The following is a 57,099-nucleotide window of genomic DNA, read 5'->3' as shown; positions in this document are numbered from 1 at the left end:
GTTCGCCCTGCTGGACGAGGTGTCGAAAGCTCGTGGCCCCCAGACGTTGCGGAAAGTCGAGTCTTCGGTTCTAACCAGTACGCTGGCCACCCTGGTTCAGCCGGTGGCGGACCCTGAGCTGCCTCTTCATCTGGAGCGCGCGGCCTCTCGCATGTGGAGCACGAAAACGTTAATCGGGATCGCCTCAATCGCCGTGGCGCTTTTCGGGCTGGCGATGGCCTGGTCGTACACCTCCTTGAGCGATTTCGCCGATGCAGGTCATCTTTCGACGCTTCTGTCTGCCTATTCGCAGTCCATCTGGGGGCCGCCATTGGCAGTCGCGGCCTTTGTCGTTGGCGGGCTCGTCGTCTTTCCAGTTCTCGTGCTGATTGCAGCAACTGCCGCTGCCCTTGGCCCATGGCTGGGTTTCGTCACGGCGATGGCGGGCGTCCTGGTCAGTGCTTTGATCCTTTTTGCGATCGGCCGCGTCCTCGGCCGAGAACGCCTTCAGCGTCTGTTGGGCCGACGTGCCGCGCGCATCCAGGAGCGTGTCGTTGGGAAGGGGGTCGTGGCGGTTGTCGTCATCCGGATGCTCCCCGTAGCGCCGTTCTCAGTAGTGAACGTAGTGGCCGGTGCGAGCACACTGCCTCTTCGTGACTTTATCCTCGGAACTCTGTTGGGCAGCACGCCCGGTATCCTCGCCATGGCGGTTCTGGGCTCGCAGATCGCAGAACTCGCCAGAAATGCGTCCTGGAGCAACATGTTGCTGCTGGCACTGGCATTCCTCGGCTGGCTCGCACTCTGCGCCGGCGCGCAGTTCGTTACGACGTGGCTCGCCGGGAGGCGCTGATGGCGCCCGTGCGATTCATGACGTGGAATGTGCACGGTACGTTCAATCTCAATCCAAGGTTCGATCTGGAGGGTGTTTGTTCCATCATTCGCAAGTGGTCGCCGGATGTCGTCGCACTCCAGGAGGTGGATTCGCGATCCCGGTCGGACGATCCATTTGCGAAGCTGGCGAGTGTCGTCGGCGATCACCGTGTTCACGCCAAGTCGATCGTCACGAAGGATGGCGACTACGGTCAGATGCTGCTGAGTCGCTTTTCGTTCTCCAGCGTGCCCGAGATCGTCGACGTGTCGTATCAGGAGCGGGAACCACGCCGGGCCATTGCGACGGATTTGCTGACGCCTGCCGGCGATGTGCGCGTGGTGGCCACGCATCTCGGCTTGAGCATTCATGAGCGCTATGCCCAGGCACGCGCCCTTGTGAGCCTGGTGAAACCGGTGAGAACCGTCGTCCTCGGCGATTTCAACGACTGGTTCTGGGTCCGGTCCGTGCGGCGCGTTCTCGCACAGGCCTGTCCCAACCGTACGCAGCTGCGGACTTTCCCGTCACGCCTGCCTCTGATGCGGCTTGACCGGATCTATGCCACGCCCGACAGCCGGATCGGGAAAGTCTGGACCGACGGAGAGGCGAGGGCCTATTCGGACCATCTGCCGGTCATTGCGGAGATCGAGATTCCGCAAACGGAAGGTGCCGGTCATCCGGATCGGTCGGGCCCGGGATGATTTTCCGGTGTCAGAACCCGGCTGTTTTGCCCGACACGTCAACTACCGCTGCGCCTAGTTGAAACGCTTGCATCCCGAGCGACTTGGCTACTGTGCATGGGGTTGTTTCGCGGTTTCAATGTCCGCGTCCATGCCTCCGCCTGGCCATGCGGAACTTTTGTCTCGCTGCCGGGTTGTATGGCCATGACTGAAGACCTTTCCTTCCGACGCAAACCCCTGACCCCCGAACAGCGCCAGGCCCGCGACGCGGCACGCCGGATCGAGGCCGAGAAGGCCATGCGCGACCATGAAGCGGCGCAAAAGGCGTTTTACGCCAACAAGGAACGGCTGAGGGCCGAGCGGCTTGCGCGCGAAGCTGCCGCCTCAAAATCCTGAATTCGCGTCCGGCGGTCCAGACCTGCGCTAGTGCCGCCAGGACCTCGTCTTGGCGCCCAAGGCGAGCTTGAGCGCCTGGACGGCCTCTGCGAATGGCCCGCGAGGCAATTGTGCCTCGATGGTCTCGGCGGCGATGCGACAATCGTCCGCGACCTTGAGCAGCCCGCTTCGCGTGAGATCCATGGTGGAGAGGGCGGCCTGCTCCAGGCAGACCCGTTCAAGCCGTCGAAACTCCCGCAGCTCTCTGTTCATGCGTCAGCTCTCGATATGTCCCAACGCCATGCGGCGCTGAGTCTCCTTAACGAATGGTAAACACCTCTGTGTCGCCGATCTTGCTGGCGCGGAGCTGTTGCCTGCGCCGCTATGCAGGCGCCCCGGAGCACGGGGGAGCGTAGGCGGGGACTCGTCTCGAAGCCATTCGGCAAATGATCCGCCGGGATCGCGAAAGCCGCTGCACTTATCGCCGGCGGCTCGACGGAGGCCCGCGCCAGCTTCTATCGCCCTTCGTTATTGGGGCTACGCCAAGCGGCGTGTCAGCGGCGCTTGCGGTCAACTGGAAAGGTTGCGAGCTGTGTCGCAATTGAGCTGGCTGGGCTCACACAGGAAGAGAGCGCTCAGGCAAACGCCAGGGCAACGAGGCTCGAGCAGAGCAGAACCAAACCGCCGGCAGTCAATGCCAGGAAGCCATCGGATACAAAGTCGTGGTTACGCATGGGACACCTGCCGCTCTCGTTTTCGATGCTTGAACGGATCGATCAAAATCGCCCGAACGCCCCGCCTTGAAAGAGGTGATGCTTGCCGCCCGCGCGAGTGCCTTCACGCCCTCGTGCGGTAACCTTCAAACGCATGGGCCAGGAAGATCCCCGCGCTCACCAAGCCCATCAGTGCCGAAACCGTCTCGATCATCGTTAAATTCCAAATCCCACCCTTGCATCCGAGAGAACGCGTGCGGCCTTGCACAGTCAAAAGAATTTCGGTCAGCGACGCGACAATGGGGGCGGGGTGAGGTTTTGGCGCAACAGAATGTCCAGCCCTGGCACAGAGCAGGGGGCATGCGCCCCGTAGATCAACGGGAAGAAGCGAACCTCCCGTTTACCATCCTGACGTGATCGCTGTGGGCTCCCCATTTCCGCCGTGTTCCGGTTGCGTTATCCTTACCACTTCCGATGCGGTGGTGGGCCGCCTCGGTATTTGAAGGACCGGACAGCGCGCCCCGTAGCCAAAGCGGGTTGGGTATGCCTCCGGCGAAGTGGTATTTGGGGCGCATGGGGATCCGACGGTCAGATTCGGTTTTGCGGGCCGCGCGCGGTGTTGCGGCGGTCGCGACCTGCCTTGCGCTCGCCAATTGCGCCTCCTCCAACAAGTTCGCCGGCCGCGTCGATCCGAAATACGGCGTGTCCTCGAGCCCCAGGGTCGTGGCCTGGGGTGACCCGGTCCCGAAGGGGGGTGGCACTTACCGAGTCGGCAAGCCCTATGTGGTGGCGGGCCGGACCTACGTGCCGGAGGAGGACGTCAACTACCGCGCCGAGGGCATGGCGTCCTGGTACGGCGACAGTTTTCATGGCCGCCTGACGGCCAATGGCGAGGTGTTCGACATGACTTCGCTGACGGCGGCGCATCCGACCCTGCCGATGCCGTCCTACGCGCGGGTGACCAATATCTCGAACGGCAAGTCGCTGATCGTCCGCGTCAATGATCGTGGGCCCTATCACGGCAATCGCCTCATCGACGTGTCGAACAAGGCCGCCGAACTCCTTGAATTCAAAGGAAATGGCGTCGCCAAGGTGCGGGTCGAATATGTCGGCCGGGCACCGCTTGAGGGCTCGGACGACCGCCAGCTCCTGGCGACGCTGCGCACTGGCGTTCCCGCGCCGTCACCCTCGATGGTGCGGGTCGCCTCGGCCAAGCCGTTCGTACCGGAGCTGTCGTCCTCGAGCCGCGGCGCCATTCGCGGCGAGGTCCCGATGCCGGAAGGGCGTCCTTACAATCTCGGCAACAGCCAGGCCGACATGGCTTCGCTCAATGCGACGACGGAGATGTCGGCATCGGGACGCAGCCGGGGCCGGGCACTCCAGAACGCTCGGGCGGTGTCCTACGAGGAGGATGGCCGCTACGCCGCCGAGAGCGCTGGCTCGCCGGCGAATGGTGCGGCCGAGGCGCGCAGCATCCTGAGTGGTCGCGGGCTCTACTGAGCCGCACTCGCCTTCAGGAATTGCACCAGCGCCGTGTTCACCTCGTCAGGTCGCTCCTGCTGCACCCAATGCCCGGCGCCCTCGATGATCAGCTTCCGCCTCAGGTTGGGCAGCACGCGTTCGAGCTCGTTCACGCGCTTGGCGCCGATCAGGCCTGTGATCACCGCGTCCTTCGAGCCTGCGATGAACAGGGAAGGCTGGTAGATCTGGGCATCCTGCCAGGGCGCGGTCAGCTCCCAATTGCGGTCGATGTTACGGTACCAGTTCAGCCCGCCGCGGAAGCCGGACTTGCGGAAGCTTTCGGTGAAATAGGCGAGGTCAGCCTCGCTCAGCCAGCCGGGGAGCGGCTCTTCGGCGCCCGCATGGCCGAGAAAGCCCTTGCCCTCCTGCACGAACATGGCCGCGGACGGATCGGCGAGGCCGCGTCCGCCGAGCACGATGCGCATGGTGCTAGCGACGTCGCGCTCCAGCTCGGCTTCGGCGACGCCTGGCGTCTGGAAATACTGCCAATAGAAATTGGTGATGCCACCCTGGCGCAACAGATCGAGCGGCTTGCCGCGGCCGCGGAATGGCGGCGGCACGCTCAGTCCCGCGACCGCCGTGAAGATGTCGGGCCGGAACAGCGCCGCGTGCCAAGCGACCGGAGCGCCCCAATCGTGGCCGACCACCATCGCCTCGCGCTCTCCGAGCGCCTGCACGAGACCGACGATGTCGCCGACCGTGTCGAAGATCGAGTAGGCCGCAGCGTCGGGCGGCGCGGCGCTCTGGCCATAGCCGCGCATGTCCGGGGCGACGACGTGAAAGCCGGCCGCGGCCAGCGCGGGGATCTGGTGACGCCAGGAATAGGATAGTTCCGGCCAGCCATGGCAAAGCACGACCAGCGGACCCTGGCCGGCTTCGCGGATGAACAGCTCGATCCCGTTGGCCTTGATCATGCGGGTTGAGGACATTCGCTTTTCCGCCTTGTTTCAGGGGTTTGGTCGAGAAACATGAGGCACCACGATAGGGGCGCGGCGAGAATCGTGCAATCTCAGGGACAAGCGTCCAGCCGCGTGTTGTTCGCATCTGTTCCAACTGTTAGAACGCTCTCTCAGGGCTTCGCCATGTCACTTCGTCTCCCTATGCTTCGTTGCAACCGGTTCACCGCCGGCACGCTGGCGCGCGGCCTGATCGCGGCGGCCTTGATCGCAGGCATGGCCTGGGGCGGGGCGGTTCTGGCTGCCAACCAGAGCGTCCAGGGCGCCAAGAAAGCGGACGATGTTGGCTTCGATGGCGATGCCCCGACGGCGATCCTGATCGAGGCCTCCTCAGGCAGCGTTCTGTTCGAGAAGAACGCCGACGAGCTGCGCGCTCCGTCGAGCATGATGAAGCTGATGACCGCGGAGGTCGTCTTCAATGCTATCAAGAAGGGCGACATCAAGCTGACGGACGAGTACCGGATCAGCGAGAATGCCTGGCGCCGAGGCGGCGCGCCCTCGGGCGGTTCGACCATGTTCGCCGCCATCAACAGCAAGGTCTCGGTCAACGATCTCCTGCATGGCGCGATCATCCAGAGCGGCAATGACGCCTGCATCGCGCTCGCCGAAGCCATGGCGGGCAACGAGCGGATTTTCGCGGCCGACTTCATGACCAAGCGCGCGCGAGAACTCGGTCTCACCAGATCGACTTTCGCCAACTCCAATGGCCTGCCCGACCCCGGCAACAAGATGACCGTGCGCGAGCTCGCCATGCTCGCCCGGCACATCATTCTCGACTTCCCCGAATTCTACAAACTGTTCGGCGAGAAGGAGTTCACCTGGAACAAGATACGACAGCAGAACCGCAATCCGCTGCTCAATTCGATGGAAGGCGCCGACGGCCTGAAGACCGGCTACACCAAGGAGGGCGGCTACGGCATGGTCGGTTCGGCCGTCCAGAACGGCACGCGCCTGATCGTCGTCGTCAACGGGCTCGACGATTCCGACGACCGCGCCAGCGAAGCGAAGAAGATGCTGGAATGGGGCTTCCGCAATTTCGAGACGCGCACGCTGTTCGCGGCCGAGCAGCCGGTCGGCTACGCCAAGGTGTTCGGCGGCGAGAGCCGCTCCGTCAAGCTGGTAGCCAAGACGCCGGTGAAGGTGATGGTTCACAAGAACGGCAGCGACAAGCTGATTGCGCGCATCGTCTATAGCGGCCCGGTGCGTGCGCCAATCGAGCCCGGGCAGAGGGTCGGCGTGGTCAAAGTCTGGCGCAGCGGCAACGTCGCCGTGGAGACGCCGGTCTATGCGGCCGAGGCGATCGGCACCGGTTCGACCATGCGCCGCGCGATCGACGGCGCCAGCGAGCTCGTGATCGGCATGTTCCGCGCAGGCGCCGAGAAGCTCTGACCATGGCTGAGGGCTCGCTACAGCGGCCGTCCGGACGCGGACGCTTCATCACCTTTGAAGGCGGCGAGGGCACGGGCAAGTCGACCCAGATCAAGAAGCTCGCAGACCGCCTCAAGGCGGCAAAGCTGCGCATCCGGGTGACGCGCGAGCCGGGGGGCTCGCCGGGCGCCGAGATCATGCGTCATCTGGTCCTGTCGGGCATGGGCAAGCTGCTCGGCCCGGAAGCGGAGACGCTGCTGTTTGCCGCTGCCCGGGACGATCACGTCCGCACCGTGATCCAGCCGGCGCTCAGCCAGGGCGTCTGGGTGCTGTGCGACCGCTTCGCCGACTCGACCCGGGCCTATCAGGGCAGCCTTGGCCGCGTGCCCGATGGCCTGATCAACGCCATGCAGCGGGTCACCATCGGCGACCTCAAGCCGGACCTCACCATCGTGCTCGATTTGCCGGTCGAGATCGGCCTGCAACGCGCCGCCGCGCGCCGCGGCAGCGGCACGCCCGACAGGTTCGAGGCCGAGAAGCTCAGCTTCCACCAGGGCCTGCGCGAGGCCTATCGCAAGATCGCAGCCGAGGATCCCGCGCGTTGCGTGCTGATCGACGCCAATTCGGACCCTGACACGGTCGCCGCGCGGGTCTGGACCGCGCTGCGCGAGCGTCTGCTTCCCACGCCGGCGTCAGTGGTGTCGGCATGAGCCCACGTCAGGCCGAGCGAGAAACCGCAGTTACGCATCCGCGCGAGACGTCGCTGTTGTTCGGCCATCGCGAGGCCGAGGCCGCGCTGCTGAGCGCCTATCGCAGCGGGCGCATTCCTCATGCCTGGCTGATCGGCGGCCCGCAAGGGATCGGCAAGGCAACGCTGGCCTATCGCATGGCCCGCTTCGTGCTCGCTCATTCGCAGCCGCTGGCGCCCGCCGTGCAGCGCGCCGAAGATCTTGCGATCGATCCTGACGATGCCGTGGCGCGGCAGGTGGCGGCCGGCTCGCATGGCGGCCTGCTGACATTGGAGCGTACAGCCAACGACCGCGGTGTGATGCGCACCGTGATCACCGTGGACGAGACGCGGGAGACGATTGCGTTTTTTGGCTCGACCGCTGCGGCCGAAGGTTGGCGTGTCTGCATCGTCGACACCGTCGATGAACTCAATCCCAACGCGGCCAACGCGCTTCTGAAGATTCTCGAGGAGCCGCCGCAGCGATCGCTGTTCCTTCTGGTGAGCCATGCGCCGGCTCGGGTGCTCGCCACGATCCAGTCACGGTGTCGCAAGCTGCGGCTGCGGCCGCTCGCGACGGATGATGTGATCGGAGCGGCTTCTTCAGTCGCCAACATCGATCCGAGCGATGCCGCGCTGCGCGAGGCGGCGGAAGCATCCGAGGGCAGTGTGGCGCGCGCCTTGGCGCTGCTCGGCGGTGATGCGCTCAAGCTCCAGCAGCGCACCGCGGCCCTGCTGGCCCGCCTGCCGCAGGTCGACCCGCGCGAATTGCACACGCTCGGCGATTCGCTCGGCACCAGCGACCGCGTCGCGCTCGCCGCCTTCGTCGACGGCATCGATCGCTGGATCGCGGAGCGCCTGCATGCGGACGACGTCAATGCCAACCAGAACCTGCCGCGCCTTGCGCGCTTAGCTGAGGTATGGGAAAAGATCGTCCGCGCCGCGCGCGACACCGAAACCTACAATCTGGAGCGCAAGCCCTTGGTTTTCTCGGTGTTCGGCTGGCTGGCGGACGCAACGCGCTAGAGCATGATCCGAAAAGGTGCGCAGCGGCTTTCCGAGGGGATCATGCGCAAATCAACAATCGAACTCAGGTTCGTTTCCAGATTTCGAGAAGCCGGTAAAGGAATTCGTGGTGGCAACGCGAGCTAGGAAAACCGTCAAGAGCAAGAGCGGCAAGAAGGCTGCGAAAAAAGCCGTCAAGAAAGCCACGAAGAAGGCCGTGAGGGGGCGCACGCGCAAGACTGCGAAGAGTGCAAAGAAGGCAGCCAAGTCGAAGACGGCTCACGCCAAGAAAAGCGCTGCCAGGACGGCAAGGAAGGCCGGCAAGAAGGCTGCTAGGAAGCAGCTGGCTGCCAAGAAGACGGTGAAGAGGGCGGCCAAGAGAGCAGCTGGAGCTCCGGCGAAGAAAGTGGCCAGGACGGTGAGGGGCACTGCGCCTGCAGTGATCGTCAAGCCAGCTTCCGCCGTTACGCCGCCGAAGGCAGCGAAGCCGAAGATCTCGACTCCGAAGGTGCCGCGTGCGCCGAAGCCCGCAGCGCCCGTTGCCACCCCCTCGCGCGACAACGTGTTCTACGTCACGACAGCTATCGCCTATCCCAACGGCAGCCCGCATATCGGCCATGCCTATGAGGCGATCGCGACCGACGTGCTGGCGCGCTTTGCCCGGCTCGACGGCAAGGACGTGTTCTTCCTGACCGGCACCGACGAGCACGGTCAGAAGATGGTGCAGACGGCGGCCGGCGAAGGCATGTCCGCCGCCGCGCTTGCGACCCGCAATGCCGGCCGTTTCAGGGAGATGGACGAACGCCTGAACGTGTCGTTCGACCGGTTCATCCGCACCACGGAGGAGCAGCATCACCGCTCCAGCCAGGAGATCTGGCGGCGCATGGAGGCGAACGGCGACATCTATGCCGACACATATGCCGGCTGGTACTCGGTGCGCGACGAGGCCTATTACGCTGAGGACGAGACGCGCCTGAACGATGATGGCGTCAGGCTTGGACCGCAGGGCACGCCTGTCGAATGGGTCGAGGAGAAGAGCTATTTCTTCCGTCTGTCCGCATACGAGGACAAGCTGCTGAAGCTCTATGCCGATCACCCTGATTTCATCGGTCCGGACTCCCGGAAGAACGAGGTGGTGAGCTTCGTCAAGAGCGGTCTTCGCGACCTCTCGATCTCGCGCACCACCTTCGACTGGGGTGTGAAAGTGCCTGGCGACGAAGAGCACGTGATGTATGTCTGGGTCGACGCACTGACCAACTACATCACGGGCGTCGGCTTCCCCGACGAGCAGGATGCGAACTGGCGCTATTGGCCGGCCGATGTGCACATCATCGGCAAGGACATCATCCGTTTTCACGCCGTGTATTGGCCGGCGTTTCTGATGTCGGCCGGGATTCCGCTGCCGAAGCGGGTCTATGCCCACGGCTTCCTGTTCAACAGGGGCGAGAAGATGTCGAAATCGGTCGGCAATGTCGTCGATCCCTTCAACCTCGCCGAGCAGTACGGCGTCGACCAGCTGCGCTACTTCTTCCTGCGCGAGGTGCCGTTCGGGCAGGACGGCAATTACAACCACGAGGCCATCGTCGCGCGGATCAATGCCGATCTTGCCAACGACCTCGGCAATCTCGCGCAACGCTCGTTGTCGATGATCGCCAAGCAGCTCGGCGGCGTGCTGCCGGAGCCCGGCGAGTTCAGCGACAATGACAAGGCAATCCTTGCGATGGCCGACGGCATGGTTGCCACGTCACGCGAAGCCATGGCGACGCAGCAGATCCATCAATGGCTGAACGCCGTGTGGGCCGTGGTCGCAGAAGCCAACCGCTACTTTGCGGGAGAGGCGCCGTGGGCGCTCGCGAAGACTGATCCCGTCAGGCAGAGGACGGTGCTTTATGTCACCGCCGAGGTCGTGCGGCAGATCGCGATCCTGGCCCAGCCGGCGATGCCGACGGCCTCGGGATTGCTGCTCGACAGCCTCGGCATCCCCGCAGACGAACGCAATTTCGCGATGCTCGGTGGCGCCAAGCGGATCGCGCCCGGCTCGATCTTGCCGGCACCGACGCCGGCATTCCCGCGCTACGTCGAGCCGGCGGCCTAGAGGCGTTCGCGCAATGTTGGTCGACAGCCACTGCCATCTGGATTTTCCGGACTTTGCGGAAGATCTCGACGGGATCGTGTCGCGGGCGCGAGCTGCCGGCATCGTGCGCATGGTCACGATCTCGACGCGGGTGCGGCGGCTGAAGGACCTGCTCGCGATCGCCGACCGTTACGACGACGTATATTGCTCAGTCGGCACCCATCCGCACAACGCGGACGAGGAAGACGGCATCGCGCCGGACGAGCTTGTTGCATTGACGGAGCACCCCAAGGTCGTCGCGCTCGGCGAGGCCGGGCTCGACTATTTCTACGATAACGGCTCGCCGGAGGCGCAGGCGAGGGGCTTTCGCACCCACATCGCCGCCGCTCGTGCCACCGGCCTGCCGCTGGTGATCCACACCCGCGAGGCCGACGAGGACTGCGCACGCATCCTGGAAGAGGAATCAGCAAAGGGATCGTTTCGCGCCGTGCTGCATTGTTACACCGGCGGGCGAGAGCTGGCGCTGAAGGCGGTGTCGCTCGGGCTCTATGTTGGCTTCACCGGCATCCTGACGTTCAAGAAATCGGAGGCCTTGCGCACGCTCGCCGCCGAATTGCCGTCCGATCGCATCCTGGTCGAAACGGATTCGCCCTATCTCGCACCGGGTAAATTTCGGGGCAAACGCAACGAGCCCGCTTACGTGGTCGAGGTCGCAAAGGTGTTGGCAGAGACTCGCGGAGTCTCGCTCGACGAGATCTCGCGCCAGACGACCGAAAACTTCTTCCGTCTGTTCTCGAAGGTGAAAGCTTGAGACTGGGAGCTACATGACGCTGACATTGACGATCCTGGGCTGCGGCTCCTCCGCCGGCGTTCCCCGCCCGGCGCTCGGCTGGGGCGCCTGCGATCCCAACAATCCCAAGAACCGCCGTCGTCGCTGTTCGCTGCTGGTCGAACGGATCTCCGAGCATGGCACGACACGCATCCTGATCGACACCTCGCCCGACCTGCGCGAGCAATTGCTCTCGACCAATGTCGACCACATCGACGCGGTGTTCCTGACGCACGAGCATGCCGATCAGACCCACGGCATGGACGATCTTCGCTCCGTCGTCATGCACATGCGCCGGCGTATCCCGACCTATTTCAACCAGTCGACGGCCAAAGACATCCTGTCCCGGTTTTCCTATTGCTTCATTTCGCCAGAGGGCAGCGATTATCCGCCGATCCTGACCCGGCACTCGATTGAAGCTGGCGAAAGCCAGACCATCCTGGGGAAGGGCGGGGCGGTGACGATGACCGCCTTCCTGGTGCAGCACGGCAACATTCCCGCGCTCGGCTACCGCATCGGCGATGCCGCCTACACGCCTGATCTCAACGACATCCCGCGCGAGAGCTGGGGCGCACTGGAAAATCTCGATCTCTGGATCGTCGATGGTCTGCGCTATACCAGCCATGTCAGCCATTTCAGCATCAACGACGCGCTGTCGTGGATCGAACGGTTCAAGCCAAAGCGCGCAGTCATCACCAACATGACGGCCGATGTCGATTACGAGGTCATCAGGCAGTCGCTGCCGGCCGGCGTGGTGCCAGCCTATGACGGGCTGCGGCTGGAGACGCATTGAACCTGAGGTAGAAATTCCGGCACATGCCGGCACACTCCTTGCTTGCACAGGCCGCATCATGTTGATCTAACAGGCGTTGGGTGGGGCGATATTCAGACACGATCCGGCGTGGTCGATTGAATCGCTTCGTGTGAGGATGGGGATTGCGTTGGCAGGAGACGATGTAGGAGCTCGAGGACCGGTGCGCCGCGCTCTGGACCTGCTTTATCTCGGCGCGGGCTACGCCGCGGGCGTCTTCCTGGTCGCAATCTTCGCAATCATGATGGCCATGTCCGTCGGGCGCCAGTTCGCGATCAACATTCCCGCCGGCGATGATTTCGCGTCTTGGTGCATGGCGGCGATGGCTTTCCTCGGTCTCGCGCACACATTCAAGCGCGGGGAGATGATCCGGGTGGGACTCTTGCTGGAACGCCTGCACGGGCGGACCAAGCAGATCGCGGAGATCTTGGCGCTCGGGATTGCCACCGCCTTCATTCTCTATTTCACGCGCTATGCCGTGCAGATGACTTACGACTCCTGGCGCTTCAACGATGTGGCCCAGGGCGTCGTCGCACTTCCGCTCTGGATTCCGCAGCTCGGCTTTGCCGGTGGCCTCGCGATCCTGTCGATCGCGCTCATCGATGAATTGGTCAATGTCGCCGGCGGCAATCGCCCGAGCTACGAGAAGGGCTCGCCGGACGAGACGCCGGACGAATTCATCGAGCGCATCTCGCAGGGCGGCGGAGGTTGACCATGGCCAATCTCGGCATGATCGAGCTGGCGTTCGTCCTGCTCGGCGTAATGATTCTGCTGCTGGGAAGCGGCGTGTGGATCGCAGTCTCGCTCGGCCTCGTCGGCTTCGTAGCGATGGCGCTGACGACCAGCTTGCCGCTCGGCGCCGTGCTCGCCACCACAACTTGGAGCGCCAGCTCCTCGTGGACGCTGGCCGCGCTGCCGCTGTTCATCTGGATGGGCGAGATCCTCTTCCGCACCAAATTGTCGGAAGAAATGTTCCGGGGACTGTCGCCCTGGGTTCAGTGGCTGCCCGGGCGGCTCACCCATGTCAACGTGATCGGCTGCGGAATCTTCGCGGCAGTGTCGGGCTCGTCCGCCGCGACCTGCGCGACCATCGGCAAGATTGCGCTGCCCGAGCTCGACAAGCGCGGCTACGACAAGAGCCTCAGCCTCGGATCGCTCGCAGGCGCCGGCACGCTCGGCCTGCTGATTCCGCCCTCGATCCCGATGGTGGTTTACGCGGTCACCGCGAATGTTTCGGTGCTTCAGGTGTTCCTCGGCGGATTCCTGCCGGGCGTCCTCGTGATGGTGCTCTATTCCGGCTACATCATCATCTGGTCGCTGCTCAATCCGAACAAGGTCCCGCCGCGCGATCCGCCGATGCCGTTCCGACAGAAATTGCGAGAGTCGGCCAAGCTCGCACCCTGCCTGCTCCTGATCCTGGCCGTCTTTCTTTCACTCGTGTTGGGCTTCGCCACGGCCACGGAATGCGCGGCATGGGGCGTCACGGGCGCGTTGCTGCTGGCATGGTGGAGCGGCACGCTCACGCGCAAGAATTTCCTCGAGAGCATCATGAGCGCGACGCGCCTCACCTGCATGATCATGCTGATCCTGGCAGGCGCGGCCTACACCACGGCTGCGATGGCCTATACGGGCATTCCGGCCGCGCTCGCCACCTGGGTGCAGGGCCAGCAGCTCACGCCGAGCATGCTCGCACTGTATCTGAGCATCATGTACATCATCCTGGGCTGCCTGATCGACGGCATATCGATGATCGTTCTGACTGCCGTCATCGTGCTGCCAATGGTCAGGCAGGCCGGGCTCGATCTGGTCTGGTTTGGCGTTTATCTCATCATTCACGTCGAGATGGCGCAAATCACACCGCCGGTTGGCTTCAATCTTTTCGTGCTCCAGAACATGAGCGGTCGTGATACGTTCACTGTAGCGCGGGCGACATTCCCGTTCTTCGTGCTATTGCTGGCTGCCGTATTCATCATCACGGAGTATCCGCAGATCGTGATGTTCTTGCCCAAGCTTGCTTTCCCAGACTGATATAGCCGTTTCCGATTGACTGTGAGGAGAAGCCTGATGATGTCTCGTTTAGTTCGCGCATCCTTGATCGCTGGCGCGATGCTGGCTGCAACCCCCGCTTTGGCTCAGACCAAATGGAATCTGCCGGCAGCGTATCCTGCCGACAATCCGCACTCCGAAAACCTGGTGGCCTTCGCCAAGGATGTCGAAGCCGCCACTTCCGGCAAGCTCCAGATCACGGTTCATCCCGGCGCCTCCCTGTTCAAAGCACCCGACATCAAGCGTGCGGTGGTAACCGGGCAGGCGCAGATGGGCGAAGTGCTGTTGTCGATCCACGAGAACGAGGACCCGCTGTTCGGCGTCGACGTCGTACCGTTTCTCGCGACCAGCTTCCCCGACGCGATGAAGCTGTATCAGGCGTCCAAGCCCGCGATCGCCAAGAAGCTCGACGCGCAGGGTCTCAAACTGCTGTTCGTCGTGCCATGGGCGCCCCAGGGCGTCTACGTCAACAAGCCGCTCGCGGCGATCGAAGACATGAAGGGCTTGAAGTGGCGTGCCTACAATGTCGGGACTGCGCGTATCGGCGAATTGGTGGGCGCCCAGTCGGTCACGATCCAGGCGGCCGAGCTGCCGCAGGCGCTGGCGACCGGCGTCGTGAACTCCTTCATGTCCTCGGGGGGCACCGGCTACGACGTGAAGGCCTGGGAGTCGCTCAAGTATTTCTATGACGTGCAGGCCTGGATTCCCAAAGACTACACCTTCGTCAACAAGGCCGCATTCGAGGCACTCGACAAGGCGACCCAGGAGGCCATTCTCAAGGCCGCTGCGACCGCGGAAACCCGCGGCTGGAAGGCCTGGCAGGACAAGAGCACCTGGTACCTCGATCAACTCAAGGCGAAAGGCATGACCGTCGAGCCGCCGAGCCCGGCGCTCAAGTCCGGCTTCCAGAAGATTGGTGAGCAGCTCACGGCCGACTGGCTCAAGAAGGCCGGGGCCGACGGCCAGGCTATCGTCGACGCCTACAAGAAGATGTGAGACCGATGCGGCCTTCCGCTCACCGCTTTCCGGCGCTGGGGCGGAAGGCCATCCGGCAGTTGAATCAGCTCGAAATCGCCTGCGCCGAGCCAACCTCGTTGCGCAGCAGGAATTTCTGGATCTTGCCGGTCGAGGTCTTGGGGATCGGCCCGAACACGACGGCCTTCGGGGTCTTGAACCCCGACATGTGGCTGCGACAGAACGCAATGATGTCAGCCTCGGTCGCGTGTGCACCGTCCTTCAATTCGACGAAGGCGCAGGGCACTTCGCCCCATTTCGGATCGGGCTTTGCGACCACGGCTGCAAACAAGACGGCCGGGTGCTTGTAGAGGATGTCCTCGACCTCGACGGAGGAGATGTTCTCGCCGCCGGAAATGATGATGTCCTTGGAACGGTCCTTGATGATGACGTAGCCGTGCTCGTCGAGCACGCCGAGGTCGCCGGTGTGAAACCAGCCGCCTTCGAAGGCTTCCTTGGTCGCTTTCTCGTTCTTGAGATAGCCCTTCATAACGATGTTCCCGCGGAACATGACCTCGCCGATGGTCTCGCCATCGCGCGGGACTTCCTGCATGGTCTGCGGATTGATCACGGTGACGCTTTCCTGGAGCGGGTAGGGCACGCCCTGCCGGCGCTTCATGCGGGCGCGTTCGGCAGGCGCAAGCTCGTCCCAGCCGGGCTGCTCGGCGCAGACGGAGGCGGGACCGTAAACCTCGGTCAGACCGTAGACATGCGTCAGCTTGATGCCGATGCTTTCGGCGCCTTCGAGCACGGCGACCGGTGGCGCTGCGCCTGCGATCAGGCCCACCAGGCGGCGGACAGCATTTCCTTTCGGCGCATCGGGCGCGTTGATCAGCGTGTTGTAGACAATCGGCGCGCCGCACATGTGGGTGACGCCGTGCTGCTTGATCAGCTCGAAGATCTTGGTCGGCTCGACCTTGCGCAGGCAGACATTGACGCCGGCGGCGGCCGCGATCGTCCAGGGAAAGCACCAGCCGTTGCAATGGAACATCGGCAGCGTCCAGAGATAGACCGGATGCTGACCGAGATTGCCGGCAAGGATGTTGCTGACGGCGTTGAGATAGGCGCCGCGATGGTGGGTGACGACGCCCTTGGGATTGCCCGTCGTGCCCGAGGTGTAACCGAGCGCGATGGCGTCCCATTCGTCCCGCGGCGGGATCGCTGTGAAGTTCGGATCCCCTTGCACGACCGCCGCCTCATATTCGATCTCGCCAATGCGCTTGCCGCCTTTGAACGCGGCGTCGTCGACGTCGACCACCAGCGGTTTCGGACCGCTCATCTGAGCCAGTGCGTCGCTGATGACGCCCGAAAACTCGGGATCGACCAGAATGATCTTGGCGCCGCCATGGTCGAGCTGAAACGCGATCGAGGGTGCATCGAGGCGTATGTTCAATGCGTTGAGCACGGCGCCCGTCATGGGAACGGCGAAGTGCGCCTCGTTCATCGCCGGGATGTTCGGCAGCATGGCCGCGACTGTGTCGCCAACGCCGATGCCCTTGCTCGAGAGCCAGGACGCGAAACGCTTGCAGCGATCGGCGGTCTGCGCCCAGGTGAAGCTGCGTCCCTCGTAGACCGTGCTGACATGATCGGGATAGACGGCGGCACTGCGCGCGAGAAAGCTCAGCGGGCTTAACGGCACGTAGTTGGCCGGAGTCTTGTCGAGCCCGACATTGTACGGGTTCTGCCGCTCACTCATCGACTCACTCCTTAAATGGCGTCAAAGGAATCCAATCGAGATCCAGGGGAAGATCGCGACGATGATCAATCCCACCAGCAGCGCCAGCAGGTAGCCCCAGATCGGCCGGATACCTTCGGCCGGATCGACGCGTCCGATGGCGCAGGCGGCATAATAGCCGACGCCGAAGGGCGGGGCGAATAGTCCGATACCCATGGCCAGAATAATGATCATCGCATAGTGCACCTCGTGCACGCCGACGGCGCGGGCGATCGGAAACAGCAGCGGCCCGAACAGCACGATGGCCGGAATGCCCTCAAGCACGCTGCCGAGAATGGTGAAAGCCAGGATCGAGACGGCGATGAAGGTCGCGGCGCCTCCGGGCAATCCCGTCATGGCGGATGCCAGCGAGCGCGAGAAGCCGGATTGGGTCAGACCCCAGGCCATGCCCGTCGCTGTGCCGATGATCAGGAGGATTGCGCCGGAGAGCGATGCGGTCTCCACCAGCATCGGAAATATCCGCCGCCAGTCGAAGCGGCGGTAGACGAGGAGGCCAACGAGGGCGCCATACACGATGCCGATGGTGGAGACTTCGGTTGCGGTCGCGATACCCTCGACCACGGCGTAGCGGATCACGAAGGGCAGCGCGAGCGCGGGCAGGGCGACGATGAAGGTCCTGCCGATCTCGGATGCCGTGGCGCGGCGGACATGGCTCATGTCCTCGTGGCGATAGCGCCACCAAACCAGCATGCACAGCGTGATCGCAAGCACGACACCGGGCAACAGGCCGCCAGTGAAGAGGGCGGCGATGGAGACGCCCGTCACGGAGCCGATCGTGATCAGCACCAGACTCGGCGGAATGGTCTCGGTTTGGGCGCCCGTGGCCGCAAGAAGCGCGACGAGATCGCCCGGCTTGGCGCCGCGCTCTTTCATCTCCGGGAACAGGACGGGCGCCACCGCCGCCATGTCGGCGGCCTTGGCGCCTGATATGCCGGAGACCAGGTACATCGCGCCGACCAGCACGTAGTGCAGGCCGCCCCTGACATGGCCGAGCAGGCTTGCCAGGAACGCCACCATGGCGCGGGCCATGCCCGTCATCTCGATCAGAACGCCCAGAAACACGAATAGCGGCACTGAAAGCAGGATGAGGTGACTCATGCCTTCGTCCATTCGCCCGACCAGCACCATGACGGGCGTGCGCGTGGTCAGCGCCAGATAACCGAAGATCGCGAGGCCAAAGCCGAATGCAATGGGAACGCCGGCAAAGACGCAGAAGCCGGCGACGCCGACGAAGAAGATGACGAGGTTGAGATTGCCGAGCGGCCGCAGGAGCGGCTCCGAAAGCCAGAACAGGCCGATCACGGCGGCGACGGTGACGAGCGCCGCGGCGACCATCCGGTAATCGGCGGAACGCAGCAGGCGCAACAAGGCGAAGGCCGCCATCAGGCCGATGCCGACCGGCAGCGCCGCAGCTCGCCACATGTTGGAGATCTGCAGCGCCGGCGTCGTGATGTAGCTCTCCTCATAGGCATAGTCGCAGGCTGGCCAGACGATCAGCAATAGAAACGCCAGCGCCGCCGAGGTCGCGACCAGATCGAGATACGCCCGCATCGCCGGCCTGGCGCTGGCGACGATCGCCGTCATGCGCATGTGCTCGGAGCGGCGGAATGCGACCGCCGCGCCGAGCATCGCGAGCCACAGGAAGAGAATCGAAGCGAGCTCGTCGGACCAGATCAGCGGCCGGTGAAAGCCGTAGCGCGCGACCACGCCGGCAAACAGGATCACGATCTCGGCGACGACCAGGATCGCCGCCGGGATTTCGACGACGAGACCGAGCATGCGCTCGGCCGAAGCCAGCAACGAAGGTCGGCGAGGGGACTGAGACGCCGCCTCACCCGCCAGTTCGGTCATTTCGATCCCGACATGAGCCATGACGGCCGCAACGCGTTACGACAGCTTGCCGACGGCCTTTTCCAGGAGGCCCCAGGCCTGCTCGCCATACTTCCCCTTCCACTCGGCATAGAAGCCGGCAGTGCGCAACTTGTCCCGGAATGGCGCGACGGCGGGCTGGTTGAAGGTCAGGCCCTTGCCCGCGAGCTCCTGCTGGAGGCTGGCGTTGAGCTTGGCGGTGTCCTCACGCTCCTTGACGGCAGCGGCATTGATGTTCTTGGCGACCACCGTGCGCACATCCTGGGGCAGCTTTTCCCAGGCCCTGCGGTTGGCCAGGAACCAGAAGCCGTCCCACATGTGGTTGGTCAGCGAACAGTACTTCTGCACCTCGTAGAGTTTGGCGGTCGAGATGATCGCCAGCGGGTTCTCCTGGCCCTCGACGATCTTGGTCTGGAGCGCGGAATAGACCTCGCTGAAATTGATCGAGGCGGGCGCCGCGTCGAACGCCTTGAACATCGAGGTCCACAGCGGCGACACCGGGACGCGGATCTTGAAACCCTTGAGGTCATCAGGGCCGGTGATCGGCTTGGTCGAGGACGTGGTCTGGCGGAAGCCGTTGTCCCAGATCTTGTCCATGACCTCGAGGCCGGCCTTCTTGATCTCGCCGCGCACGTGGGCACCAAGATCGCCGTCCATGGCCTTCCAGACCGTGTCGTAGTCCGGGAACGCGAAGCCGATGCCGTTGATCGACGCGGCCGGAACCAGGGTCGACAGGATCAGGCCGGACAGCGTGAAGAACTCGACGCCGCCGGAGCGGATCTGGCTCAGCATGTCGGTGTCGGAACCAAGCTGGTTGTTCGGGAAGATCTGGAGGTCGAACTTGCCGTTGGTCTCGCTCTTGATCGCTGCCGCCATTTCCCTGGCGCGGACGTTAAGCGGATGGGTGTCAGGCAGGTTGTTGGCGTATTTGTAGGTGAACTCGGCGCTCTGCGCGCGGGCCACATGCGGTGCACCGATGCCGCCCAGGACCGCCGTCGCGGCGGAGGCCTTGAGAAGCGTGCGTCGGGAAAAGCTCATGGGTCTGCTTCCTTGGGAAGTGTGTTGTTGTTGTTGTGAGATGCAAACCTATACGGACGGTCAGCCTGAAGGTCATCAGCGATCTCGCGGGCCCCGCTTATTGCAGCCGGACGAAGTCACGGCAACATCGGCTTTCGGCGCACCGGTCCAATCTCCAAACCTGAAAAACAACCCCATGCACAGTAGCCGTCAAGGATCTGACGCGATCGTCGATGCGTGGAGGCGAAACGGTGCCGAGCGAAGGTAGCGCGGCAACATTTCGATCTAAGTGTCTGATCCGGTGGAAGATAAATTTATTCCATAATATACCTTATGCGAATCCGACTTTTAGGCTGGGCGCGGTTGACCGAGCCGATGTCGTTCGCCTTTCATTTTATCTGCGGCCGTTGGCGACCGGCGGGTCCCCAAAGAAACCGCCTCTACGCCAGGTGCCAATCGCCGTGAGTTCCCTGGAAGATCATCTGGCTTCCTTCGGTGCTGATCGACGGGTCGGGAACGAACGCGCCCCCTTCTACCGCGTTGAACATGAAGTCATCCTGCGCCATCTGGCTCTTTTGGATGCCCTCCAGAAAGATTGATCCGTCGCCCCAGCTCACCAGGACCCCCGTGTGTCCATCGCCGTGGGGAGATAGCGAATCAATGACGCTCACTTCGTTGGGCATGATATCCATGAAGGCGACGTGATCGAAGGCGCCCGGTCCTGGATCGAAACCCGCGACAACAGTGTCGTTACCGCTGCCGTGGGAAACCATGAAAGCGTCGGCGCCGTCGCCGCCGTTGTAGATATCGTCACCCGGTCCTCCTTCGAGCATGTCGTGTCCGGCCCCGGCGTTCAGATGATCGGTGCCCGCGCCGCCCATGAGGTTGTCGGCCATAGCTCCGCCGTAGAGGCTGTCGTCCCCGTCGCCACCGCGAAGGTCGTCCCGTCCGTTTCCGCCGTCCAGGACGTCATTGCCGGCATCTCCCGCAAGATGGTCGTCGCCCCTCCCGCCGGAGAGATGGTCATCGCCCCCCAAACCGAAATAGTGATCGTTCTTGGACGTCGCATGGAACACGTCGTTCTGTCCATCGCTGCCGTACTTGACGAGATTGCCATCGAAAGAGCGCTGGAATTGCGCCGGCGTCTCGCCCGCTGACGGCGGCGCATCCTCGTTACCCTCGTCCTTTACGAAGTGTTCCGCGGCGACGCGGTCGGAATGAGAACTCGTCGGGTCAATCAGGTGCCGATCGTCGGCGAACATGAAGTCATCCTGTGCGAGGTCCGCCTTGAATACACCCTCGAGCAGCACCGAACCGTCGCCCTTGCTCGTATGCCAACTAATCCGGACGCCGTCCCGCGTATCGTTGAAGCGGAACTGCTCCGGTTCGATGTCCATGACCGCAAGATGGTCGAACATCCCCGGACCGGTGCGGAAGTCGGTTATGATATCGTGGCCGCTATCGGGAGAGATCATGAACGCGTCCGCTCCCGGACCGCCGGTTAGAACGTCGTTACCGCGGCCGCCCTCGAGATCACCATGACCCGCACCTTCGTCCAGGACATCGTTGCCGTCGCCCCCGATCAACGTGTCTGCCTGATCGCCACCGTCCAGTTGGTCGTTTCCGGCGCCGCCAACGATATGATCGCTCCCCGCGGCCCCTACGAGATGCTCGTTGCCAACTCCACCGATGAGATCGTCGTCCATCGCTCCGCCGGACAGGCGGTCGTTTCCGGCGCGGCCGAACGCTATGCTCATCTGGTCATCGGAGCCCGCGAACCGGTCAGAGTGCCGGTCACCAATGAAGAGAAGATAGTCGTCGAAGGTCTGGGCGATGGTTTCGTCGACGGAGTGATGATGATGCCGATCCTGGAAACGCCTGCTCATGTGATTGCTCCGGTTGGAGGCCACACGGCGAGTGCTCGACCCGCCTGGACGCGTTCGCGCCAGCCGTCAGAACCGAAGCGCGCCACCGATGTTCCTCATTCGATCGGCGCTAGCGCAGAATAGATTAGTCTCTTTAACGTGGATTAAGCGTTGGATCGGCTTTATGAATCAGCGCACGATGTTCCATCGCGCCGCGGTAACCGAGCACGAGGGCGCAGCGTAGAACACTGAACGCACACCCAGGCGCCCGGTCTGCCCTCCACTCTCCCGCGCGGCTGCAGGCGTGCATCAGAAGACGTCCACGGTGCCAGCGGCCAGTCGGGCGACGAGTTCGGGAGTTCGGCTGAGACCGTCCGACACGAGGGCCTCGACCGGGTTTCTCAACTGGGCGAGCGACGCACCGTTCCGCGTTGCAAGCCTGAGATGAACCAGCGCCGGTTCAGATATCGGTGCGCCGATCTTGCTGACGAGGAGGCAGTGCGCGTGGTCAATGTCCGCAATGGCCGACACCAACGTTTCAGCCAATTGCGTCGCGAGAACATTATAGATCTTACCAACATGGCTGACCGGATTCTTGCCGGCTGCAGCCTCGAGGCTCATGGGTCGGCACGGCGTGATCAGGCCGTTGACACGATTGCCGCGGCCGACCTGCCCGTCATCGCCGGCTTCGGCGGACGTTCCCGTGACCGTTAAATAGACCGACCCGGATGCCGGATCGTCGGCGGCATTGATCGCGATGTGGCACTCCGGAAAGCCGTACTGACTGGCGCAGTCGCGGACCCTAGCGGCCAGTGCGCTCTTCTCCTCCAGATAGTCGTCGATGCCGGCAAGAAATCCTCCGATCATGGCACAGGCGATGGTTAGATCGAGGTGGCTGCCGTTGCGGACCGCCATGATCTTGATGTCCTCGCCCCACGCGGGATGGTCAGATCCGCGATCACGGCCATTTAGCCGCTGCTCGATGGCGCGCACCAGGCGCTCGAGTGGGCTCAGCGGCGCATGACCGACACCAAACGACGTGTCGTTCGCAAGCGGAATGTCTTCGATGCGCCGCCGGGAGTATATTGACCGCAGGTCGTGCGAACCCGGACGGACGAGAGCCTCGATCCGGACGTGGCGATCAACGTCGAGCGCGTGCAGATTGGCCTTTAGCCAGGACTTCGAACCTTCGACGGCAATTGTGTCGATTGGGACAGTCACGCTTCCAAATTCGGCGATGGCGCGCCCAGCCAGGAAGATTCGGATGGGGACCGTGACAGTTCCTCCTCCAAAGGCCGGCACCGCCTGCCCTCCGCACAATAACGCCTTGTCGACGTTGTGATGGAGCACCCGACCGAATTGCTTCTGGTACTCGCGGCAGAGATTCCGAGACAGCATCTCGGCCAGCGCGTCACAGATGGTGTCGGGGTGACCGATGCCCTTACGCTCGACGATCTCGATTTCGTCGTCTGTTTCAAGACGCGAGATTGCGATAGGGATCATGGAGCCGGCCCTCCAGTAGCGGCCTTGCTTCGTGACCTTCGCAAAAAAATGAACCAGTAGGTAATCCCAACCAATACACCTCCAACCATGTTGCCGACTGTTACCCAGGCGAGATTGAACACGGCGCCGCGCACCGTTAAATGCGGAAAATGGGAGGGCGTCTTCCCGATCAGATCCCAAAACGTACCGTCTGCGCCTGACTTGGTCAGGAGTGCAACGGTCAGCAGATACATATTCGCGATCGAATGCTCGAAACCGGTCGCGGCAAAGGCCGCAATCGGGAAAACTATGGCTAGGATCTTATCCGTCGTCGATCGTGCGCCATAGCATAGCCAGGTTGCAAGACAGACGAGTACGTTGGCAAGAATGCCGTGAATGACTGCCTGGGTCGCCGACAAGGATGCCTTTGCATTGGCGGCCGCCAACGCGGTCAGCCCAACCGCTCCACTCCCGTGGTCGTAACCGGCGGCTAAAAAGACGAGCAGCGCGAGACCGGCAGCGCCGACAAAGTTTCCGATATAGACCAGCGTCCATGCCCGCAGGAGAGCACCTGGTGCGACGCGGCCACTCGCACAAGCCATGATCATGAGATTGTTGCCGGTAAAGAGCTCGGCGCCGCCGACGATCACCAGGATGAGGCCTAACGAAAAAACGGTGCCGCCCAGCAGGCGTATGACACCGTATGGCAACACACCTTCGGCGCCGGCGGTCACCACAACGGAGAACATTGAACCAAAACCGATGAACGCACCCGCGAGCACCGCAAGCGCCATCAAGCTCCCGGTTTCGAGATGCGTCTTGTCGACACCAATCTGCTCCGCGCGTTCTGCCATCTCTCGCGGCAGTAGCGCATCGATCGAATTGTGGCCTGTCGCTTCGAACATTCAGAACCCCGACCCAGGATGAGGCGCTTGACTGTCTGTTACGACGGCACTCATTTTGTCCCCCCGCGAGCTGCCTGACACACGACAGAGGCTCCAATGTCGGCGCTCCGCGTTTTCCTGAAGTGTCCGTCTAGAGCACCTCGAACCAGATTTCGCAGGTCGCCACCCTAAGCTCATGCGCCGAGCCGTGAGGCGGAACTCAGCACGTGACCCGGTGCCATTCTGACCAGTCTAGCCGCGCAAGGTTTGATCTATGTCAGACCGCAACTCCCGGCTCCTGCGATCTCGGCTGGAAGCACAAGCTTCCTGGTGCGGCGCTGAGCATCGACGCACTGGGGTGAAGTCACGGGTGACTCGAATGAAACTCGAAACTCGCCGGTGCTAAAGCGGATGTCTGCGACACCGTCCAGTAGCATTGGCAACCGCCGCCCCCTTCTGAGCCGCGATGCGATCTCGGCGCTGCGACGGCAAGGCTAATCTTCCATGAGCGAGCGCATCCAAGCCAGTCTTGAGATGGCCTGTTCTGCGAGCCGCTGCAGGCTCGCGAGGCGAGCCGCATCGCTCGCGCGCTCGGCGCCGTCGAGGTAGGCGTCGGCCAAGGCTTCGGCGATCTCCAGCGAATCCTTTCGCTCCATGGCGGCCGGAAAGCTCCCGAACCCGGCGGCCTCGTCAGCCAACCTGGTTGCTTGCTGGCGGATATCTCGTGCCCGGACGGCGGCCGGGCCGCGCAGACGTTGTTCAATCTCCCCAAGCTGTTCCACCAGACGAAGCTCTAGTCGGCGCGCATCGATGGGCAGCTGAGGCGCGGCGGATGCATCGGCGCTCTCCCGTTCGTGTTGTTGATGATAGGCGCGGCGCCTCTCCTGTCGCAGCGTGGCAACATGACCGAGTTCCTCCCTGGCCATTGCCTCGGACGCCTTCTTGACCTCGGGATCATGCGAGTAGGCTGCCAGATAAGACCAGAAGGCAAAGGCGCGCTCCTCGTTACGGACCGCCATGGCGAGCGCGCGGTACGGCGTCATCAGGCGGGATGCTTTCACCTCTGCGGCTGCTTCCTTATCAAGGGCTTCCGGCGGTTCCCAGCGTACCAACGCGGGATCCGGGCTCTTGCCCCGGCGCGAATGCGACCATTGTGCGACGCTATCGACGTGCTCGCGCTCAGCCGAGGCAAGCCGGGTGAACACGTCGGCAAGATCATCCTTGCCCTGCGCGCGCATGTCCTGGGCAAGAGCGTCGTACTTGTCGGCCGCTTCCTGCTCCATTGCGTGCGCTAGCGCAAAGAGCTCGTCGAGAGACTTCAATACACCGGCAGGCTCAGCGCTCAGTAATGAAGTGCGTAGAAATGGCATGGTCTTGGTTCCCAATGCAGTCGTTTGCTTCGGTTCCCCAAACACGAATCCTTTTCGTCGGGGTTGACAGATGCGGGCGCGCGCGATGATTGTGACACGTCAGCGGCGACAAATCATCGACCAAGAATCGCAACGCATCCGCGGCCCGGTTGGCCGCGCAGATGGCATTTGAATCGACATGTCGAAGCGCCCGGTTGACGATATCGCCTTGGCAAGGCGTGCAGCGCTCGCGCTCGCGGGCTTGCTGTTGGCGTGTCTGACATATATTTCGCCCGCATGCGCGGCCGGTGACTTGCAGACATACCTGCCGAAGATCGCACCTGGCGAGTTCTTCGCCAGCGCGGATCGCTTCGGCCCGCCACAGGGCGATCCGCCAATCGTGCCCGTCTACCGCGGCGATCAACTGCAAGGGTTTGTCTTCCTCAACTCCGATTTCGCGAACTCAGTCGGCTACTCCGGAAAACCGATTCACCTGCTGGCTGGGATCGACCCGAAGGGTGTCATCACAGGGATCAAGCTCGTCGATCACAAGGAGCCGATCGTGCTGGTCGGCATTCCTGAGGCCAGAATCGTCGCTGCCGTGAACGCGCTGATCGGCAAGGACATGAGGCCGGTCGCAAGTGGCGCCGAGAAGCCGCCTCAGGTCGACATCGTGAGCGGCGCAACCGTCACCGTGCTGGTGATGCACGACAGTATCGTCCGCGCCGCCTCCAAGCTGATCCGGAGCGGCCGCGTCGGCGCCGGCGACGGCGCTGCGGCTTCGGCAGCCCTGCCCCCTGTCGTCAAGACTCTCGATCTCGAACATAGTGAAGTGCGTGACTGGGAGAGCCTCGTTGGCGACGGCTCGGTGCGCCGGCTTCATCTCGGCATCGGTGACGTCAACGAGGCGTTTGCAAAATCTGGTAGTGCGGCAGCGAGCCAATATCCCGAACCAGGCGAGGCCAGCGAGACCTTCATCGACCTCTATGTGGCGCTCGTGAGCGCGCCTACGATCGGCCGCAGCCTGCTCGGCGACGATGGCTATCAGCGTCTCAAGGGTCGTTTGAAGCCTGGGCAGCAGGCCATCGTCGTCGCCGGCAACGGCCTCTACTCCTTCAAGGGTTCCGCCTATGTGCGCGGCGGCATCTTCGATCGCATCGAAATCCTGCAGGAAGGCAACAGCACCCGCTTCCGCGATCGCAATCATACCCGGCTTGGTGCGTTGGAGGCCGCCGGCGCGCCCGAGTTCAGGGAAGTTGCCCTATTCGTCACCCCTCCCGAATTCACCCTGGATCCGACGGAGCCGTGGCAGCTCCAATTGCTCGTGCAACGGAGCCTCGGCGGTCGCGACAAGGCCTTCCTGACCTTCGATCTCAGCTACGCCCTGCCCGACCGCTATATCCGCCGCGAGCAGCGTGCGGTGACGGTGCCGGAGAATGCACCGCCTCCTGCTTCGCAGCCTGCCGCTGCTGCCTCTGCCGCCCCGCCAGAGGCAGACGAGCCGCTGTGGATGCGGATCTGGCGATCGAGCACGGTGTCGATCGCCATTACCGCATTCATGCTGGCCGGCCTCACCGGAATCTTCTTCTTCCAGAATCTGCTTGTTCGCCGACCTGTGTTGTACAACTGGGTTCGGCGAGGCTATCTCGCCTTCGTTCTGGTCTGGCTCGGCTGGTACGCGAACGCGCAGCTCTCCGTCGTCAACGTCGTCACCTTCACCAACGCGCTGGTGACCGGCTTCCGCTGGGAATTCTTCCTCGCCGCTCCGCTGATCTTCATTCTATGGGCCGCGACGGCCGGCGGGCTCCTGTTCTGGGGACGCGGCCCGTTCTGCGGCTGGCTGTGTCCCTTTGGCGCACTGCAGGAACTCACCAACACGGCCGCGAAATGGCTGAAGGTGCCGCAAATAACGGTGCCGTGGGGACTGCACGAGCGGCTTTGGCCGATCAAGTACATCATTTTTCTCGGACTGTTCGGGCTATCGCTCTACTCCGTCGACATGGCCGAGCGATTTGCCGAGGTCGAGCCGTTCAAGACCGCGATCATTCTGAAGTTCTCACGAAGCTGGCCGTTCGTCGCCTATGCAGTCGCCCTGCTGGTCATCGGCCTCTTCATCGAGCGTTTTTTCTGCCGCTATCTTTGTCCGCTTGGCGCCGCGCTCGCGATCCCCGGTCGCATGCGGACATTTGAGTGGCTGCGCCGCTGGCAAGAATGCGGTTCGCCCTGTCAACGCTGTGCGAAGGAATGCCCGGTGCAGTCGATCCATCCCGAGGGGCACATCAACGTCAATGAGTGCATCTACTGCATGCACTGCCAGGAACTCTACTACGACGATCATCGCTGTCCGCACATGATCCAGGTCCGGCTCAAGCGCGAGAAATTCGCGGCCATGTCGTCGCCTTCGATGCGTTCAGGCGGCAAGGGTCCGGCGACCGTCATCACCGCCGGCGGTAAGCCCGTCGGCGCTTCAGCCGCCATCTCTCCACCACCACACTGAACCGGAAGCCCAGGAGGCAATCATGAGCGAGAACGAAAAGACCAAAGGCGTCAGCCGACGAGCTGTGCTGGGAACGACGGCGGCCGCAGCGGGCGTGGGGCTGGCCGGTGGAGTGGCGATGAACGCCGGCAGCGGCTTCGTCTCGTCCGCCGACGCTCAGACCAAGACAGCGGCACCAAAGGCGCCGGCGGCGCGACCGGCGGTGCAGAAGGCCGAAGTGGCGCCCGGTGAGCTCGACGAATACTACGTGTTCTTCTCGAGCGGCCAGACCGGCGAAATGCGGATCATCGGCCTGCCCTCGATGCGCGAACTGATGCGCGTTCCGGTTTTCAATCGCTGCAGCGCGACCGGCTGGGGGCAGACCAACGAAAGCATCAAGGTTCTGACAGAAGGGATGCAGCCGGCAACGCGCGAATTCCTCAAGAACCGCGGCGGTACCTACCTGAACGGCGACCTCCACCACCCGCACATCTCCTTTACCGACGGCACCTATGACGGGCGTTATGCCTTCATGAACGACAAGGCCAATAGTCGCGTCGCGCGCGTGCGGCTCGACGTCATGAAGTGCGACAAGATCATCGAGCTTCCGAACCAGCATACGGTCCACGGCCTGCGCGTGCAGAAATATCCGCGCACCGGCTACGTGTTCGCCAACGGCGAGGATGGGGTGCCCCTGCCCAACGACGGCAAGATCCTCGACGATCCCAAACAGTATCGTTCCATCTTCAGTGCGATCGACGGCGACACGATGAAGGTCGCCTGGCAGGTGATCGTCAGCGGCAACCTCGACAACGTCGATGCCGATTACCAGGGCAAATACTGCTTCGCGACCTGCTACAACGCCGAAGAAGGCGTCACGCTGGCGGAGATGACTGCCGCCGAACAGGACTGGGTCGTCATCTTCAACATCAAGCGGATCGAGGAGGCCGTGAAGAAGGGCGACTTCAAGGAAATGAACGGCGTGCCCGTCGTCGATGGCCGCAAGGGATCGGCCTACACGCGCTACGTCCCGGTCTCGAACAACCCGCACGGCATGAACACGGCTCCGGACGGCATCCATGTCGTCGCAGCCGGAAAGCTCTCGCCCACCGTGACCGTCATGGACGTGCGGCTGTTCGACCAGCTGTTCGACGACAAGATCAAGCCACGTGACGTCGTCGTCGCGGAACCCGAGCTTGGCCTCGGGCCGCTACACACCGCCTACGACGGCAAGGGCAACGCCTATACGACCCTGTTCCTCGACAGCCAGGTCTGCAAATGGAACATCGACCTCGCCAAGCGGGCTTTCAAGGGGGAGAAGGTCAATCCCATCCTCCAGAAGCTGGACGTGCACTATCAGCCGGGCCACAACCATACCTCGATGGGCCAGACCAAGGAGGCGGATGGAAAATGGCTCATCTCGCTGAACAAGTTCTCAAAGGATCGCTTCCTGAACGTCGGGCCGCTCAAGCCGGAGAACGATCAGCTGATCGACATCTCAGGCGATCAGATGAAGCTGGTGCATGACGGCCCGAGCTTCGCCGAACCGCATGACGCGACCATCGTCCATCGTTCCAAGATCAATCCGATCTCGATCTGGGATCGTGCGGATCCGATGTTCGCGGATGCGGTGAAGCAGGCCAAGGCCGACGGCATCAACCTCGAGGCGGATTCGAAGGTCATTCGCGACGGCAACAAGGTGCGTGTCTACATGACGTCGACCGCGCCGGCCTATGGCCTCGATCAGTTCCAGGTCAGGCAAGGCGACGAGGTCACCGTCTTCATCACCAACATCGATGCGGTCGAAGACCTGACGCACGGCTTCTGCATCGTCAACTACGGCATCAACATGGAGATCGGACCGATGGCCACCTCGTCGGTGACCTTCACGGCCGATAAGCCAGGCGTCTACTGGTACTACTGCTCGTGGTTCTGCCACGCCATGCACATGGAGATGAAGGGCCGCATGTTCGTCGAACCGAAGTCGGTCTGACCGGAGCGAACTGGTGCGTCTCCTGTCACGCATGTTTCCGGCGGTGCTGGTCGCCGCCGGATTGTCCAGCTTCGCTGAAGCGGAGACCTTGACGGCTGCGCCCGGCCAGCCGCTGCAAGCGGTGCTGGATCGCGCGCGCGCGGGCGACGTCGTCAAGCTTGCCCCGGGGGACTATCACGGCTCGATCCGGATCGACCGTCCCCTGGAGCTCGTTGGGACCGAGGGCGTGGTGCTGGACGGCGATGGCTCCGGCAACGTGATCACCGTCAGCGCGCCCGACGTCGTCGTCCGCGGCGTAACCATTCGCGGGTCGGGTCGCGACCTGCAGGCGATGGATTCCGGGATCTTCCTGCAGAAGACGGCCGAGCGTGCGAAGATCGAGGACAACCGGCTGGTCGGAAACCTGTTCGGCGTCTACGTGCACGGTGCCAGGGGCTCCCGAGTCGTCCGCAACGAGATCGAGGGACTGCGCGGCGGGCGCCTCAGCGAGGCGGGCAACGGGGTCTCGCTGTGGAATGCACCCGACGTCACCATCGCGAACAACACGTTCCGCTACGGCCGCGACGGCATCTTCTCGATCTCCAGCAGCAAGGACCGCTTCATCGACAACCGCTTCGAGCAGGTTCGCTTCGCGGTCCACTACATGTACACCAACGACAGCGAAGTCAGCGGCAACGTGTCGATCGGCAACCATGTCGGTTACGCCATCATGTATTCGAACCGCCTGGTGATCCGCGGCAATTCCTCCGATCGCGATCGCGACTATGGACTACTTTTGAATTACGCGAACTATGCGCGGATCGAGAACAATCGTGTCACCGGCGGCCCGCTGAATCCGGTCATGCAGAAGACTGAGGATGCTCCGGACGATGAGCGAGGCATGCTTCCGCAGCCGAAACGGGAGAGCTCTCTCAGGACCGGCCCGGAGAAATGCGTTTTCATCTACAACACCAATCACAACAAGTTCCGCAACAACTGGTTCGAGCGTTGCTCCATCGGCGTGCACTTCACGGCCGGCTCCGAAGGCAACGAAATCACCGGCAATTCCTTCGTCAGCAACGCCAACCAGGTGAAATATGTCGGCACCCGGCATCTCGACTGGTCGATCGGCGGGCGCGGCAATTATTGGAGCGACAACCCGGCATTCGACCTGAACGGCGACGGAATCGCGGACACCGCGTACCGGCCGAACGATATGATCGACCGCGTGCTGTGGACCGCACCCGCTGCCAAGGTTCTCATCAACAGCCCCGCCGTCCAGGTGATCCGCTGGGCGCAGGCGCAGTTCCCGGCGCTGCTGCCGGGTGGCGTCGTCGACAGCCATCCGCTGGTATCGCCGCCGAACAGCCGCACACCGAAGGAAACGCGATGACCGGTACGGTACGCGTCAGCGAGGTCACCAAGACGTACGGCCGGCTCACGGCCGTGCGCGATGCCTCGTTCACGCTTGGACAAGGCGAGCTCGTCGCCTTGATCGGTCACAACGGCGCCGGCAAGACCACGCTCATGAAGCTCATGCTCGGGCTGATCCGGCCGACAAGCGGCTCCATCGAGGTGCTCGGAGACAATCCCGCCGCCGGTGAATTCGCGGGCCGACGGCAACTCGGCTATCTGCCGGAAAACGTCTCCTTCGACCCTGCCCTGACCGGCCGCGAGACGCAGGCGTTCTACGCCAGGCTGAAGCGGGAGCCGGTTGCCAAAGCCCTGGAGCTGCTCGATGCCGTGGGCCTCGGCGCAGCCAGCCGCCGCAGGGTGAACACCTACTCGAAGGGCATGCGCCAGCGGCTCGGCCTCGCGCAGGCGCTGCTGGGGCATCCGCGCGTGCTGTTGCTGGACGAGCCGACCACCGGTCTCGATCCGGAGCTGCGGCAGACGTTCTACGACATCATCGCGCGGCTTGCAGCTGGCGGCGCGACCGTACTCCTGTCGTCGCATGCGCTCACCGAGCTCGAGGAGCGCGCCGGCCGGGTCATCATCATGAACCGCGGCATCAAGGTTGCGGACGGATCGATCGACGAACTGCGTCGCCTCGCCCGGCTGCCCACCAGGATTCGCCTGAGGGTGGCGGGCCTCGCTCCGAGCGAGCTGCCGGGTTGGGCGCCCAAGGACGCGACCTGCCGTCGCTTGAACGGCCACATCGTCGAGATCGACGCTGCGCCGGAGCGGAAGATCGAGCTTCTGCATCGCGCGACGGCCGCCGGAAACTCCGTCGAGGACGTCGACGTGGTCCCGCCGACCCTCGACGAGCTTTATGCTCACTTTCTTCGGCAATCGGAGCAGGCGCCATGAACGTCCTGATCATCGCCGCCAAGGAAATCCACCAAGCCATCCGCAATCGCTGGGTGCTGGCAGCAACGCTCCTGCTCGCCGGCCTTGCCCTGTCGCTGACCTTTCTCGGCAGCGCGCCGACGGGGAACGTGGGCGTTCGCGCGCTCGACGTGGTCATCGTCAGCCTGTCGAGCCTGACGATCTTTCTCGTTCCGTTGATAGCGCTTCTGATCTCCCATGATGCCGTCGTCGGCGAAATGGAACGAGGGACGATGCTGTTGCTGCTGAGCTATCCGGTCGCGCGATGGCAGGTGCTGCTTGGCAAATTCCTGGGCCACCTCGCCGTTCTCGGCTTTGCGACGTGCCTCGGTTACGGCGCCGCCGCCGGAGCGCTGGCGGCGACGGGCAGCGACATCGACAGCGATAGTCTCCTGGCATTCGCTGCGATGGTGGGCTCCTCGGTGCTGCTCGGCGCTGCGTTCGTCGCCATCGGTTATCTGGTCAGCGCGCTGGTACGCGACCGCGGAACTGCGGCCGGCATCTGCATCGGGCTGTGGCTGCTGCTGGTGCTGATCTACGACATGGCGTTGCTGGGCGTGCTTGCGCTCGACCAGGGGCGCAGCATCTCAGCGACCGTGCTCAACGCCCTGCTCCTGTCGAACCCGACCGACGCCTACCGGCTGATCAACCTGACCGGATTCGCCAATGTCAGCACCTTCGCCGGCATGGCCGGCCTTGCTCAAAGCACGTCCCTGACGATACCGGTCCTTCTCGCCGCCCTGCTCTGCTGGACGCTGCTGCCGCTGGGGCTTGCTGCGCTCGCCTTTTCGAGGAGGGAGCTATGAGGCGCGTGGCCATCGCTTGGGCCTTGCTGCTGCCATTCGCGCTTGCGGCCTGCAACGAGAAGCAGACCGCGAAGATCCCGCCGCCGCATCGGATGACGGCAGAGGACATCGGGCATTACTGCGGCATGAACGTGCTCGAACACCCCGGACCGAAGGGCCATATCTTCGCTGCGAGCCTCATTCAGCCGGTATGGTTCTCGTCGGCGCGTGACACCCTCGCCTTCACCATGCTGCCGGACGAGCCCAAGGACATTCAGGCGATCTACGTGTCCGACATGGGCAAGGCGGCGAACTGGGATGCGCCCGGCTCCGACAACTGGGTGGAGGCCCGCAAGGCGCTGTTCGTGATCGAGAGTCGAGTCAAGAGCGGCATGGGAGGGGACGAGGCCGTTCCGTTCTCGGACCGGGCGGCCGCGGAGAAATTCGCCGGCGAGAACGGCGGCAGGATCGTCGGCTTCGACGAGGTGCCCCGCGACTATGTCCTGGCCTCGGCGAATGCCGGCGGCGGCGCTGGGCCCGGCGAAGCCGAAGGGCCGCCCGGCGACGGATCGAGGAGGACGCCATGACGCAAGCGCTGACGCGCCGACGGTTCATCCGGATCAGCGCGGCGGCGGCGGGCCTCGGCCCGCTGTCCATCAGCGGACGGCTCCGGGCGGACATCGCGCCAGTCACCTGGCGCGGCACGATGCTGGGCGCCGTCGCGACAATGGAGATCCACGACGAAGACCGCCGCCGGGCCGAGCGGCTGATAACGCTGGCCTGCGCCGAGGCGCGTCGGCTCGAACGGCTGTTCAGCCTCTACTTGGACGATTCCGCCCTGGTCGAGTTGAACCGGAAGGGCATCCTGATCGATCCGGCCGCCGAAATGGTCGATCTGCTGTCGGCGTCGCAGCATTACTCCACGCTGACAGGCGGTCTGTTCGATGTCACCGTGCAGCCGCTGTGGGATCTCTATGCCGGCCACTTCTCACGAGATGAGGCGGATCCGGCGGGACCTGCCGCAAAGGAGATCCAGGCAGCGCTCGCGCGCATCGGCAGCAGCCGGCTGTCGATCAGCCGCGACCGGATCACGATGCCCCGCGGCATGGCCGTCACCCTGAACGGGATCGCGCAAGGCTATGTCACGGACAAGGTGGTCGATCTGCTGCGGGCGCACGGTATCTCTCACAGCCTGGTCGACATGGGCGAGGCCCGCGCGATCGGCGCCCGTCCGGACGGCCAGCCTTGGGAAGTCGGCATCGCCGACCCTGATCATGTCGGCCACGCCGAAGCGGTGCTCCCGATCGTCGACCGCGCAGTGTCGACGTCCGGCGCCTACGGCCTACAGTTCGGCGCCAAGGCGCAGTTCAACCATCTGTTCGATCCCCGAACAGGAAGCTGCGCAACGGGCTATCGCAGCGTGACCGCTGTGTCCCGCAGCGCGACTGCGGCGGACGCATTGTCGACGGCGTTCAGCCTGATGCAGGAAGAGGAGATTCGATCCTTGTTGCCGCGTGCCGGCATCGACCGCGTCGATCTCATCAACGATGCAGGCCACACCACGCTCACGGCCAGTCGGCAAAGTTGAGGGTCGGCCTCGACTGTCCGGCTCGCGAGCGGGCGGCAACGCGCCGTCGCCAGACGCCCGGTGCCTCACCGGTGTGCTTGCGGAAGAAGCGGCTGAAATAGGCGGTGTCCTTGAAGCCGAGCGCGAACGCGATCTGCTTGACGGCAACGGTGCCGGCCTCGAGCCGTGTCGCGGCCTCCTTGACGACGCGCTGCTGGATCAGCTCGCTCGGCGAACGCTTCAGTTCGCGGCTACAGAGGGCGTGCAGACGGTCCGGGGTCATGCCGAGAAGCTTGGCGTAATCGCTGACGCGCAGATGCTGCTGATAGCGCTCCTCGAGCAGCCGGCGGAAGCGGCTCAGTATCTCGGCGCTACTGCCCTCCTCGTTCCGGTCGCTGTCGGCGAACAGCCGCCAGAGGCGCAGCACGCACAGCGTCAGCTCGGCCGACATGATCGATGCCGCAGCGCTGCGTGCGGGCGATGCGATTTCCGCGGCGATTGCCGCGATTGATCGCGACATCGTGGTCACGAGGTCGGGTTCGACCGGCAGCGCCATGATGCCGCCGGCGGCTTCGAGCGCGAGATAGGCAGGCTCGGCCGAGGGCGGCAGATAGCGGTGCCAAATGCCAGCGCGTAGTTGCAGCAACTCGGCCGTCGCCCCGGCTGACACCTCCAGGTATTCGGCTGAACCCGCCGGGAGCCAGACGATGGCAGGCCCGGTGAAGGCCATCGTCCTGCCGGGCTCGCCGACGTCGATGCTGGCGCCTTCATGCAGGCAAAGCAGATGGATGAACGGCCTGGCGGCCTTCGACGACAGCATCCAGCGGCGCGCAACGTAATGCGAACGGATCAGCTCCGCGCCGACAGGCGCAGCGCCGCTCGCGGCCGCCGAAACGGTCCCCGCGACGCCTCGACGCACCTGCCCGTCGCGACCAGAAGCGTCCAATCTTTCACCGGATCTGTCCATTGTGCGAACAAACCGCGCGGTGCTTGTTAGGTCAAGTCCTGGTCGCGGCCGGCTAAACGAAGCTGCGCCGAAGAAATCAGGCCAAGAGGAACGACCACTCATACCGCTTGCGAACAATCGCTTGCGTGAAACACGAGGGAGGATCGACATGTTTTCGGCGAACCGTCGAACGTTGCTGCGCGCAACTGGCCTGGTTGCGGCAGTGCTGGGAGCCTTGGCATCCACGGCCGAGGCGCAGGAGAAGATCCGGATCGGCTATGCCATTTCCAAAACGGGGCCCTATGCCGGCGGCGCCGGCATCACCACGCTGCCGAATTACGAGCTGTGGGTGAAGGATGTGAATGCCGCCGGCGGCATCAAGCTCGGCGACAAGAAGCTGCCGATCGAAGTGGTCGAATACGACGACCGCAGCAGTTCTGAGGAAGCCGTCAAGGCGATCGAGCGCCTCGCCAATCAGGACAAGGTCGATTTCATTCTTTCGCCCTGGGGCACCGGCCTCAACCTCGCGGTCGGCCCGACGCTGAACCGTCTCGGCTACCCTCACCTCGCGGTGACCTCGGTGACCGACAAGGCGCCAGAACTTGCCAAGCGCTGGTCCAACGCGACGTTCTGGCTCGGAACGTCGGCGCAGATCTCCCAGGCGTTGGCCGATCTGCTCGGGAAGCTCAGGAGCGAAGGCAAGATCGGGGCGAACATCGCGATGGTCAGCATCGCCGATCAGTTCGGCATCGAATTGTCCGCTGCGGGGCGCGAAGCGTTCAAGAAGCACGGCTTCACGCTGGCCTACGACAAGACCTATCCGATGGGAACGCAGGATCTCCAGCCGCTGGTGAAGGACGCCATCGCGTCCAACCCGGACGCGTTCGTCGCCTTCAGCTATCCGCCGGACACGATCGCGCTGACCGAGCAGGCGCAGCTCCTGAAGTTCAACCCCAAAATCTTCTACGTCGGCGTCGGCACCGCATTCCCGCTCTACAAGGGCAAGTTTGCCGCCAACAGCGAGGGCGTTATGGGGATCGGTGGCTGGAACGCGGACTCGCCGCGGCTGAAGGACTATCTCGCGCGCCACAAGGCCGCGACGGGCAAGGAGCCCGATCGCTGGGCAAGCTCGATCACCTATGCGAGCCTCCAGGTGCTCCAGCAGGCGATCGAAAAGGTAGGTAAGCTCGATCGCGCCGCAGTCGCAGCGGAAATCCGCTCGGGCACGTTCGACACCATCATCGGCAAGGTCAAGCTGAAGGACGGTCTGCTCCAGGAGGTCTGGAGCGTCGGCCAGTGGCAGAACGGCGAATTCTACGCCCTCGCACCCGCTTCGCTTTCAGGCGCGCGTACGCCGGTCGTGCCGAAGGCGCAGTGGCAGTAAGGCAAGGCTGGCGGGCAGGCCTTGCGCTGCGAGGCCTGCCCCCATCCACTAGGAACCCCGTTCATGCTGCTTGTCGACATCGTCCTGCCGGGCCTGGTGCTTGGCGGCATGTACGCGCTGATCGCGCTTGGGCTGACGCTGCAATATGGCGTGGCGCGGATCATGAACCTCTCTTATGGGGAGTCGCTCGTTGCGGCCGCGTTCGGCGCGTTCTCGCTCTACAGTGGCCTCGGGCTGAGCCCGCTGGCTGCGCTGCTCCTGGCTGTCCCTGTCGCGATGGTGGTGAACTGGCTGCTCTATCGCTTCCTGCTCGAGCGCCTGATGCGGCGGAGCAAGGACAGAGGCGCGCAGGAGATCGACAGCATCCTCGTCACCTTCGGCGTATTGTTCGTGATCCAGGGCGCCATGCTGGTCGCCTTCGGCGGCCAGTATTACAGCTATAGCTATCTCTCCATTCCGCTGACGATCATGGGCTCGACGCTCGCGGTCAATCGCCTGGTCGCACTGCTGTTCGCGGCCCTGGTCGGCGGCGCCGTGTATCTCGCCCTCACCCGCACGCGGATCGGCACGGCCGTACGCGCCATCGCTGTCGATGCCAACGCCGCGCGCCTCGTCGGGATCGACGTGGCCGCCTTGTCGGGGCTCGCGTTCGCCTTTGGCGGTGGCCTGGTCGCGGTCGGCGGCGTGTTGGTCAGCATGTTCCTCACCTTCAATGCCGCGATGGGCGTGATATTCACCATGAAGGCGCTGGTCGTCGTCATCATGGGCGGGGTCGGCAACGTGATGGGCGCGCTGGTCGCGGGACTGCTGCTCGGCGTGGTCGAAACCGCGGTGGCGCGGCTGGTCGATCCGGGCCTGACGCTGGCTGCCACCTACGCGCTGTTTCTCGGCGTGCTCCTGATCAGACCGACCGGCCTGTTCGGGAGAGCTGCGTCATGACCGGGCCCAAGCGCGCATTGTTGTGGTGCGCCGGGCTTGCCCTCGCCGCGGCCACCGTCACCTACCCGCTCTATGCCAATGGTTACTATCTCGCGCTCGGCATCAGCGTCCTCTATTTCACGATTCTGGCGACCGCCTGGGCGATGTTCTCAGGTCCGACCCGCTATATCTCGCTTGCGACGGTCGCCTTCTTCGGCCTCGGCGCCTACACCGCCGCAGTGCTCGGGGAGACCATGCCCTGGCCAGTCGTGCTGCTGGCCGCGGCGGGCGTGGGCGCATTCACCGCCGCAATCACCGGCCTTTCAACGCTGCGGTTATCAGGCATCTATTTCGTGATCTTCTCGTTTGGGCTTGCCGAGCTGATCCGGCAGCTGGTGATCTGGTACGAGGTCAACATCCACAAATCGGTCGGCCGCTATCTCTTCAGTGCGGTGACGCAGGATATTCTCTACTGGCAGCTCCTGGGCTTGACCGCGATTGTGTTCCTGGTGGGCTGGCTGCTCGGGCGCTCGCGCTACGGGCTGGCGCTGCGCGCCATCGGTGCCGACGAGACCGCGGCCAGCCATTCCGGCATCGACGCCACGCGGGTCAAGCTCGGCGTCTTCATCCTGAGTGCAACCTTCATGGCAGTAACCGGCGCGGTGATGGCTCCGCGCTGGACCTATATCGATCCAGCCATCGCATTCAATCCGACGATCTCGTTCCAGGTCGTGATCATGGCTCTGCTGGGCGGCGCCGGCTCGCTGTTCGGGCCCGTGCTCGGCGTCATTCCGCTGGTCCTGCTGTTCGAGGTGCTGAGCGCGACGCTGCCCAACCATTTCAGCATCGTGCTCGGCCTCATCTTCGTGCTCATCGTCATGGTGCTGCCGAATGGGGTGATCGGCCTGTTCGGGACTGGCCGCTGGCGCGTCCCGACCGGCGGCCCCGTGGCCGCGCGCGCGGGTACAAGCGATGCACCGCTCCTCGCAGTCGAAGGCGTCAGCAAGTCGTTCAGCGGGTTGCGTGCCGTCGATGATGTCAGCTTCAAGGTCGCACCGGGCGAGATCGTCGGCATCATCGGCCCGAACGGTTCCGGCAAGACGACGCTTCTCAACACGCTTTCCGGCGCCTTGAAGCCCTCGTCGGGCACGATCCGGTTCGGTGGCATCGTCCTCAACGGCCTGCGCGCGCACCAGATCGCACGCCTGGGCCTTGCCCGCACGTTCCAGCTGGTGCGTGTGATGCCGGATCTGACCGTTGCCGAAAACGTCGCGGCGGCGCAGCTGTTCTCCACGTCGAACGGTTCAAGCGCTACGGCAAGCGAGCTGCTGGACCTCGTCGGGCTCGGCACCGTGCACGCCGCCCCCGCAGGCGACCTGACTTACATCGACCAGAAGCGGCTGGAGCTTGCCCGCGCGCTGGCGCTGCAGCCGCGCCTCGTGCTGCTCGACGAATGGCTGGCCGGGCTCAATCCGAGCGAGCTCGAAACAGGCATCGCCCTGATTGCCAAGCTGCGCGACCGCGGCTTCACCATCATCATGGTCGAGCATGTCATGGACGCGATCCGCGCGCTCTGCGGCCATTGCATCGTCATGAACGCGGGCTGCGTGATTGCACGCGGCGGGCCGGACGAGGTGCTGTCCGATCCAAAGGTCGTGGCCGCCTATCTCGGAGACGACGATGCTTGAGGTCGCCGCCCTCTCCCACTTCTATGGCAAGCACCAGGCCCTGGCCGATGTTGCGCTCGGCATCGAACAAGGCGAGATCGTCGCTATTCTTGGTGCCAACGGCGCCGGCAAGTCCACCCTGCTCAAGAGCATCGCCGGGCTGGTCAGGCCTGCCGCGGGCGCAAGGATCAGATTCGAAGGACAGAGCATCGCCGAACTGCCTGCCCATCTGATCGTGGAGCGCGGCATCGCTTTGGTGCCGGAGGGCCGCGGCGTCTTCGGCGATCTGACCGTTGCCGAGAATCTCCAGCTCGGCGCCTATCCCGCTCGTGCCCGCGCTGGCGAGGCAGACCGGCTCGCAAAGATCCTGCAGCTGTTCCCGCGCCTCGCCGAGCGCCTGCCCCAGGCCGTCCGCACCATGAGCGGCGGCGAGCAGCAGATGGTGGCAATCGGCCGGGCGCTGATGTCGAATCCATTGCTGCTCTTGCTCGATGAGCCCTCGCTCGGTCTATCGCCGCTCCTCAGCCGCGAGGTCTTCCGTGCATTGACGCAGATCCGCGGCAGCGGCTTGAGTGTGCTCCTGGTCGAGCAGAATGCCCGGGCAAGCCTCGATATTGCCGATCGCGTCTACCTGATCGAGTCAGGCCGCAACGCCGGCACCGGGCTTGCCAGCGCGATGAAGAACGATCCCGAGATCCAGCGCGCCTATCTCGGCAAGGCGCGCGGCGCGTCAACACCAACGTAATCCTCCCCAGCACCTCACGGAGAACGCCATGAACGCGATCGACCTTCTCATCGGCGGTAAGGACCAGTCGGCCAGCAACCAGCGCACCTTCCAGCGCCGCAATCCGATCTCCGGGGAGATCGCGACCATCGTGGCCGCGGCCTCGATCGACGATGCGATGCGCGCCGCCGATGCCGCAGCCGCCGCCTTTCCGGCCTGGTCTCAGCTCGCCCCCTCCGAGCGCCGCAAGCGGCTCAGCGCGGCGGCCGACATCCTGGCACGTCGGGCGGCGGAGTTCACCGCGCTGATGGTCGCCGAGACCGGCGCCACCGACGGCTGGGCCGGGTTCAACGTGCATCTCGCCGAAGGCATGCTGCGCGAGGCCGCCGCCATGACGACGCAGATATCGGGCGAGATCATTCCAACCGACAAGCCTGATAATCTCGCAATGGCGTTCCGTCAGCCGGTCGGCGTCGTGCTCGGGATCGCGCCGTGGAATGCGCCCGTGATCCTGGGCGTGCGCTCCGTCGCGATGCCCCTTGCGTGCGGCAATACCGTGGTGTTGAAGGCGTCCGAGATGAGCCCGGGCGTGCATCGCCTGATCGGCAGCTGCCTGACGGAGGCCGGGCTCGGCGACGGCGTCGTCAACGTCGTGACCAATGCGCCGGAGGATGCGCAGGCGGTCGTCGAAGCGTTGATCGCCCATCCCGCGATCCGCCGCGTCAACTTCACCGGCTCGACACGGGTCGGCCGTCTCATCGCACTCGCCTGCGCCAAGCATCTCAAGCGCGCGCTGCTGGAGCTCGGCGGCAAAGCCCCGCTCGTCATCCTCGACGATGCCGACCTCGAGGCCGCCGTGAACGCTGCGGCCTTCGGTGCCTTCATGAACCAGGGTCAGATCTGCATGTCGACGGAACGGATCGTCGTCGACGACAAGGTGGCGGATGCTTTCGTCTCCAAGTTCGTAGCCAAGGCGAACAGCCTGCCTCACGGCGATCCTGGCAAGGGCAATGTCGTGCTCGGCTCGCTGATCAGCAACGCAGCCTGCGACCGCGTCCGAGGCCTGATCGACGACGCCGTCGCCAAGGGCGCGGTGGTTGCGGCGGGCGGACATGGCAGCGGCACGATCTTGCCGGCCACCATCGTCGATCACGTCACGCCTGCAATGCGCATCTATGGCGAGGAAAGCTTCGGTCCGGTCGTGACCGTGGTCCGCGTCAGCGGCGTGGACGAGGCGGTCCGCGTCGCCAACGACACGGAATACGGTCTCTCCTCCGCCGTGTTCGGCCGCGATATCGCACGCGCCCTTGGCGTCGCCAAGCGGATCGAGGCCGGCATTTGTCACGTCAACGCACCGACCGTGCACGATGAGCCCCAGATGCCGTTTGGCGGCACCAAGGCGTCGGGCTACGGGCGTTTCGGCGGCAAGGCCGCCATCGACGAGTTCACCGAGTTGCGCTGGATCACCGTACAGACCGGACCACGGCACTATCCGTTCTAACGCCAGTCCAAGTCTCAGCGCGCCAGCAACGAATCCAGCTGTGCCTGCGCCTTCTTCACCGCCGCCGCGAACCAGCTCTGGCTCGGTGCTTCCTTCGCGAAGCACTTGGTGTAGGCGTCCATCGCCTGGTCCTCGCGCGCCATGGCATCCTGTGGCGTCTTCCTGGCCATCATCTGCTTCCAGACCTTTTCGCAGGCCGGAATCTCCGCCGTCTTCACGGCATCCGACGTGGCGATGAAGTAGACCTTGTCACCCTGGATCGCGACCATGCCAATTTCGCTCGGCAGGCCCTTCAGGTCGCCGTTGCCGCGCAGGCCCAGCACGGCGACCGCAGCGCTGGCAGACGCGGGCTTGGTGACCGGCAGCTCGGCGTACTTCGCGAAGGCGGCGTCCTGGATGGCGTAATGGTAGAAGCGGTCCGACCTGAGCGCGGCCGCGATCTCCTGCGGCATGCCGTCCTCGCGATGCTCGCGCAGCCAGTGCCCGAGCAGCGTCATCGTGGTCACCACGGCTTGCGTCCTATAGTCTTCCGAGGCGAAGCTGAGCCCATCGAGGTGACCGAAGCCGACGTCATCCCTGAAGAGCGTGTCGACGTTCGACTTGCCCTCTGCCGGGAGCCCCTTGATGGCGACCGGACCTACCAGGCCACGCAGCACGCCGGCCAGCTCCTTCAGAGCCGTATCATGTTGCTTGGATGTTTCGTCGCTCTCCTTTGCCTTCGAGAACTTGGCGATATAGCGATCGCGCAGCTCGAGATAGTGCTGCTCGGGCGCGGCGGCATGGCCCGGCGCGGCGAGGACGAGCAGGCAGACCAAGGCAAGGGATCTCAATTTCAGCTTCCGGAACGACTGGGAGTGATCTCCCAGTGTTTGTGCTGGCGCGGGGCGGCGAGGTTCATCTGCATAGGGAGTTAGAATGCCCTACTCCGCCGGTGTCAGCTGCCGGCTCAGCCGCATTGCCGTGGTCTCGCGCACGCGGACCCGGGCGCGGCGCTTGCGCCACCAGATCACGACGCCGGTGACCGAGAGCGCGGCCACCACGAGCCCCATGACGGAGATCAGGATGCGTCCGAACAGTCCGACGATGCGGCCTGAGTGCAGCGGGAACTGTGCCTGCACGAAGATGTCGGCGGCGGTGCCGACCCAGGGCAGCCGCTCGCCGATCGGGCGGCCGTCCTCGCTGTCGTAGTAGAGCTGCGCCGGACCGACACCGCCGGCGCCGTGATCGTCGCCAGGGTGGAAGAAGGCCGCGGCATAGACGCCGTGGGCCGGGCCATAATTGATCGAGCCGACAGGGGTGGTCCACCCGCGCGCCTTGCCGTCGGCGGCGGCGCGCGCGGCGATGTCGGCGAAGGTCACCTTGGGCTCGATGGGATCGTCGAGATCGCGATAGGGCCGCTGCTCGTAGGGCGTCGGCGTGTAGTTCGACACCATCTTCATCAGCGGCGAGAACACCTCGAAATAGAGGTTCAGCGAGAACGCCGTGAAGGCGACGATGAACAGCAAGCCCCAGGTCCAGAGGCTGAAGGCGCGGTGGATGTCGAAATTGATCCGGTAGGCGCTGCCCGAGGTCTTGATGGTCCAGGCCGGTGCCCAGCGCGCCCAGAAGCCGCGCTCGAGCTGGCGTGCGACTTCAGGTGCCCGCGCCGCCTTGGCGCGCCGCCGCGAGGGCAGCGTCAGGTAGAACCCGACGAAGCAATCGATGGTCCAGATGATGGCGATGATGCCGAGCACCCGCATGCCCCAGCGATCGCTGCCCCAGAACTCAGGGATGTGCATCGTGTAATGCAGCTTGTAGAGGAACGAGACGAAATTCTCTCGCGTGACGGGCCAGACCGCGCCCCAATAGCGGCGCCCAAGCTCCGCACCGGTGTTGGGATCGAGGAAGACCTGGTTGTAGTCAAGTGCATAACGCTTGCCGGTCGCTGGATCGATCCGCGGCATGACGAAGAACCACAACGAATGGCCCTCCTCCGGCATCATGAAGAGATGGACGACGCGTGCGCGGTGATCGCGCTGCTCGATCATCTTGGCGAGCTCGATCGACGGAATCGCCGGTCCTTTGGTCGAGACGTCGAACAGATGGCTGTTCAGGACGTCGTCGAGCTCGTGATCCCAGGAGATGATTGCGCCGGTGATGCCGGAGAAGAACAGGAACCCGGCCGTGAGCAGGCCCGCCCAGCGGTGCAGTTTGCCGAACATCGCTCTCATCGCCTTGTCTCCTTACGCCGCACGACGTGAGAGATTGGTCGGTTACTTTCCGCCAGCGTCATGGCCGGCCTGTCCCGGCCATCCACGCCGCGCCACGGAGCACAAAGAACGTGGATGCCCGGGACGAGCCGGGGCATGACGATCGCCTGTGAAAGGTCATGAACGAGCGCCATCAAGCATCACCAGCGATAGGTCAGCCTGCCGATCGCCTTGCGGCCTTCGGCATAGAAGCAGCCTGAGAGGCTGTAACAGGCAGCGACGTAGCGCGTATCGGCAAGGTTCGTGACGTTCAACGACAGGCGCCAATTGTCCCGGGTGTAGGCGAGCAGCGCGTCCAGGACGGTCGAGGCTCCCACCTTGAACGTGTTGGAATCATCGCCCCAGGTTGCGCCGACATGGCGGATGCCGCCGCCGAACTGCAAGCCTGCCAGCGGTCCGGTCTGCAGCGTATAGTCGCTCCACAGCGAGGCGCGGTTGAGCGGCACGGTGACCGGCGCCTTGCCGACATTGACCGGATCCTGCGTGACCACGGCGTCGACATAGGCGTAGGCGGCGCGCAGGTTCCAGCCGTCGGCGAGCGACATGGTGCCTTCCAGCTCGACGCCCCGCGATTTCACCTGCCCGGTCTGCTCAGCGACGAAGGTGGGGGGCGGATAGGTCACGACGTTGTCGCGTGTCAGGTCGAAGGCGGCGAAGGTGAACAGCGCATTCCATCCGAGCGGCTGGTACTTGACGCCGACCTCGTACTGGACGCCGGTCTCGGGGCTCAGCAACTGGCCGGAAGCAGTGGCAAGCACCGGCAGAAATGACTCGGAATAGCTGAAATATGGCGCGATGCCGTTGTCGAAATTGTACATCACGGCAGCCCGGCCGGTGAAAGCCGAGGCATCCTTCGACGCCGTGGTGTTCGCGAGACCGTTGTCGACCTGCGTGGTCACGAAATCCTGGCGGCCGCCGAGCTGGAACGAGAGCCGGCCGAGCTTGATCTGATCCTGCGCATAGACGCCGACCTGGGACTGCTTGACTCCCGTGTTGTCGCTCATGGTTCCAATGACGTAGTCGTAGCTGTAGTTCGGGTTGAAGACGTTGATCTCGGGGGACGAGGTCGTGACGCCGAAGGCGGTGTCGCGGAAGGAGGTGTTGCGATAGTCGACGCCGACCAGCGTGGTGTGGCTGAGCATGCCGGTGGTGAACTTGCCCTGGAGCTGATTATCCACGGCGAAGGAATTGATGTAGGAGTTGCTGTAGCTGCCGTAGCGCGCGAGCTGACCCGCGGCCTCGTTGGTATAGCCGCCGCCGTAGAACACCTTCTCCTCGTTGTGCTGATAGGCGTAGCGCAAATTCTGCCGGAACGTGATGTTGTCGGTGAAATTGTGCGAGAGCTGGTAGCCGGCGGTCGCGATCTCGGTGTTGAAGGCGTCGAAGCCCGGCACGCCCGCGAAGAAGGACACCGGGATCGTACGGCCGTTGTTCGGCCACACAGTGCCCGAGGCGGGCAGGAACTGAAGGCCCCACCCTGCCCGGTCGCGCTGATAGTTGGCGAGCAGGGTGAGGGTGGTGTCCTCATTCGGCTTGAACGTCACGGCGGGCGCGATGAAGACGCGGTTGTCCTTGCTGAAGTCGACCTGGGTCTGGCCGTCGCGGACGACGCCGGTCAGACGCCACAGCACGGTGCCCTCCTTGTTGGCGGGGCCGCCCATGTCGAACTGACCCTGATAGCGGTTGAAGCTGCCGCCGGAGATCGAAACTTCTCCAAACTGCTGGGCCGTCGGCAGCTTGGTCACGTAGTTGAGGATGCCGCCGGTGCCGCTGCCGCCGTACATCGCCGATGACGGGCCCTTCAGAACCTCGATGCGCTCGGCGCCATAGGGATCGAGGCCGTTGAAATGCACGTAATTGCTGGACGGAATTCGCAGGCCGTCGATGTAGAGACCGGGCATGGTCATGTCGAAGCCGCGGATCTGCAGGCCGCCGAAACGGGTGTCCGAGCCGCCATTGACGTCGCCGCTGACGCCGGCAGTGTAGCGCAAGGCTTCGCCGATGGAGACCGCGCCCTGGTTCCTGATCTGGTCCGTGGTGATGACCGAGACCGACTGCGGAGTTTCGATCAGGGGCGTGTCGGTCTTTGTCGCGGTGCCGCTCCGCGTCGCGACGAAACCGCGCACCGGTCCATTGGCACGTTCGCCCGTGGCGCCGTTCGATGATGCCGACTGGGTCGGCGCGGGCTGCTGCGCCGGGGCGCGACGAGCGGCGCGTGCGGTGCGTGTCGCCGCCGCTCTTCGCGACGAAGCAATCGCCGCGGGACGGGCGCGCTGCGCCGGCGCTTCCACAGTCACTGCAGGAATTTGCGTCTGCGCCTCCACGGAACCGATGGGAACGACGAGGGAGAATGTGCTGACCGCTCCGAGAAAAAGCACCTGAATGGGTGGACGACGCGTGCTGCCACGCGAAGAAAGTTGGAAGTCGGTCACGTTTTTCGAAGCCCCACGCACTGCCGGCTTTGCCGGTATCGTTCTTGATGCCTCGCCGTAACTCAGGCCGTTTCGTAGTGCGATAGGAACGAGGTTAGAATCTCTCCAGACCCGTGCGCAGCATGTGCGGCGAAAGCGCCCACGGCAAATGACGCCGGCGGCGATTTGCAGTCGACGTGCATGCGAGCAGCGATCTCGCTCCTCGCTGCCGTCGAGCATTTGGAATAATTCTAGATGGAAACACGCCCTCACTTATCGGCAACGGCCGGACATAGTCGACCCGTTACCGCGCGGGCTCTACGTCTTGCCGGCGCAGCAGCACGATTCGTCGCGGTTGCTCCCGCTTGCGAGCACGCTGCGGCTGTTGCGGTCGGGCGGAATGTCTCCGGCCGCATTGGCGGCGAAGAAGCCGGTCGGCTTCAGCACGAAACCGGCATATTCGACCGGCATGATCGGAAAGTCCTCGGGCTTGCAGACGTGGGTATGGCCGAAGGAGTGCCATACCACGATGTCGGCATTCTCGATGTTGCGATCCTGTGCAGCGTAGCGCGGGAGACCGTCGCCGCCGGCATGGACGTTGGGGTAGTCGCCGCTCGCGTATTTCTCGGCGGGATCGAACGCCGTCACCCACACGTGCTTGGTCGCGAAGCCGCCGCGCTTGCGCACGTAGCTGCCCTCTTGCGCCAGCATCAACGGGCTCGGATTGACGACAAGCTTGTAGGCCGGAGCATTGCCGACCGAGTTGGTCGCGTTGGGATTGCTGATCTTCCAGAACCGGCCGGTTTCGCCGTTCGCAACCGCCGCCGCGTCTGACTCGCGCGACAACACCCGCGTCGTGGTGTCGAACACGTTGCCATGCGGATTGTCGTCACCCCAGGGCCGAGGCACGAAATCGTGCTCGGTAACGGTGTTGCCGCCGCCATCCAGATCCATGTGCAGCCGGACGTTGAAGAAGTGCTGGTGCGTGGGTCCGCCCAGGTTGTCGTCGATCATGCCGCCCCATCGATACTTTTCGCCTGATGGCACGGCGGCGGTCTGGATGATGCCGGTAAGCTTGGTCTCCAGCTGGATCGTGCCGTCCTGGTAGAGATACCAGTAGAAGCCGTAATCGTAATTGCCGACGGTCGCGAAGAACGAGATCACGAGCCGCCGCGAGCGGCGAACCTCGAACAGGCCGTTGCGGAACTCGTAGTGCTTCCAGGCGATGCCGTAGTCTTCCTCATGCATGCAGATGGCGTTCTGCATGACAAACGGTTCGCCTTTGTTGTCGGCGGCCGGCACGTCGAAATAATGGATGTTGCCGAGGCAGTCGCAGCCGAGTTCGAGTGCGTTCGCAAGCATGCCGAGGCCGTATTCGCCGGCATCGAACGCCGATTTCCAGAAATGGTTCGCGGTCGGATCGGCGTATGGCACCACCATCTCGGTGACGCTGGCGCGATGGATCAGCGACCGCTTGCGCGTCCCGTCCTGGTAGGCGAGCTGATGCAGCACGAGGCCCTCGCGCGGCGTGAAACCGACACGAAAGCTCCATTTCTGCCAATCGACCTTCCAGCCGTCGACGCGAAAGCTCGGGCCCTCGGGCTGCTCGATGTGCAGCGGCTTGATGTCGGTGCGCGGGTCCGTAACCTCATGTGCGCCATAGTTCCGCTTCTTGCGCGGGATCGGCACGATCGGGTCTTCGTCGGTGAGGTCGATGACCTTGCCTCCGATCAGATCGACGACTGCGACGACGCCTTCGATCGGATGGGCGTAGCCGTTGTCCTGGGGATGCTCGCGGAAATAGCTGACCGCGCGTACGATGCGAGTGCCGCGCTCGAACTCCTTGTCGAAGAAGCCGGACGAGAACGGGTCGACCTGAACCAGCTCGATATCCTTGTCCGTCAGCCCGCGGCGGTGCATCGCGGCGCGCCAGCCAGGATCGGCCTTTACCGCGGCCTCGCATTTGAAGAACTCCTCCAGCATCACCGGCGGCTGGCCATAGGGGGCCTCGCGGTTCGGGAGCATTTTTCGCGTGACGATCTCGCCGCGGCCGAGATCGACGATATGCTCGATCGCCTCGCCCGTCATCGCGTCCAGTGTCAGCACGAAGGCGCGGCGGCCTCCCCGGCCCGCGGCGAGCTGTTGCTTGGTCGGCTCTTCCAGCCGAACGATCGGGAAGCGGCAGTTCTCCGGGGCGGTCGCCGCCGCCCGCACCCATGTGCAGGCCGCGGTGATTTCCTCAGCCGTGAGCGGATCGAGCGGATGTGGCCTGGCGGCTTGGAGCCTTGAATTCGCTTCGGTGGGATCGAGCATGTTCTGTCCGAACGTTCAGCGCAGGGCGAGATGCGCGGTGATGGCACGGAAGGCGGCGAGCCAGCGATGGTCGAGCGGCACGTCCATCGCCTTCGGCTGCGTGGCGAGCTTGACGATCACGGTGTCGGCGGCAGCGTCGATGTAGAGCCACTGGCCATGAATGCCGATCCCGGCAAGATCGTTACGCGAGGGATCGATCGTGTACCATTTGCTGCGGTAACGCGCGCCTGGGAAGATGTCGGCGAGATCGCCGTCGGCCCAGGCGTCGGGATCGCCGTTCTCGTGGATGTCGTCGATCCACCAGCCCGGCACCACCTGTCGGCCCTCGACGACGCCGCGGCAGCGGATCATCTCGCCGAAGCGGATGAGATCGCGCGCGGTGACCGAGAGGCCGCCGGCGATGCGGCCCATGCCGTGGCTGTCGAGGGTCAGGGAGCCGTCCTCCTCCGCGCCCATCGGCTGCCAGAGATATTCGGAGAGGATGCGCGGGTAAGGCGCACCGCAGGCACGCTCATAGACCCAGCCGAGCACTTCGGTATTGGTCGAGACGTAGTGAAACACCTTGCCATGCGGCTTGCCGGTGCCGCGCAGCGTTGTGAGATAGGCACGCTGGTGGCTGGGCTCGACACCCTGCGGCGGCACGTCCCAGCCCGATGAAAAGCGGTAGCGCGCCACGTCGCCGGCGGGGTCCTCATAATCCTCCTCGAACTTGATGGCGACCGCCATGTCGAGCACATTGCGGACCGTGCAGCTGCCGTAGACCGAGGCCTCCAGCTCCGGCACGTAGCGCACCACCCTCGCCTCGGGATCGAGCAAGCCGCGCGCGGCGAGAATGCCGCCGAGCGTGCCCGCGATCGACTTGCTGATCGAGCAAATCAGATGCGGCGTGGTCGCGCTCATGCCGTCGCCATACCATTCGTGGACCAGGGTGCCCCTGTGCATGACCAGCAGCGCATCGCCGAAGGTCTCGTGCAGGGTGGCTTCGACGGTGGTCGGCTGGCCGTCCGGCGTGGTGAAGCCGAGCTTTGACAGTTCGCGCGGCGCGCTTCGCATCGGAGTCGGATGAGCGGAACGGCGGACCTCCGCGGTCGGCAGCACTTCGCGGGTGTGGGTAAAGCCCCAGCGGATCGCCGGAAAACTGCGCCAGTTGGCGCGTGTCACCTGCGCCTCGGGCGCGGGCGGACTGCCGCGCATGATCTCGGTCGGTCGCATCTCGATCCTCCGCAAAGCGGCCCCGACCCCGATGTCGGGAACGGCCGCCAACGGAGAGTGCATTGAAGGTCGCGGCAGGCGTTATCGAGATCCGGCAATATTTTGCTGGACAGCGCCCGTGGCCGTGCCAGTCTGGCGTGGTTCCCTGCCAGGTGCCGGATGGCAAATTTCCAGTGTTGTCATGCCCTTAAGCGCAATTCTTCCGATTCAAGACTCGGGCGCCAGTCTGCTTCAGGCGAGCAGTAGCGATGTCGACGAGCATTGCGCTTCGCTCGGAGGCTGGCGGCTGAGCTACGACCAGATCAGCGCCGGCGCCTTCAGGGGCAGCTTTACCCAGCTCTCCCTGCCGCGACTCGACGTCTTTCGTGAGATCACCAGTCAGCAGGTCCGCCAACACGGTCTGCTGGGCGACGGCTGCTTTGGTATTGCTCTGCCGTGGCAGGGTGACGGTGAGATCAATTGCAACGGCGCCAGCGTTGCAGGCGCCCAGGTCATCGCCTGCATCGACGCCGAAATCGACATCTGCACGCCGAAGTCGTTCGAGCTGCGCGGCGTCGTCGCCAGCGCGGCGCTGATCGAGGAACTCGCCGCCCGGCTCGATATCGAGCTGCCGCGCGTGGTCTGGCATCAGCTGCGGGTGATCGAAATGGCACAGGCGCCGGTCGCGCGATTGCGAGCCCACCTTGCGGCCATTCACGACACCATCACGACCACGCCCGAACGATTCGACCAACCGGCCGTCCGCGCGGGGCTCGAAGACGCCCTCCTCGTCGAGATCATGGACATGCTGCCGACCGCACGCGCGAACGATTCCGGCCGCAGCGCGGCGGCGCGCAAGCGCACCGTGGAACGTGCCCGGGCGCTGATGCATGGCAGCGGCGAGCGTACGCTCTCGCTGCTGGAGGTCTGCAAGGCGGTCGGCGCCAGCCCGCGCAAGCTCGGCTATTGCTTCCAGGAGGTGTTGGGCACGAGCCCGATGCACTATTGGCGCGCGATGCGGCTGAACCGCGTGCGGCGTGATCTGAAGCGCGCCGCCGGCACGGGCGCCTCCGTTTACGACGTCGCCGTACGGCACGGCTTCTGGCACTTCAGCCAGTTCTCGCTCGACTACAAGCGCCATTTCTCCGAGCTGCCATCGGAGACGCTGCGGCGCACCAGACTGGCGCCTTGAGGCGCACCGCTCGCCTCTACCAGGTCGGCAGACAGTTCCTTGAAGCGAGTTTCCAGGAACGCCTTCACGGGCTCTGAGTGGTTCTAGCGCCCCCTGAAGCGCGGCTTGCGGCGGGCCAGGAAGGCCTCGACGCCTTCCTTGTGGTCCTCGCTGAGACTCGCGAGTGCGAACTGATCGATGTCCATGTGGCTGGCGAGATCGTCCAACGCGTGCGCGAGCCGGTTCACGGTGAGTTTCGTCATTGCGACCGAGAGCGGCGGCTGTGCGGCGACTTTCCGGGCAAGCTCCATGGCGGCGTCGAACGCGTGGCCGGGTTCGGTCACCTGCTCCACCAAGCCCCATTCATGAGCCTCGTCCGCGCTGATCCGCTGGTCGGCCAGGATCACCGCCTGCTTGGTGCGGGCCGGTCCGATCAGATGCAGCATGCGCGGGATGCTCTGCCAGCTCATGTTCATGCCGAGCCCGATCTCGGGCACGCGCAGATGCGCATCGCGGCCCATGATGCGGAAATCGAGTGCCACGGCCAGCGCGACGCCGCCACCAACGCAAAAGCCCTCGATCGCCGCGATCGTGATCTGCTCCATTTCCTGCCAGGCTTGCGTCAAGCGCGGCCCGAGCTTGAGATGCCGCCGCAGCGTGCCGAGATCCATGTCCTTGCGCGAACGTCCCTCTGCGTCCTTGAGGTCGAACCCGGCGCTGAATGTGCTCGTGCTGCCGGTCAGCACCACGACGGAGGTCGCCGCGTCGTCCTCGAAGCTGCGCGCCGCCGCGGTGAGCTGGCGCAACGCTTCCGGCGAGAGCGCGTTGATGCCGTCGCCGCGGTCGAAGCGCACCACCGCAATCCGTCCCTCAGGCCCAAGGCCCTTCTCGATCTTCACGTAGTCCGTCACCATCGTCTCCACCCCGTCTGCGGCGATACTAGCGCAGAAGCTTGGCTGCGAATACAGGCCCGATTGCGCTGCAACGAATACTCGACAGGCAGGGACCATTGCGCCTATCCTTCCGCCCATGAGCCACGAGCACGAACATCATCACGATCACGACCATTCCGAGCTGTCGGAGACCGAGCTGCGCGTGCGCGCGCTCGAGACGATCCTGACCGAAAAAGGCTATGTCGAGCCGGCCGCGCTCGATGCCATCATCCAGGCCTACGAGACCAAGATCGGCCCGCATAATGGCGCCCGCGTCGTTGCCAAGGCCTGGACAGATCCAACCTTCAAGAAGGCGTTGCTGGACGACGGCAGCAAGGCGATCGGCACGCTGGGCCATGTCAGCCGCGTCGGCGACCATCTCGTCGTCGTCGAGAACACGCCTGGACGCCACAACATGGTCGTGTGCACGTTGTGCTCCTGCTATCCCTGGGAAATGCTGGGGCTGCCGCCGGTCTGGTACAAGGCCGCGCCCTACCGCTCACGCGCCGTGAAGGACCCGCGCGGGGTGCTCGCCGATTTCGGCGTCGCCTTGCCGAAGGACACGGAAATCCGGGTATGGGATTCCACTGCGGAGACGCGCTTCCTGGTGCTGCCGATGCGCCCCGAAGGCACCGAGGGCTGGAGCGAAGAGCAACTCGCCGGGCTCGTCACACGCGATTCCATGATCGGCACCGGCTTGCCGCGAAAGCCCGGAGCGCCATCATGAACGGCGTGCACGACATGGGCGGCATGGACGGGTTCGGCAAGGTCGAGCCCGAAGCCAACGAGCCGATGTTTCACGAGCAGTGGGAGTCTCGCGTGCTGGCCATGGTGCGCGCAATGGGCGCAGCCGGCGCCTTCAACATCGACACCTCGCGTTTTTATCGCGAGACCTTGCCACCGCACGTCTACCTGTCGAGCTCGTACTACAAGAAGTGGTTTCTCGGGCTGGAGGAGATGCTGATCGACAAAGGCTACCTCACCCGCGAGGAGGTCGCCGCCGGCCATGCGATGCAGCCTGGAAAGGCGCTCAAGCACGGCAGGTTCGATCTCGCCAATGTCGAGCGCGTGATGGTGCGGGGCAAGTTCGACCGTCCTGCTCCGGCACCGGCGAAATTCAGCATCGGCGACCGTGTGCGCGCGAAGAACATCCATCCGACGACGCACACGCGGCTGCCCCGATACGTGCGCGGCCATGTCGGAGTCGTCGAGCTCAACCACGGCTGCCACGTCTTTCCTGACACGGCCGCGATGGAGCGCGGCGAGAATCCGCAATGGCTCTACACCGTGGTGTTCGAGGGCCGCGATCTCTGGGGCCCTGACGGTGATCCAACCACGAAGGTCTCGATCGACGCGTTCGAGCCCTATCTGGACCCCGCATGAACAGCAGCACACAAGCCGCCGCCGCGGCGACGGCGGCGATCCCCAGCATTCCCCGCGACGATGAAGGCCCGGTGTTCCGCGCGCCTTGGGAAGCGCATGCGTTCGCGATGGCCTTGACGCTTCATGAGCGCGGCGTGTTCACCTGGCCGGAATGGGCCGCAGCACTCGCTGACGAGATCAAGCGTGCCCAGGCGGCGGGCGATCCTGATACGGGTGAGACCTACTACCTGCATTGGCTCGCCACGCTTGAAGGTCTTGTTGCGCGCAAGGGTGTCGCCTCGACGGAAACACTGCACCGCTATCGCGACGCCTGGGACCACGCCGCCGATCGGACCCCGCACGGCAAGCCGATCGAGCTGCAGCCGGAGGATTTCCGCTAACCGACCGAAGCGTGCATGCGGGTCGAGCGCGATATTGCCCAACCGCGGGCGCGATCATTCGAGCAGCAAAACGGTCATTCCTCACGCACTTGCATCCCTGCACGCGGAAGAGCCATTCCGCCTGCTCGCGCTTTGAACTGAATCTAAGCTGGGCCTGTTGACCTCGGGCAAACGCACGAGATAACCGATGCGCGTAACAGCCGTTTCGCCGTGGGGACCCCGTGAGCGCGCCAATTCAGCAAGGACCTACGATTACCATCTTGGCCGAGGAGGAGCCCATCGAGATCGGCTTTCCGATGGTGGCCGCCTATCATGGCCAATCCGCGCTCGCCATGGCCGCGATCGTATTCCAGGCGCAGCGTGCCGCGTTCGCCTTGCTGTCGCCGCAAGCTGTGCCGGCACGACGCGACATCAGCATCGTGAGCGGACACCCTGGCCCCGGTGTGCGCGACGCCTTCGAGGTCATCACCCGCGCCGTGACCCGCGGAGCTTATGTCGTAGACCGCTCGCTGCCCGATGCGAGATTCGTAGCGGGCCACGCCATTTCGTACAGCTTTCGAATTACGCTGGGTGAACGCACCGTCGAGATGGCGTTGCGGCCGGGCGTTCTGCCCGGGCGGTTTTTCGAGCTCGTGTTCACCAGGGATCGCACAACAGAGCAGGAGCGTGAGCTGAGCGCATTGAAGCGTGCCGTTGCGCAGGATGTGCTCGCCAAGGAGCCAGACACCCTCTTCACGATGCGGGTGAGCTGAAAGATGAAGCCGGGACTTGCGCTCAGCTTTGGCTACGAGGACGGGTCGCTGCATGCTTTGACCAGCGCAGGAACGGCGCCGGAAATTCTGCTCCGCGACATCTATTCGCTGCCCGGGATCGACCTGAACGATTTCAGCGTCCTCTTCGTGAGCATGCATAGCGATCAGCGCTTCCTGGCGGCTCGCGCGCTCCAGATCGAGCAATTCCTGGTTCGCGGCGGCGTCGTCGTCGCCAACGGTCATCATGCCTATTCCTATCTTCCGCGCATGGCAGGCTTTCACACCATTCACCATTACAGGCTCAGCGACATCACCGTGCTGCGCCTCACCGATCATCCCATCTGGCACGGCATCGATCCGCGCGATCTGACCTTCCGCCGCGGCGTGTCCGGGTTCTATGGACGGGTCTGGCACGAGGCGCCGCCGGATGCGCAAATCATCCATGCGCTTGGCAAGCCGGACATGCCGCTGGACTTCATCTATCCCGTCGGTCGCGGTCACGTGCTTTTCCATGGGGGAAACGACCTCTGGACCTTTGGCGGCGAGGACAAGCAACTGGCTTCCCGGATCATGCAATGGGTCGCAGGAGAGCGAGACGTTCAATGAGCCTGGCGATCCTTGACGGCGGCACGTTTTATCATCACGCGGCAATCCACGGTCAGCGCTATCGAGAGCTGTTCGACAAGACCATCTATGCCCCCGAGCTCACGGCTGATGCCTTGGTCGGCGTCACATTCCTGATCGTTCCGGATCGTGTCAATCCGAATATTCTTCGCACCAAGCGCGACGTTTTGATCGATTTTGCAAAAGCCGGGCACACGCTGGCCGTGTTCGGCGAAAATCGTGCTGACACATGGTTGCCGGGCGTCACGTGGGCGCCACGGCCAACCAATTTCTGGTGGTGGCTCGACAAAGACGCGCGTCCGCCGAACCGTCTGCTGGCGTCCGAGCACGAGTTCTTCCAGGCGGTGCCATTCGAACATACGATATGGCACTTTCACGGCGTGCTAACTCCGCCTGCGGGGGCCCGGGCGTTGATCGACGTTCCGGCCGATCCGCAGGGCCGCGACAGCGGCGGCGCGTTGCTCTACGAGGATCGCGTCACCCTGCCCGGCAGCATGCTCGTCTCGACGCTGGATCCATTCTATCATCACGGCAGCAACTTCATGCCCGCAGCCACGAAGCTTCTCGACGGCTTCCTGCCCTGGGCCAGGGCGAAGGCCGCTCTCCGAGCTTATTCCAGCGACGTCTGATCTCAACGCGCCGCCAGATCCGGCACTCTGCCTCGCAAGCCGTGCAGCGGCACGATCGCCGATGCCGTCTCTTCGTCCGCATGAACATCCACGCGGCGCACCGGCACGCCATACATCCGGGCGAGATTGCCTTCCGTCAGCACCACCTCGGTGCGGCCCGCAATGTGGGTGGCATCCCGCTGCATCAGCAACGTCGTATGGGCGATGCCGATCGCGTGGTCGGGGTGATGCGTCGTGAACAGTACGGTCAAGCCTAATGAGCTTGCAAGGCGAAGGAGCAGACGAAGAACGACGCCCTGGTTGGCGATGTCGAGCGCCGACGCAGGCTCGTCCAGCACCAGCACCTTGCAGTCGCTAGCCAGTGCGCGGGCCAGCAAGACAAGCTGTCGCTGCCCGCCGCTGAGCCGGTCATAACGCTGCTGCGCGAGCGCCGTGAGGCCGACCTCCTCGAGACATGCATAGGCGCGCTCCCGGTCCTTGCGGTTCGGTGAGCTGAACCTGCCGAGGTAGCGGCTTCGACCGAGCAGAACCATGTCCGCCGCGCTATAGGACTGATCCGCCGTCAGTGCCTGCGGAACGAAACCCACGTGGCCGTCGATGGCGACGATTCCTTCCTTGAGCCTCAGCGTCCCGCTGATCGCCCTCAGCAGGGTGGTCTTGCCACAGCCATTGGGCCCGAGGATCGCTGCGATCTTGCCGGCGGGAAAGGTCGCCGACAGTCCACGAAAGAGCCACTGCCCGGACCCGTAGCTGTGGCCTGCATTCTCGATTTGGATCATGCCGCGCCACTCTTCGTGGTGCGCCGAAGAAGCAGCGCAAAAATCGGGGTGCCGACCAGGGCCGTGATGATTCCGACCGGAATCTCCGCCGGCGTGAGCGACCGCGCCAGCGTGTCCGCCACAACCAGAAAGATGGCGCCAAGAACCGTCGATACCGGCAGAAGCCGGCGGTTGTCTGCCCCGACCATCATGCGCGCCAGGTTGGGAATGATGAGACCCACCCAGCCGATGGTGCCGCTGACCGCAACCTGGGACGAGATCGCAAGACACGCCGCGGCAAGCAGGATCAATCGGTCCCGAGCCGGATTGACGCCGAGGGTTCGGGCCTCGTCGTCTCCAAGCGAAAGAACGTTCACGCGCCACCGCATCCCAATGAGAACGATGGCTGCGAGCGTGGTGCAGAATGCAATCAAGCCGAATTGCGGCCAAGTCGAAGATGCAAAGCTGCCTAACAGCCAGAATACGATCACCTGCAATGTCGTCTCGGGATCGGCGAGGTAAGTCACGAGTCCGACCAGCGCGCTGCAGAACGCGCTGACGACCACCCCCGCGAGAACGAGCGTAAGGATCGGCGAGAGATTGTCGCTGCGATGAAACGCAAGCACCGCCAAGAGCGCCAGGGCGGCTCCGCCAAACGCTCCGACCTGGACGAGTGGTCCGAACCCGACCAGATAGATGACGGTGACGCCCCCGAGGGCGGCACCGGAGGATGCCCCGATCGTCTGCGGGCCGACGAGCGGATTGCGGAAGATGGCCTGGAGCACCGCGCCGCAGAGTGACAGACCGGCGCCTGCGATGGCGGCGGTGAGCACGCGCGGCAGCCTCACCGTTTCGACCACCACGGACTCGG

Annotated in this window: 50 protein-coding genes and 1 pseudogene (2 of these 51 running past the window's edge); 32 read left to right on the top strand and 19 right to left on the bottom strand. The window is 64.1% G+C overall.

The genetic code is table 11. The features are described from left to right. From ASG57_RS02415 to ASG57_RS02405, 3 genes are all read left to right on the top strand, one after another. A protein-coding gene (locus tag ASG57_RS02415) for a VTT domain-containing protein (protein ID WP_230646521.1) crosses the window boundary here: on the top strand, positions 1–829 show its final stretch. 1,328 nt of this gene lie to the left of the window's left edge; only the last 829 of its 2,157 coding nucleotides appear in the window; its start codon lies beyond the left edge, outside the window; the stop codon is at positions 827–829. Beyond that, positions 829–1,548: an endonuclease/exonuclease/phosphatase family protein gene (locus tag ASG57_RS02410; RefSeq protein ID WP_024341851.1), complete on the top strand. Its 720-nt coding sequence runs from the start codon at positions 829–831 to the stop codon at positions 1,546–1,548. The genes ASG57_RS02415 and ASG57_RS02410 overlap by 1 nt, the downstream gene beginning before the upstream one ends. 183 nt (positions 1,549–1,731) lie before the next feature. After that, on the top strand, positions 1,732–1,923 hold the full coding sequence (locus tag ASG57_RS02405; RefSeq protein ID WP_024341850.1) for a hypothetical protein: 192 nt from the start codon (positions 1,732–1,734) through the stop codon (positions 1,921–1,923). Between the two features lie 27 nt (positions 1,924–1,950). Here the strand turns inward: ASG57_RS02405 and ASG57_RS02400 are convergent, their stop codons facing one another. Then, positions 1,951–2,175, bottom strand: a complete 225-nt coding sequence (locus ASG57_RS02400) for a hypothetical protein (protein WP_057195589.1) — start codon at positions 2,173–2,175, stop codon at positions 1,951–1,953. 1,013 nt (positions 2,176–3,188) lie between these two features. On the opposite strand from ASG57_RS02400, the gene ASG57_RS02395 reads away from it, so the two are divergent. Next, complete coding sequence (locus tag ASG57_RS02395) at positions 3,189–4,115, top strand: septal ring lytic transglycosylase RlpA family protein (protein ID WP_057195588.1); 927 nt, start codon at positions 3,189–3,191, stop codon at positions 4,113–4,115. On the opposite strand, the gene ASG57_RS02390 is transcribed toward ASG57_RS02395, so the two are convergent. Then, the gene (locus tag ASG57_RS02390) at positions 4,109–5,065 is read right to left on the bottom strand and encodes an alpha/beta fold hydrolase (protein ID WP_057195587.1); all 957 of its coding nucleotides are present in this window, start codon (positions 5,063–5,065) and stop codon (positions 4,109–4,111) included. The genes ASG57_RS02395 and ASG57_RS02390 overlap by 7 nt on opposite strands. A 153-nt stretch (positions 5,066–5,218) precedes the next feature. Here ASG57_RS02390 and ASG57_RS02385 point away from each other — a divergent pair, with 153 nt between their 5' ends. From ASG57_RS02385 to ASG57_RS02345, 9 genes are all read left to right on the top strand, one after another. Next, on the top strand, positions 5,219–6,481 hold the full coding sequence (locus ASG57_RS02385) for a D-alanyl-D-alanine carboxypeptidase family protein (RefSeq protein ID WP_082528876.1): 1,263 nt from the start codon (positions 5,219–5,221) through the stop codon (positions 6,479–6,481). A gap of 2 nt (positions 6,482–6,483) precedes the next feature. After that, positions 6,484–7,170 carry a dTMP kinase gene (gene tmk, locus ASG57_RS02380; protein WP_024341845.1) on the top strand — a complete coding sequence of 229 codons (687 nt, stop codon included), beginning with the start codon at positions 6,484–6,486 and terminating at the stop codon, positions 7,168–7,170. Continuing rightward, positions 7,167–8,213 (top strand): DNA polymerase III subunit delta', encoded by a 1,047-nt coding sequence (locus ASG57_RS02375; protein WP_024341844.1) that lies wholly within the window; start codon positions 7,167–7,169, stop codon positions 8,211–8,213. Before tmk ends, ASG57_RS02375 begins: the two co-directional genes overlap by 4 nt. A 109-nt stretch (positions 8,214–8,322) precedes the next feature. Then, positions 8,323–10,287, top strand: coding sequence for a methionine--tRNA ligase (metG, locus tag ASG57_RS02370; RefSeq protein ID WP_082528875.1), 1,965 nt, complete (start codon positions 8,323–8,325; stop codon positions 10,285–10,287). A 13-nt stretch (positions 10,288–10,300) separates the two neighbouring features. Then, positions 10,301–11,077, top strand: coding sequence for a TatD family hydrolase (locus ASG57_RS02365; protein ID WP_057195585.1), 777 nt, complete (start codon positions 10,301–10,303; stop codon positions 11,075–11,077). Positions 11,078–11,090: 13 nt separating this feature from the next. Beyond that, positions 11,091–11,888 carry an MBL fold metallo-hydrolase gene (locus tag ASG57_RS02360; protein ID WP_024341841.1) on the top strand — a complete coding sequence of 266 codons (798 nt, stop codon included), beginning with the start codon at positions 11,091–11,093 and terminating at the stop codon, positions 11,886–11,888. Between the two features lie 136 nt (positions 11,889–12,024). Continuing rightward, a complete protein-coding gene (locus ASG57_RS02355; protein ID WP_057195584.1) occupies positions 12,025–12,618 on the top strand; it encodes a TRAP transporter small permease in 594 nt (197 codons plus the stop codon). Between the two features lie 2 nt (positions 12,619–12,620). Continuing rightward, positions 12,621–13,934, top strand: a complete 1,314-nt coding sequence (locus ASG57_RS02350; protein ID WP_024341839.1) for a TRAP transporter large permease — start codon at positions 12,621–12,623, stop codon at positions 13,932–13,934. A 36-nt stretch (positions 13,935–13,970) separates the two neighbouring features. After that, complete coding sequence (locus ASG57_RS02345) at positions 13,971–14,948, top strand: TRAP transporter substrate-binding protein (RefSeq protein WP_024341838.1); 978 nt, start codon at positions 13,971–13,973, stop codon at positions 14,946–14,948. Positions 14,949–15,012: 64 nt separating this feature from the next. Here ASG57_RS02345 and ASG57_RS02340 read toward each other — a convergent pair whose 3' ends face one another. The 8 genes and pseudogenes from ASG57_RS02340 to ASG57_RS02310 form a co-directional block, all read right to left on the bottom strand. Next, positions 15,013–16,662 carry an acyl-CoA synthetase gene (locus ASG57_RS02340; protein WP_057195583.1) on the bottom strand — a complete coding sequence of 550 codons (1,650 nt, stop codon included), beginning with the start codon at positions 16,660–16,662 and terminating at the stop codon, positions 15,013–15,015. A gap of 21 nt (positions 16,663–16,683) precedes the next feature. Next, positions 16,684–18,573 (bottom strand): TRAP transporter large permease, encoded by a 1,890-nt coding sequence (locus ASG57_RS02335; RefSeq protein ID WP_057195582.1) that lies wholly within the window; start codon positions 18,571–18,573, stop codon positions 16,684–16,686. 15 nt (positions 18,574–18,588) lie between these two features. Then, positions 18,589–19,608, bottom strand: a complete 1,020-nt coding sequence (locus ASG57_RS02330; protein ID WP_057195581.1) for a TRAP transporter substrate-binding protein — start codon at positions 19,606–19,608, stop codon at positions 18,589–18,591. 419 nt (positions 19,609–20,027) lie between these two features. Continuing rightward, positions 20,028–21,062 carry a calcium-binding protein gene (locus ASG57_RS02325; RefSeq protein ID WP_230646525.1) on the bottom strand — a complete coding sequence of 345 codons (1,035 nt, stop codon included), beginning with the start codon at positions 21,060–21,062 and terminating at the stop codon, positions 20,028–20,030. Positions 21,063–21,098: 36 nt separating this feature from the next. Continuing rightward, positions 21,099–21,293 (bottom strand): annotated as a pseudogene (locus ASG57_RS38995) (calcium-binding protein); the annotation flags it as partial. Positions 21,294–21,761: 468 nt separating this feature from the next. Further along, positions 21,762–22,955, bottom strand: coding sequence for a methionine adenosyltransferase (locus ASG57_RS02320; RefSeq protein WP_024341813.1), 1,194 nt, complete (start codon positions 22,953–22,955; stop codon positions 21,762–21,764). Then, entirely contained in the window at positions 22,952–23,839 is an 888-nt protein-coding gene (locus ASG57_RS02315) for a formate/nitrite transporter family protein (RefSeq protein ID WP_024341812.1), read from the bottom strand. The genes ASG57_RS02320 and ASG57_RS02315 overlap by 4 nt, the downstream gene beginning before the upstream one ends. 473 nt (positions 23,840–24,312) lie before the next feature. Next, a complete protein-coding gene (locus tag ASG57_RS02310) occupies positions 24,313–25,188 on the bottom strand; it encodes a ferritin-like domain-containing protein (protein ID WP_024341811.1) in 876 nt (291 codons plus the stop codon). A gap of 178 nt (positions 25,189–25,366) precedes the next feature. Here ASG57_RS02310 and ASG57_RS02305 point away from each other — a divergent pair, with 178 nt between their 5' ends. Genes ASG57_RS02305 through ASG57_RS02275 form a run of 7 tightly spaced genes read left to right on the top strand, consistent with a single transcriptional unit; the run spans position 25,367 to position 34,316 of the window. Beyond that, positions 25,367–27,664, top strand: coding sequence for a NosR/NirI family protein (locus ASG57_RS02305; protein ID WP_024341810.1), 2,298 nt, complete (start codon positions 25,367–25,369; stop codon positions 27,662–27,664). Between the two features lie 22 nt (positions 27,665–27,686). Then, complete coding sequence (gene nosZ / locus ASG57_RS02300; protein ID WP_024341809.1) at positions 27,687–29,636, top strand: TAT-dependent nitrous-oxide reductase; 1,950 nt, start codon at positions 27,687–27,689, stop codon at positions 29,634–29,636. 13 nt (positions 29,637–29,649) lie between these two features. Next, positions 29,650–31,008 carry a nitrous oxide reductase family maturation protein NosD gene (locus ASG57_RS02295; RefSeq protein WP_024341808.1) on the top strand — a complete coding sequence of 453 codons (1,359 nt, stop codon included), beginning with the start codon at positions 29,650–29,652 and terminating at the stop codon, positions 31,006–31,008. Next, the gene (locus ASG57_RS02290) at positions 31,005–31,925 is read left to right on the top strand and encodes an ABC transporter ATP-binding protein (protein WP_024341807.1); all 921 of its coding nucleotides are present in this window, start codon (positions 31,005–31,007) and stop codon (positions 31,923–31,925) included. The genes ASG57_RS02295 and ASG57_RS02290 overlap by 4 nt, the downstream gene beginning before the upstream one ends. After that, the gene (locus tag ASG57_RS02285) at positions 31,922–32,749 is read left to right on the top strand and encodes an ABC transporter permease subunit (protein ID WP_024341806.1); all 828 of its coding nucleotides are present in this window, start codon (positions 31,922–31,924) and stop codon (positions 32,747–32,749) included. The genes ASG57_RS02290 and ASG57_RS02285 overlap by 4 nt, the downstream gene beginning before the upstream one ends. Then, a complete protein-coding gene (locus tag ASG57_RS02280) occupies positions 32,746–33,315 on the top strand; it encodes a nitrous oxide reductase accessory protein NosL (RefSeq protein WP_024341805.1) in 570 nt (189 codons plus the stop codon). The genes ASG57_RS02285 and ASG57_RS02280 overlap by 4 nt, the downstream gene beginning before the upstream one ends. Then, positions 33,312–34,316, top strand: coding sequence for an FAD:protein FMN transferase (locus tag ASG57_RS02275; protein ID WP_024341804.1), 1,005 nt, complete (start codon positions 33,312–33,314; stop codon positions 34,314–34,316). Before ASG57_RS02280 ends, ASG57_RS02275 begins: the two co-directional genes overlap by 4 nt. Here ASG57_RS02275 and ASG57_RS02270 read toward each other — a convergent pair. Further along, positions 34,294–35,241 (bottom strand): helix-turn-helix domain-containing protein, encoded by a 948-nt coding sequence (locus ASG57_RS02270; protein WP_230646520.1) that lies wholly within the window; start codon positions 35,239–35,241, stop codon positions 34,294–34,296. The genes ASG57_RS02275 and ASG57_RS02270 overlap by 23 nt on opposite strands. Before the next feature lie 169 nt (positions 35,242–35,410). Here ASG57_RS02270 and ASG57_RS02265 point away from each other — a divergent pair, with 169 nt between their 5' ends. The 5 genes from ASG57_RS02265 to ASG57_RS02245 all read left to right on the top strand — a co-directional run bounded on the left by ASG57_RS02265 (position 35,411) and on the right by ASG57_RS02245 (position 41,435). Continuing rightward, positions 35,411–36,625: an amino acid ABC transporter substrate-binding protein gene (locus tag ASG57_RS02265; protein WP_024341802.1), complete on the top strand. Its 1,215-nt coding sequence runs from the start codon at positions 35,411–35,413 to the stop codon at positions 36,623–36,625. Positions 36,626–36,688: 63 nt separating this feature from the next. Then, positions 36,689–37,564 (top strand): branched-chain amino acid ABC transporter permease, encoded by an 876-nt coding sequence (locus ASG57_RS02260; protein WP_024341801.1) that lies wholly within the window; start codon positions 36,689–36,691, stop codon positions 37,562–37,564. Further along, positions 37,561–39,231, top strand: coding sequence for a branched-chain amino acid ABC transporter ATP-binding protein/permease (locus ASG57_RS02255; protein WP_024341800.1), 1,671 nt, complete (start codon positions 37,561–37,563; stop codon positions 39,229–39,231). Before ASG57_RS02260 ends, ASG57_RS02255 begins: the two co-directional genes overlap by 4 nt. Next, complete coding sequence (locus tag ASG57_RS02250; RefSeq protein WP_024341799.1) at positions 39,224–39,955, top strand: ABC transporter ATP-binding protein; 732 nt, start codon at positions 39,224–39,226, stop codon at positions 39,953–39,955. Before ASG57_RS02255 ends, ASG57_RS02250 begins: the two co-directional genes overlap by 8 nt. 28 nt (positions 39,956–39,983) lie before the next feature. Then, on the top strand, positions 39,984–41,435 hold the full coding sequence (locus ASG57_RS02245) for an aldehyde dehydrogenase (protein ID WP_024341798.1): 1,452 nt from the start codon (positions 39,984–39,986) through the stop codon (positions 41,433–41,435). A gap of 14 nt (positions 41,436–41,449) precedes the next feature. Here the strand turns inward: ASG57_RS02245 and ASG57_RS02240 are convergent, their stop codons facing one another. The 5 genes from ASG57_RS02240 to ASG57_RS02220 all read right to left on the bottom strand — a co-directional run bounded on the left by ASG57_RS02240 (position 41,450) and on the right by ASG57_RS02220 (position 49,620). Continuing rightward, the gene (locus ASG57_RS02240) at positions 41,450–42,265 is read right to left on the bottom strand and encodes a hypothetical protein (RefSeq protein WP_024341797.1); all 816 of its coding nucleotides are present in this window, start codon (positions 42,263–42,265) and stop codon (positions 41,450–41,452) included. 90 nt (positions 42,266–42,355) lie between these two features. Further along, positions 42,356–43,645 carry a siderophore utilization protein FsrB gene (gene fsrB / locus ASG57_RS02235; protein ID WP_024341796.1) on the bottom strand — a complete coding sequence of 430 codons (1,290 nt, stop codon included), beginning with the start codon at positions 43,643–43,645 and terminating at the stop codon, positions 42,356–42,358. Between the two features lie 179 nt (positions 43,646–43,824). Further along, a complete protein-coding gene (locus ASG57_RS02230; protein WP_024341795.1) occupies positions 43,825–45,810 on the bottom strand; it encodes a TonB-dependent siderophore receptor in 1,986 nt (661 codons plus the stop codon). 603 nt (positions 45,811–46,413) lie between these two features. Further along, positions 46,414–48,408, bottom strand: a complete 1,995-nt coding sequence (locus ASG57_RS02225; RefSeq protein ID WP_024341794.1) for a primary-amine oxidase — start codon at positions 48,406–48,408, stop codon at positions 46,414–46,416. Between the two features lie 15 nt (positions 48,409–48,423). Next, positions 48,424–49,620: a serine hydrolase domain-containing protein gene (locus ASG57_RS02220; protein WP_057195580.1), complete on the bottom strand. Its 1,197-nt coding sequence runs from the start codon at positions 49,618–49,620 to the stop codon at positions 48,424–48,426. A gap of 181 nt (positions 49,621–49,801) precedes the next feature. Between ASG57_RS02220 and ASG57_RS02215 the strand changes: the two genes are divergently transcribed. Then, a complete protein-coding gene (locus tag ASG57_RS02215) occupies positions 49,802–50,791 on the top strand; it encodes a helix-turn-helix domain-containing protein (RefSeq protein WP_024341792.1) in 990 nt (329 codons plus the stop codon). A gap of 83 nt (positions 50,792–50,874) precedes the next feature. On the opposite strand, the gene ASG57_RS02210 is transcribed toward ASG57_RS02215, so the two are convergent. Continuing rightward, positions 50,875–51,681: an enoyl-CoA hydratase/isomerase family protein gene (locus ASG57_RS02210; RefSeq protein WP_024341791.1), complete on the bottom strand. Its 807-nt coding sequence runs from the start codon at positions 51,679–51,681 to the stop codon at positions 50,875–50,877. Between the two features lie 118 nt (positions 51,682–51,799). On the opposite strand from ASG57_RS02210, the gene nthA reads away from it, so the two are divergent. The 6 genes from nthA to ASG57_RS02180 all read left to right on the top strand — a co-directional run bounded on the left by nthA (position 51,800) and on the right by ASG57_RS02180 (position 55,470). Further along, on the top strand, positions 51,800–52,429 hold the full coding sequence (gene nthA, locus ASG57_RS02205) for a nitrile hydratase subunit alpha (RefSeq protein ID WP_024341790.1): 630 nt from the start codon (positions 51,800–51,802) through the stop codon (positions 52,427–52,429). Further along, positions 52,426–53,085, top strand: coding sequence for a nitrile hydratase subunit beta (nthB, locus tag ASG57_RS02200; RefSeq protein WP_024341789.1), 660 nt, complete (start codon positions 52,426–52,428; stop codon positions 53,083–53,085). Before nthA ends, nthB begins: the two co-directional genes overlap by 4 nt. Continuing rightward, on the top strand, positions 53,082–53,465 hold the full coding sequence (locus ASG57_RS02195; protein ID WP_024341788.1) for a nitrile hydratase accessory protein: 384 nt from the start codon (positions 53,082–53,084) through the stop codon (positions 53,463–53,465). The genes nthB and ASG57_RS02195 overlap by 4 nt, the downstream gene beginning before the upstream one ends. 260 nt (positions 53,466–53,725) lie before the next feature. Further along, complete coding sequence (locus ASG57_RS02190) at positions 53,726–54,217, top strand: hypothetical protein (protein WP_051160717.1); 492 nt, start codon at positions 53,726–53,728, stop codon at positions 54,215–54,217. A 3-nt stretch (positions 54,218–54,220) separates the two neighbouring features. Then, complete coding sequence (locus ASG57_RS02185; RefSeq protein WP_024341786.1) at positions 54,221–54,823, top strand: hypothetical protein; 603 nt, start codon at positions 54,221–54,223, stop codon at positions 54,821–54,823. After that, entirely contained in the window at positions 54,820–55,470 is a 651-nt protein-coding gene (locus ASG57_RS02180) for a hypothetical protein (RefSeq protein WP_024341785.1), read from the top strand. Before ASG57_RS02185 ends, ASG57_RS02180 begins: the two co-directional genes overlap by 4 nt. A gap of 2 nt (positions 55,471–55,472) precedes the next feature. Here ASG57_RS02180 and ASG57_RS02175 read toward each other — a convergent pair whose 3' ends face one another. Beyond that, positions 55,473–56,249, bottom strand: coding sequence for an ABC transporter ATP-binding protein (locus ASG57_RS02175; RefSeq protein WP_024341784.1), 777 nt, complete (start codon positions 56,247–56,249; stop codon positions 55,473–55,475). Continuing rightward, positions 56,246–57,099 carry the 3' portion of a FecCD family ABC transporter permease gene (locus ASG57_RS02170; RefSeq protein WP_029674379.1) on the bottom strand. 205 nt of this gene lie beyond the right edge of the window, so 854 of the gene's 1,059 nt are visible here — the last part of the coding sequence; its start codon lies off the right edge, out of view; it ends in the stop codon at positions 56,246–56,248. Before ASG57_RS02170 ends, ASG57_RS02175 begins: the two co-directional genes overlap by 4 nt.

Source organism: Bradyrhizobium sp. Leaf396, assembly GCF_001424605.1.
Lineage (GTDB): Bacteria > Pseudomonadota > Alphaproteobacteria > Rhizobiales > Xanthobacteraceae > Bradyrhizobium > Bradyrhizobium japonicum_C.
Note: the sequence above shows the minus strand (reverse complement) of the source record. Positions and strands in the feature narration are given on the sequence as shown.

What these genes read in the sequence shown, in the direction of transcription:
- ASG57_RS02290 (WP_024341807.1), top strand. Translation starts at nt 31,005, where the DNA reads ATGACCGGTACGGTACGCGTCAGCGAGGTCACCAAGACGTACGGCCGG.
- ASG57_RS02265 (WP_024341802.1), top strand. Translation starts at nt 35,411, where the DNA reads ATGTTTTCGGCGAACCGTCGAACGTTGCTGCGCGCAACTGGCCTGGTT.
- ASG57_RS02325 (WP_230646525.1), bottom strand. Translation starts at nt 21,062, where the DNA reads ATGATCTCTCCCGATAGCGGCCACGATATCATAACCGACTTCCGCACC.
- ASG57_RS02390 (WP_057195587.1), bottom strand. Translation starts at nt 5,065, where the DNA reads ATGTCCTCAACCCGCATGATCAAGGCCAACGGGATCGAGCTGTTCATC.
- ASG57_RS02350 (WP_024341839.1), top strand. Translation starts at nt 12,621, where the DNA reads ATGGCCAATCTCGGCATGATCGAGCTGGCGTTCGTCCTGCTCGGCGTA.
- ASG57_RS02275 (WP_024341804.1), top strand. Translation starts at nt 33,312, where the DNA reads ATGACGCAAGCGCTGACGCGCCGACGGTTCATCCGGATCAGCGCGGCG.
- ASG57_RS02345 (WP_024341838.1), top strand. Translation starts at nt 13,971, where the DNA reads ATGATGTCTCGTTTAGTTCGCGCATCCTTGATCGCTGGCGCGATGCTG.
- fsrB (WP_024341796.1), bottom strand. Translation starts at nt 43,645, where the DNA reads ATGAGAGCGATGTTCGGCAAACTGCACCGCTGGGCGGGCCTGCTCACG.
- ASG57_RS02175 (WP_024341784.1), bottom strand. Translation starts at nt 56,249, where the DNA reads ATGATCCAAATCGAGAATGCAGGCCACAGCTACGGGTCCGGGCAGTGG.
- ASG57_RS02310 (WP_024341811.1), bottom strand. Translation starts at nt 25,188, where the DNA reads ATGCCATTTCTACGCACTTCATTACTGAGCGCTGAGCCTGCCGGTGTA.
- ASG57_RS02375 (WP_024341844.1), top strand. Translation starts at nt 7,167, where the DNA reads ATGAGCCCACGTCAGGCCGAGCGAGAAACCGCAGTTACGCATCCGCGC.
- ASG57_RS02180 (WP_024341785.1), top strand. Translation starts at nt 54,820, where the DNA reads ATGAGCCTGGCGATCCTTGACGGCGGCACGTTTTATCATCACGCGGCA.
- ASG57_RS02305 (WP_024341810.1), top strand. Translation starts at nt 25,367, where the DNA reads ATGTCGAAGCGCCCGGTTGACGATATCGCCTTGGCAAGGCGTGCAGCG.
- ASG57_RS02185 (WP_024341786.1), top strand. Translation starts at nt 54,221, where the DNA reads ATGAAGCCGGGACTTGCGCTCAGCTTTGGCTACGAGGACGGGTCGCTG.
- ASG57_RS02245 (WP_024341798.1), top strand. Translation starts at nt 39,984, where the DNA reads ATGAACGCGATCGACCTTCTCATCGGCGGTAAGGACCAGTCGGCCAGC.
- ASG57_RS02360 (WP_024341841.1), top strand. Translation starts at nt 11,091, where the DNA reads ATGACGCTGACATTGACGATCCTGGGCTGCGGCTCCTCCGCCGGCGTT.
- ASG57_RS02225 (WP_024341794.1), bottom strand. Translation starts at nt 48,408, where the DNA reads ATGCTCGATCCCACCGAAGCGAATTCAAGGCTCCAAGCCGCCAGGCCA.
- ASG57_RS02385 (WP_082528876.1), top strand. Translation starts at nt 5,219, where the DNA reads ATGTCACTTCGTCTCCCTATGCTTCGTTGCAACCGGTTCACCGCCGGC.
- ASG57_RS02195 (WP_024341788.1), top strand. Translation starts at nt 53,082, where the DNA reads ATGAACAGCAGCACACAAGCCGCCGCCGCGGCGACGGCGGCGATCCCC.
- nthA (WP_024341790.1), top strand. Translation starts at nt 51,800, where the DNA reads ATGAGCCACGAGCACGAACATCATCACGATCACGACCATTCCGAGCTG.
- ASG57_RS02335 (WP_057195582.1), bottom strand. Translation starts at nt 18,573, where the DNA reads ATGGCTCATGTCGGGATCGAAATGACCGAACTGGCGGGTGAGGCGGCG.
- ASG57_RS02220 (WP_057195580.1), bottom strand. Translation starts at nt 49,620, where the DNA reads ATGCGACCGACCGAGATCATGCGCGGCAGTCCGCCCGCGCCCGAGGCG.
- ASG57_RS02280 (WP_024341805.1), top strand. Translation starts at nt 32,746, where the DNA reads ATGAGGCGCGTGGCCATCGCTTGGGCCTTGCTGCTGCCATTCGCGCTT.
- ASG57_RS02215 (WP_024341792.1), top strand. Translation starts at nt 49,802, where the DNA reads ATGCCCTTAAGCGCAATTCTTCCGATTCAAGACTCGGGCGCCAGTCTG.
- ASG57_RS02250 (WP_024341799.1), top strand. Translation starts at nt 39,224, where the DNA reads ATGCTTGAGGTCGCCGCCCTCTCCCACTTCTATGGCAAGCACCAGGCC.
- ASG57_RS02400 (WP_057195589.1), bottom strand. Translation starts at nt 2,175, where the DNA reads ATGAACAGAGAGCTGCGGGAGTTTCGACGGCTTGAACGGGTCTGCCTG.
- ASG57_RS02260 (WP_024341801.1), top strand. Translation starts at nt 36,689, where the DNA reads ATGCTGCTTGTCGACATCGTCCTGCCGGGCCTGGTGCTTGGCGGCATG.
- ASG57_RS02395 (WP_057195588.1), top strand. Translation starts at nt 3,189, where the DNA reads ATGGGGATCCGACGGTCAGATTCGGTTTTGCGGGCCGCGCGCGGTGTT.
- nthB (WP_024341789.1), top strand. Translation starts at nt 52,426, where the DNA reads ATGAACGGCGTGCACGACATGGGCGGCATGGACGGGTTCGGCAAGGTC.
- ASG57_RS02320 (WP_024341813.1), bottom strand. Translation starts at nt 22,955, where the DNA reads ATGATCCCTATCGCAATCTCGCGTCTTGAAACAGACGACGAAATCGAG.
- nosZ (WP_024341809.1), top strand. Translation starts at nt 27,687, where the DNA reads ATGAGCGAGAACGAAAAGACCAAAGGCGTCAGCCGACGAGCTGTGCTG.
- ASG57_RS02355 (WP_057195584.1), top strand. Translation starts at nt 12,025, where the DNA reads ATGGGGATTGCGTTGGCAGGAGACGATGTAGGAGCTCGAGGACCGGTG.
- ASG57_RS02315 (WP_024341812.1), bottom strand. Translation starts at nt 23,839, where the DNA reads ATGTTCGAAGCGACAGGCCACAATTCGATCGATGCGCTACTGCCGCGA.
- ASG57_RS02410 (WP_024341851.1), top strand. Translation starts at nt 829, where the DNA reads ATGGCGCCCGTGCGATTCATGACGTGGAATGTGCACGGTACGTTCAAT.
- ASG57_RS02340 (WP_057195583.1), bottom strand. Translation starts at nt 16,662, where the DNA reads ATGAGTGAGCGGCAGAACCCGTACAATGTCGGGCTCGACAAGACTCCG.
- ASG57_RS02330 (WP_057195581.1), bottom strand. Translation starts at nt 19,608, where the DNA reads ATGAGCTTTTCCCGACGCACGCTTCTCAAGGCCTCCGCCGCGACGGCG.
- tmk (WP_024341845.1), top strand. Translation starts at nt 6,484, where the DNA reads ATGGCTGAGGGCTCGCTACAGCGGCCGTCCGGACGCGGACGCTTCATC.
- ASG57_RS02285 (WP_024341806.1), top strand. Translation starts at nt 31,922, where the DNA reads ATGAACGTCCTGATCATCGCCGCCAAGGAAATCCACCAAGCCATCCGC.
- ASG57_RS02365 (WP_057195585.1), top strand. Translation starts at nt 10,301, where the DNA reads ATGTTGGTCGACAGCCACTGCCATCTGGATTTTCCGGACTTTGCGGAA.
- ASG57_RS02255 (WP_024341800.1), top strand. Translation starts at nt 37,561, where the DNA reads ATGACCGGGCCCAAGCGCGCATTGTTGTGGTGCGCCGGGCTTGCCCTC.
- ASG57_RS02405 (WP_024341850.1), top strand. Translation starts at nt 1,732, where the DNA reads ATGACTGAAGACCTTTCCTTCCGACGCAAACCCCTGACCCCCGAACAG.